This window comes from Micromonospora sp. NPDC051543 (assembly GCF_044454415.1).
GTDB lineage: Bacteria > Actinomycetota > Actinomycetes > Mycobacteriales > Micromonosporaceae > Micromonospora.
Map to the genome: position 1 here is coordinate 1 of NZ_JBITDT010000015.1, position 56,687 is coordinate 56,687.

At 72.2% G+C, this 56,687-nt stretch carries 51 protein-coding genes (1 of these 51 running past the window's edge); 35 read left to right on the forward strand and 16 right to left on the reverse strand.

All coding sequences use genetic code 11. From position 1 onward, the window contains the following. Positions 1-134 precede the first annotated feature (134 nt). Complete coding sequence (locus ACIA3K_RS24715) at positions 135-821, reverse strand: hypothetical protein (RefSeq protein WP_396804084.1); 687 nt, start codon at positions 819-821, stop codon at positions 135-137. A 69-nt stretch (positions 822-890) separates the two neighbouring features. Between ACIA3K_RS24715 and ACIA3K_RS24720 the strand changes: the two genes are divergently transcribed. From ACIA3K_RS24720 to ACIA3K_RS24730, 3 genes are read left to right on the forward strand one after another with little or no spacing between them, the layout of a single operon-like run. Next, a complete protein-coding gene (locus ACIA3K_RS24720; RefSeq protein ID WP_396804085.1) occupies positions 891-3,509 on the forward strand; it encodes a valine--tRNA ligase in 2,619 nt (872 codons plus the stop codon). After that, positions 3,506-4,840 (forward strand): folylpolyglutamate synthase/dihydrofolate synthase family protein, encoded by a 1,335-nt coding sequence (locus ACIA3K_RS24725; RefSeq protein ID WP_355053152.1) that lies wholly within the window; start codon positions 3,506-3,508, stop codon positions 4,838-4,840. Before ACIA3K_RS24720 ends, ACIA3K_RS24725 begins: the two co-directional genes overlap by 4 nt. Continuing rightward, positions 4,837-5,286 carry a DUF4233 domain-containing protein gene (locus tag ACIA3K_RS24730; RefSeq protein WP_396804086.1) on the forward strand — a complete coding sequence of 150 codons (450 nt, stop codon included), beginning with the start codon at positions 4,837-4,839 and terminating at the stop codon, positions 5,284-5,286. The genes ACIA3K_RS24725 and ACIA3K_RS24730 overlap by 4 nt, the downstream gene beginning before the upstream one ends. A 14-nt stretch (positions 5,287-5,300) precedes the next feature. Here the strand turns inward: ACIA3K_RS24730 and ACIA3K_RS24735 are convergent, their stop codons facing one another. Further along, positions 5,301-6,803, reverse strand: coding sequence for a VOC family protein (locus ACIA3K_RS24735; protein ID WP_396804087.1), 1,503 nt, complete (start codon positions 6,801-6,803; stop codon positions 5,301-5,303). A 142-nt stretch (positions 6,804-6,945) separates the two neighbouring features. On the opposite strand from ACIA3K_RS24735, the gene ndk reads away from it, so the two are divergent. Beyond that, positions 6,946-7,371, forward strand: coding sequence for a nucleoside-diphosphate kinase (gene ndk, locus ACIA3K_RS24740; RefSeq protein ID WP_357134476.1), 426 nt, complete (start codon positions 6,946-6,948; stop codon positions 7,369-7,371). 13 nt (positions 7,372-7,384) lie between these two features. Here the strand turns inward: ndk and sigJ are convergent, their stop codons facing one another. The 3 genes from sigJ to ACIA3K_RS24755 all read right to left on the reverse strand — a co-directional run bounded on the left by sigJ (position 7,385) and on the right by ACIA3K_RS24755 (position 9,941). Then, positions 7,385-8,260, reverse strand: coding sequence for an RNA polymerase sigma factor SigJ (sigJ, locus tag ACIA3K_RS24745; RefSeq protein WP_396804088.1), 876 nt, complete (start codon positions 8,258-8,260; stop codon positions 7,385-7,387). Further along, positions 8,257-8,688 (reverse strand): carboxymuconolactone decarboxylase family protein, encoded by a 432-nt coding sequence (locus ACIA3K_RS24750; RefSeq protein WP_396804192.1) that lies wholly within the window; start codon positions 8,686-8,688, stop codon positions 8,257-8,259. Before ACIA3K_RS24750 ends, sigJ begins: the two co-directional genes overlap by 4 nt. Before the next feature lie 101 nt (positions 8,689-8,789). After that, complete coding sequence (locus ACIA3K_RS24755; protein WP_396804089.1) at positions 8,790-9,941, reverse strand: acyltransferase family protein; 1,152 nt, start codon at positions 9,939-9,941, stop codon at positions 8,790-8,792. Positions 9,942-10,100: 159 nt separating this feature from the next. Here ACIA3K_RS24755 and ACIA3K_RS24760 point away from each other — a divergent pair, with 159 nt between their 5' ends. The 3 genes from ACIA3K_RS24760 to ACIA3K_RS24770 all read left to right on the forward strand — a co-directional run bounded on the left by ACIA3K_RS24760 (position 10,101) and on the right by ACIA3K_RS24770 (position 15,985). Continuing rightward, positions 10,101-11,651: an alkaline phosphatase D family protein gene (locus tag ACIA3K_RS24760; protein ID WP_396804090.1), complete on the forward strand. Its 1,551-nt coding sequence runs from the start codon at positions 10,101-10,103 to the stop codon at positions 11,649-11,651. Between the two features lie 401 nt (positions 11,652-12,052). Further along, positions 12,053-15,199: an isoleucine--tRNA ligase gene (gene ileS, locus ACIA3K_RS24765; protein ID WP_396804091.1), complete on the forward strand. Its 3,147-nt coding sequence runs from the start codon at positions 12,053-12,055 to the stop codon at positions 15,197-15,199. A 96-nt stretch (positions 15,200-15,295) separates the two neighbouring features. After that, positions 15,296-15,985 (forward strand): lysophospholipid acyltransferase family protein, encoded by a 690-nt coding sequence (locus tag ACIA3K_RS24770; protein ID WP_396804092.1) that lies wholly within the window; start codon positions 15,296-15,298, stop codon positions 15,983-15,985. A gap of 48 nt (positions 15,986-16,033) precedes the next feature. On the opposite strand, the gene ACIA3K_RS24775 is transcribed toward ACIA3K_RS24770, so the two are convergent. Next, a complete protein-coding gene (locus ACIA3K_RS24775) occupies positions 16,034-17,215 on the reverse strand; it encodes a hypothetical protein (protein ID WP_396804193.1) in 1,182 nt (393 codons plus the stop codon). A 601-nt stretch (positions 17,216-17,816) separates the two neighbouring features. On the opposite strand from ACIA3K_RS24775, the gene ACIA3K_RS24780 reads away from it, so the two are divergent. From ACIA3K_RS24780 to ACIA3K_RS24815, 8 genes are all read left to right on the forward strand, one after another. Then, positions 17,817-19,820 carry a TIGR03960 family B12-binding radical SAM protein gene (locus ACIA3K_RS24780; RefSeq protein WP_396804093.1) on the forward strand — a complete coding sequence of 668 codons (2,004 nt, stop codon included), beginning with the start codon at positions 17,817-17,819 and terminating at the stop codon, positions 19,818-19,820. A 168-nt stretch (positions 19,821-19,988) separates the two neighbouring features. Further along, positions 19,989-20,708 (forward strand): TIGR03936 family radical SAM-associated protein, encoded by a 720-nt coding sequence (locus ACIA3K_RS24785; RefSeq protein ID WP_396804194.1) that lies wholly within the window; start codon positions 19,989-19,991, stop codon positions 20,706-20,708. 131 nt (positions 20,709-20,839) lie between these two features. Beyond that, positions 20,840-23,905: an Rne/Rng family ribonuclease gene (locus ACIA3K_RS24790; RefSeq protein ID WP_396804094.1), complete on the forward strand. Its 3,066-nt coding sequence runs from the start codon at positions 20,840-20,842 to the stop codon at positions 23,903-23,905. Between the two features lie 141 nt (positions 23,906-24,046). Further along, positions 24,047-24,523, forward strand: a complete 477-nt coding sequence (locus ACIA3K_RS24795; protein ID WP_396804095.1) for a hypothetical protein — start codon at positions 24,047-24,049, stop codon at positions 24,521-24,523. Positions 24,524-24,690: 167 nt separating this feature from the next. Continuing rightward, positions 24,691-25,005 (forward strand): 50S ribosomal protein L21, encoded by a 315-nt coding sequence (gene rplU / locus ACIA3K_RS24800; RefSeq protein ID WP_007464063.1) that lies wholly within the window; start codon positions 24,691-24,693, stop codon positions 25,003-25,005. An 11-nt stretch (positions 25,006-25,016) separates the two neighbouring features. Next, positions 25,017-25,271 (forward strand): 50S ribosomal protein L27, encoded by a 255-nt coding sequence (rpmA, locus tag ACIA3K_RS24805; RefSeq protein ID WP_043966727.1) that lies wholly within the window; start codon positions 25,017-25,019, stop codon positions 25,269-25,271. Between the two features lie 93 nt (positions 25,272-25,364). Next, positions 25,365-26,840 (forward strand): GTPase ObgE, encoded by a 1,476-nt coding sequence (gene obgE, locus ACIA3K_RS24810; RefSeq protein ID WP_396804096.1) that lies wholly within the window; start codon positions 25,365-25,367, stop codon positions 26,838-26,840. Positions 26,841-26,910: 70 nt separating this feature from the next. Continuing rightward, a complete protein-coding gene (locus tag ACIA3K_RS24815; protein ID WP_396804097.1) occupies positions 26,911-27,360 on the forward strand; it encodes a GNAT family N-acetyltransferase in 450 nt (149 codons plus the stop codon). Between the two features lie 49 nt (positions 27,361-27,409). On the opposite strand, the gene ACIA3K_RS24820 is transcribed toward ACIA3K_RS24815, so the two are convergent. Both ACIA3K_RS24820 and ACIA3K_RS24825 read right to left on the reverse strand, forming a co-directional pair. Continuing rightward, positions 27,410-28,069 carry a DUF6766 family protein gene (locus ACIA3K_RS24820; protein ID WP_396804098.1) on the reverse strand — a complete coding sequence of 220 codons (660 nt, stop codon included), beginning with the start codon at positions 28,067-28,069 and terminating at the stop codon, positions 27,410-27,412. A gap of 75 nt (positions 28,070-28,144) precedes the next feature. After that, positions 28,145-28,636: a DUF4383 domain-containing protein gene (locus ACIA3K_RS24825; protein WP_396804099.1), complete on the reverse strand. Its 492-nt coding sequence runs from the start codon at positions 28,634-28,636 to the stop codon at positions 28,145-28,147. Positions 28,637-28,868: 232 nt separating this feature from the next. Between ACIA3K_RS24825 and ACIA3K_RS24830 the strand changes: the two genes are divergently transcribed. Genes ACIA3K_RS24830 through ACIA3K_RS24840 form a run of 3 tightly spaced genes read left to right on the forward strand, consistent with a single transcriptional unit; the run spans position 28,869 to position 30,860 of the window. Further along, a complete protein-coding gene (locus ACIA3K_RS24830) occupies positions 28,869-29,717 on the forward strand; it encodes a hypothetical protein (RefSeq protein WP_396804100.1) in 849 nt (282 codons plus the stop codon). 28 nt (positions 29,718-29,745) lie between these two features. Next, on the forward strand, positions 29,746-30,213 hold the full coding sequence (locus ACIA3K_RS24835; protein ID WP_396804101.1) for a phage holin family protein: 468 nt from the start codon (positions 29,746-29,748) through the stop codon (positions 30,211-30,213). Continuing rightward, complete coding sequence (locus tag ACIA3K_RS24840; RefSeq protein ID WP_396804102.1) at positions 30,210-30,860, forward strand: DUF3618 domain-containing protein; 651 nt, start codon at positions 30,210-30,212, stop codon at positions 30,858-30,860. Before ACIA3K_RS24835 ends, ACIA3K_RS24840 begins: the two co-directional genes overlap by 4 nt. Positions 30,861-30,920: 60 nt before the next feature. Here the strand turns inward: ACIA3K_RS24840 and ACIA3K_RS24845 are convergent, their stop codons facing one another. Both ACIA3K_RS24845 and ACIA3K_RS24850 read right to left on the reverse strand, forming a co-directional pair. Beyond that, positions 30,921-31,961, reverse strand: a complete 1,041-nt coding sequence (locus ACIA3K_RS24845; protein ID WP_396804103.1) for a glycosyltransferase — start codon at positions 31,959-31,961, stop codon at positions 30,921-30,923. A 116-nt stretch (positions 31,962-32,077) separates the two neighbouring features. After that, a complete protein-coding gene (locus tag ACIA3K_RS24850) occupies positions 32,078-33,322 on the reverse strand; it encodes a cytochrome P450 (protein ID WP_396804104.1) in 1,245 nt (414 codons plus the stop codon). A gap of 219 nt (positions 33,323-33,541) precedes the next feature. Here ACIA3K_RS24850 and ACIA3K_RS24855 point away from each other — a divergent pair, with 219 nt between their 5' ends. Continuing rightward, the gene (locus tag ACIA3K_RS24855; RefSeq protein WP_396804105.1) at positions 33,542-33,928 is read left to right on the forward strand and encodes a hypothetical protein; all 387 of its coding nucleotides are present in this window, start codon (positions 33,542-33,544) and stop codon (positions 33,926-33,928) included. Positions 33,929-34,053: 125 nt separating this feature from the next. Here the strand turns inward: ACIA3K_RS24855 and ACIA3K_RS24860 are convergent, their stop codons facing one another. After that, positions 34,054-34,272 (reverse strand): DUF397 domain-containing protein, encoded by a 219-nt coding sequence (locus tag ACIA3K_RS24860; protein ID WP_355053179.1) that lies wholly within the window; start codon positions 34,270-34,272, stop codon positions 34,054-34,056. A 69-nt stretch (positions 34,273-34,341) separates the two neighbouring features. Between ACIA3K_RS24860 and pepN the strand changes: the two genes are divergently transcribed. Then, positions 34,342-36,858, forward strand: coding sequence for an aminopeptidase N (gene pepN, locus ACIA3K_RS24865; protein ID WP_396804106.1), 2,517 nt, complete (start codon positions 34,342-34,344; stop codon positions 36,856-36,858). Positions 36,859-36,937: 79 nt separating this feature from the next. Here pepN and ACIA3K_RS24870 read toward each other — a convergent pair whose 3' ends face one another. Together ACIA3K_RS24870 and ACIA3K_RS24875 are read right to left on the reverse strand one after the other, a co-directional pair. Then, positions 36,938-38,152, reverse strand: coding sequence for an FAD-dependent monooxygenase (locus tag ACIA3K_RS24870; protein ID WP_396804107.1), 1,215 nt, complete (start codon positions 38,150-38,152; stop codon positions 36,938-36,940). 160 nt (positions 38,153-38,312) lie between these two features. Further along, positions 38,313-38,972: a PadR family transcriptional regulator gene (locus tag ACIA3K_RS24875; RefSeq protein WP_396804108.1), complete on the reverse strand. Its 660-nt coding sequence runs from the start codon at positions 38,970-38,972 to the stop codon at positions 38,313-38,315. A 106-nt stretch (positions 38,973-39,078) separates the two neighbouring features. Between ACIA3K_RS24875 and nadD the strand changes: the two genes are divergently transcribed. From nadD to ACIA3K_RS24900, 5 genes are all read left to right on the forward strand, one after another. Then, entirely contained in the window at positions 39,079-39,675 is a 597-nt protein-coding gene (gene nadD / locus ACIA3K_RS24880; RefSeq protein ID WP_396804109.1) for a nicotinate-nucleotide adenylyltransferase, read from the forward strand. 110 nt (positions 39,676-39,785) lie between these two features. Further along, the gene (rsfS, locus tag ACIA3K_RS24885; RefSeq protein WP_355053184.1) at positions 39,786-40,193 is read left to right on the forward strand and encodes a ribosome silencing factor; all 408 of its coding nucleotides are present in this window, start codon (positions 39,786-39,788) and stop codon (positions 40,191-40,193) included. Next, positions 40,190-40,819: a histidine phosphatase family protein gene (locus ACIA3K_RS24890; protein WP_396804110.1), complete on the forward strand. Its 630-nt coding sequence runs from the start codon at positions 40,190-40,192 to the stop codon at positions 40,817-40,819. The genes rsfS and ACIA3K_RS24890 overlap by 4 nt, the downstream gene beginning before the upstream one ends. A gap of 69 nt (positions 40,820-40,888) precedes the next feature. Further along, complete coding sequence (locus tag ACIA3K_RS24895; RefSeq protein ID WP_396804111.1) at positions 40,889-41,743, forward strand: DegV family protein; 855 nt, start codon at positions 40,889-40,891, stop codon at positions 41,741-41,743. Between the two features lie 4 nt (positions 41,744-41,747). Further along, entirely contained in the window at positions 41,748-42,521 is a 774-nt protein-coding gene (locus ACIA3K_RS24900) for an SDR family NAD(P)-dependent oxidoreductase (protein ID WP_396804112.1), read from the forward strand. A gap of 51 nt (positions 42,522-42,572) precedes the next feature. On the opposite strand, the gene ACIA3K_RS24905 is transcribed toward ACIA3K_RS24900, so the two are convergent. Further along, positions 42,573-44,045, reverse strand: coding sequence for an arabinofuranosidase catalytic domain-containing protein (locus ACIA3K_RS24905; RefSeq protein WP_396804113.1), 1,473 nt, complete (start codon positions 44,043-44,045; stop codon positions 42,573-42,575). A 210-nt stretch (positions 44,046-44,255) separates the two neighbouring features. Between ACIA3K_RS24905 and ACIA3K_RS24910 the strand changes: the two genes are divergently transcribed. The 4 genes from ACIA3K_RS24910 (at position 44,256) to ACIA3K_RS24925 (ending at position 48,954) form a co-directional block, all read left to right on the forward strand. Then, positions 44,256-45,017 carry a helix-hairpin-helix domain-containing protein gene (locus tag ACIA3K_RS24910; protein ID WP_396804114.1) on the forward strand — a complete coding sequence of 254 codons (762 nt, stop codon included), beginning with the start codon at positions 44,256-44,258 and terminating at the stop codon, positions 45,015-45,017. Next, the gene (locus ACIA3K_RS24915) at positions 45,014-47,395 is read left to right on the forward strand and encodes a ComEC/Rec2 family competence protein (protein ID WP_396804115.1); all 2,382 of its coding nucleotides are present in this window, start codon (positions 45,014-45,016) and stop codon (positions 47,393-47,395) included. Before ACIA3K_RS24910 ends, ACIA3K_RS24915 begins: the two co-directional genes overlap by 4 nt. A 165-nt stretch (positions 47,396-47,560) precedes the next feature. Further along, entirely contained in the window at positions 47,561-48,541 is a 981-nt protein-coding gene (gene holA / locus ACIA3K_RS24920; protein ID WP_357134527.1) for a DNA polymerase III subunit delta, read from the forward strand. Next, complete coding sequence (locus ACIA3K_RS24925; RefSeq protein WP_396804116.1) at positions 48,538-48,954, forward strand: hypothetical protein; 417 nt, start codon at positions 48,538-48,540, stop codon at positions 48,952-48,954. Before holA ends, ACIA3K_RS24925 begins: the two co-directional genes overlap by 4 nt. Positions 48,955-49,047: 93 nt before the next feature. Here ACIA3K_RS24925 and rpsT read toward each other — a convergent pair whose 3' ends face one another. Together rpsT and ACIA3K_RS24935 are read right to left on the reverse strand one after the other, a co-directional pair. After that, complete coding sequence (gene rpsT / locus ACIA3K_RS24930; RefSeq protein WP_355053192.1) at positions 49,048-49,314, reverse strand: 30S ribosomal protein S20; 267 nt, start codon at positions 49,312-49,314, stop codon at positions 49,048-49,050. A gap of 282 nt (positions 49,315-49,596) precedes the next feature. Next, positions 49,597-50,559, reverse strand: a complete 963-nt coding sequence (locus ACIA3K_RS24935; protein WP_396804195.1) for a phosphotransferase — start codon at positions 50,557-50,559, stop codon at positions 49,597-49,599. 82 nt (positions 50,560-50,641) lie between these two features. On the opposite strand from ACIA3K_RS24935, the gene ACIA3K_RS24940 reads away from it, so the two are divergent. The 6 genes from ACIA3K_RS24940 to ACIA3K_RS24965 all read left to right on the forward strand — a co-directional run. Beyond that, positions 50,642-51,178 (forward strand): DUF4240 domain-containing protein, encoded by a 537-nt coding sequence (locus ACIA3K_RS24940; protein ID WP_396804117.1) that lies wholly within the window; start codon positions 50,642-50,644, stop codon positions 51,176-51,178. Between the two features lie 117 nt (positions 51,179-51,295). Next, entirely contained in the window at positions 51,296-53,173 is a 1,878-nt protein-coding gene (lepA, locus tag ACIA3K_RS24945; RefSeq protein ID WP_396804118.1) for a translation elongation factor 4, read from the forward strand. Positions 53,174-53,520: 347 nt separating this feature from the next. Continuing rightward, a complete protein-coding gene (locus ACIA3K_RS24950; RefSeq protein WP_396804119.1) occupies positions 53,521-53,805 on the forward strand; it encodes a GlsB/YeaQ/YmgE family stress response membrane protein in 285 nt (94 codons plus the stop codon). Between the two features lie 397 nt (positions 53,806-54,202). Next, the gene (locus ACIA3K_RS24955; protein WP_396804119.1) at positions 54,203-54,487 is read left to right on the forward strand and encodes a GlsB/YeaQ/YmgE family stress response membrane protein; all 285 of its coding nucleotides are present in this window, start codon (positions 54,203-54,205) and stop codon (positions 54,485-54,487) included. 226 nt (positions 54,488-54,713) lie between these two features. After that, positions 54,714-56,000 carry a sugar ABC transporter substrate-binding protein gene (locus ACIA3K_RS24960; RefSeq protein WP_396804120.1) on the forward strand — a complete coding sequence of 429 codons (1,287 nt, stop codon included), beginning with the start codon at positions 54,714-54,716 and terminating at the stop codon, positions 55,998-56,000. After that, positions 55,997-56,687 carry the 5' portion of a carbohydrate ABC transporter permease gene (locus tag ACIA3K_RS24965; protein ID WP_396804121.1) on the forward strand. 296 nt of this gene lie beyond the right edge of the window, so 691 of the gene's 987 nt are visible here — the first part of the coding sequence; its start codon is at positions 55,997-55,999; the stop codon falls past the right edge of the window. Before ACIA3K_RS24960 ends, ACIA3K_RS24965 begins: the two co-directional genes overlap by 4 nt.

Here is a 56,687-nt window from a genome sequence, read left to right on the forward strand (position 1 = left end):
CCGCCCGCGCCCCGGACCCGCCCAGCGCCCGGTGATCATGAAGTTATTGCCACCGCCATCGGCGTGTCATGACAATAACTTCATGATCAACGCGCCGAGGGCGGGGCGGGGCGCGGGCGGGACAGGGGTGGGGGTTAGGTTCGGGATTGCATTTCGTTGCGGAGGTCGCCCAGGAGGGCGCCCGCGTCGGTCACCGACCTGCCGGGGAACATCGCCATCACGACGCTGCCGTGGTCGGCCCAACCGCACACCGCGAAGTCGCCGCCCTCACCGCTCGTGCTGCCGCACTTCATGACGCCACCCAGCTTGCCCGCGGGCACCTCGCGCAGCCCCGTCACCGCTCCGGTCTCGTCGGACATCAGGCCGAAGAGGCTGTCCAGGTCGCGTTCGGGCTGCCAGAGCAGCGTCGTGCCGCCGAAGACCAGGACCGCGCGCTTCTCGTCGGCGGGGTCGCGGTAGACGGTGCCGAAGCTCCGGTCCAGGTCGATGTCGGCGGCCAGGCCGCTGCGCAGGTAGTCCGCCGTGCTCTTGGCGCGTTCGCTGTCGTCCCGCGTCAACCCCGCCACCCGCTCGGGCGAGGACAGCCGGGTGTGCTTCTGCTGCGCCACACGCCACCCACCGACCCCCAGCACACCCGCGCCCGCGAGACCGACGAGCAGGGCGACCGTCCAGCCGATCTTGCGACGGCGGGACCAGCCAGCGGACCGCTCGTCGGGATCTCCGCCGGTGTCCCGCGTGCTCAGCTGGATCGGCTCCTCGGTCAGTTCGACCGGCTCGCGGCCGTGGTCGAGCGACCGGTCGGTGAGATGTGCGTCGGACATAGCCGACACCGTACGCGAACGAGAGGTGGCGCACGTCAGGTCCGCAGAAGCCCTTCGTAGACTTGTCGGGTGACCGAGAGACTGGATGCCCGACGCCCCGACGCCCCGACCCTTGCCGGCCAGTACCAGCCTGGCGAGGTAGAGCAGCGGCGGTACGAGCAGTGGGTAGCCGCTGGGCACTTCCGGGCCTCCGCCGACAGCGACAAGCCCCCCTTCACCATCGTCATTCCGCCGCCGAACGTCACCGGCTCGCTGCACATGGGTCACGCGTTCGAGCACACGCTCATGGACGCCCTGACCCGGCGCAAGCGGATGCAGGGCTTCGAGGCGCTGTGGCTGCCCGGCATGGACCACGCCGGCATCGCCACCCAGAACCTGGTCGAGCGTCAGCTCGCCGCCGAAGGGCTGTCGCGGCACGACCTCGGTCGGGAGAAGTTCGTCGAGCGGGTCTGGCAGTGGAAGGCCGAGTCGGGTGGCAAGATCCTCGGCCAGATGCGCCGCCTCGGCGACTCCGTCGACTGGGAGCGGGAGCGCTTCACCATGGACGCCGGCCTGAGCCGCGCGGTCCAGACGATCTTCAAGAAGCTCTTCGACGACGGCCTCATCTACCGGGCCAACCGGATCATCAACTGGTGTCCGCGCTGCCTGACCGCACTGTCGGACATCGAGGTCGAGCACACCGACGACGACGGTGAGCTGATCTCGATCCGCTACAGCGACGAGGTCGTGGTGGCCACCACGCGGGCCGAGACGATGCTCGGCGACACCGCCGTGGCGGTGCACCCCGACGACGAGCGCTACCAGCACCTGATCGGCACCGAGGTCGAGCTGCCGCTCACCGGCCGACGGATCCCGATCGTGGCCGACGCGCACGTCGACCCGTCCTTCGGCACCGGCATGGTCAAGGTGACCCCCGCCCACGACCCGAACGACTTCGAGATCGGCCAGCGGCACGACCTGCCCTCGCTGACCGTCATGGACGAGCGCGGCGTCATCACCGTGCCCGGCCCGTTCGAGGGGCTGGACCGGTTCGAGGCGCGGCCGGCGATCGTGGCCGCGCTGCGGGAACAGGGCCGGATCGTCGCCGAGAAGCGGCCGTACGTGCACGCCGTCGGCCACTGTTCGCGTTGCAAGACGACCGTCGAGCCGCGCCTGTCGTTGCAGTGGTTCGTCAACACCGCCCCGCTCGCGCAGGCCGCCGGTGACGCGGTGCGCGACGGTCGGGTCCGTATCGAGCCGGCCGAGCTGGCGAAGCGCTACTTCGCCTGGGTCGACAACATGCACGACTGGTGCATCTCCCGCCAGCTCTGGTGGGGGCACCGCATCCCGGTCTGGTACGGGCCGGCCGGCGAGATCGTGTGCGTCGGTCCCGACGAGACGCCGCCGACCGGCGAGGGTTGGCGCCAGGACGAGGACGTCCTCGACACCTGGTTCTCCAGCGGCCTGTGGCCGTTCTCGACCCTGGGCTGGCCGGAAGAGACCCCGGACCTGGCGAAGTTCTATCCCACCAGCGTGCTGGTCACCGGGTACGACATCCTGTTCTTCTGGGTCGCCCGGATGATGATGTTCGGCCTCTACGCGATGGACGGCCGGCCGCCCTTCGACGTGGTCGCGTTGCACGGCATGGTGCGCGACCAGTTCGGCAAGAAGATGTCGAAGTCGTTCGGCAACGTGGTCGACCCGCTGGACTGGATCGACAGGTACGGCGCCGACGCCACCCGGTTCACCCTGGCCCGGGGCGCGAACCCCGGCCAGGACGTGCCGGTGAGCGAGGAGTGGTGCCAGGGCTCGCGTAACTTCTGCAACAAGCTCTGGAACGCCACCCGGTTCGCGTTGATGAACGGCGCGCACACGACCGGCGACCTGCCGCCCGTCGAGCGGCTCTCCACCGTCGACCGGTGGGTCCTGTCCCGGCTGGCGCACGTCACCGCCGAGGTCGACGAGCAGTTCGAGGCGTACGAGTTCGCCAAGGTCTGTGATCTGCTCTACCACTTCGCCTGGGACGACGTCTGCGACTGGTACGTCGAGCTGAGCAAGCCGGTGCTCGCCGAGGGCGGTGAGCAGGCCGACGTGACCCGCCGGGTTCTCGGCCACGTCCTGGACCAGCTGCTGCGGCTGCTGCACCCGGTCATCCCGTTCGTCACCGAGGAGTTGTGGCTCGCGCTGACCGGCGGCGAGACGGTGCAGGCCGTCGCCTGGCCGGTGGCCGACCGGACGTTGGTCGACGACGCCGCCGAGGTCGAGCTGGCCGCCGTGCAGCGGGTCGTCACCGAGATCCGCCGGTTCCGTTCCGACCAGGGGCTACGCCCGACGCAGCGGGTCGCGGCCCGCCTGGACGGGCTGGCCGGGGCCGGCATCGCGGCCCACGAGCCGCTGATCCGGTCGCTGGTTCGCCTCGACCCCGCCGGTGACGACTTCCAGGCCAGCGCGACGTTGGCCATGCCCGGCGCGGTAGGTGTCGCGTTGGACACCCGGGGGTCGATCGACGTGGCCGCCGAGCGGGCCCGGCTGACCAAGGACCGCGCGGCCGCCCAGAAGGAGGTCGCGCAGGCCCAGGCGAAGCTCGACAACCCGGCCTTCATCGGCAAGGCCCCCGAGCCGGTCGTCGCGAAGATCCGCGACCGGCTCGCCACCGCCGAGGCCGACCTGGTCCGGATCGACGCCGCTCTGGAGACGCTTACCTCGTGACCGACCGTACCGATTTCGCCGCCGCCGAAGCCGAGCTGAACGCTCGCGGTTTCACCCGCATGGTGTTCGAGCTGGACCGCATCGAGTCGCTGCTCGACCTGCTCGGGAGCCCGCAGCGGGCGTACCCGTCGATCCACCTCACCGGCACCAACGGCAAGACCTCCACCGCACGGATGATCGACTCGCTGCTGCGGGCGTTCGGGCTGCACACCGGCAGGTACACGAGTCCGCACCTGGAGACCGTCCGGGAGCGGATCAGCCTGGACGGCGAACCGGTGAGCGAGGAGCGCTTCGCCGCGGTGTACGGGGAGATCAAGCCGCTGGCCGAGCTGGTCGACGCGCGCTCGGACGAGCCGCTGACGTACTTCGACATGACGACCGCGTTGGCGTTCGCCACGTTCGCCGACGCGCCCGTCGACATCGCCGTGGTCGAGGTGGGCCTCGGCGGCGCCGAGGACGCCACCAACGTCATCCAGGCCGGAGTCTGCGTGATCACGCCGATCGGCCTGGACCACACCGAGTGGCTCGGCGACACGCTCCAGGACATCGCGCTGGCCAAGGCCGGCATCATCCACCCGGGCGCCACCGTGATCTCGGCGGCGCAGGAGGAGGAGGCCGCGCGACCCCTGCTCGAACGCTGCTCCGAGGTGGGGGCCACCATCGCCCGCGAGGGCGCCGAGTTCGGCGTGCTGAGCCGGGCGGTCGCCGTCGGCGGGCAGGTGCTCAAGCTGCAGGGCCTCGGCGGCGTCTACGACGACGTGTTCATCCCCCTGCACGGCGCGCACCAGGCACAGAACGCCGCGGTGGCGCTCGCCGCCGTGGAGGCGTTCCTCGGGGCCGGGGCCCGCCGCCAGCTCGACGTCGAAGCCGTCCGGGAGGGGTTCGCCACGGCCAGCTCTCCGGGTCGGCTGGAGCGGGTCCGCAGCGCACCGACCGTCCTGCTGGACGGCGCGCACAACCCGCACGGCATGGCCGCGACCGTGACCGCGCTGCAGGAGGAGTTCGCGTTCAGCAAGCTGGTGGCGCTGGTGGGTGTCCTCGCCGACAAGGACGCGAGCAGCCTGCTGGAGCTGCTGGAGCCGGTGGCCGACGTCGTGGTGGTCACCCGCAACAGCTCGCCACGGGCGATGCCGACGAAGGAGCTCGCCGCGCTCGCCGTCGAGATCTTCGGCGAGGAACGCGTCGAGGTGGCCGAGGAGGTGCCGGACGCCATCGAGCTGGCGGTCGCGTTGGCCGAGGAGGACGTACCCGGTGAGCTCAGCGGCGTCGGTGTCCTGGTGACGGGTTCGGTGGTCACGGTCGCCGACGCGCGCCGGCTGCTGAAGCGATGACCGGCCCCGAGCGCGACCCCCGCGCCACCGACGACCCGACCGACCCGTCGCGCGCCGACGCGGGCGGGTCCGGATCGGGCGCGGGGGAGCCGGAGGTCGGGCAGGTACGGCGCTCCGGCCTGCGGAACCCGCAGGCGGCCGTACGGGGTCTCGGCGCGGGAACGCTCGGCCTGGAGGCGCTGGTGCTGCTGCTGGCCATCCAACCGATCCGGGTGGTCGGCGGTGACCTGGGCGGCGCCGCGATCGCCGTGGTGGTGGCCCTGGCGGTGGCCGCCATCCTGCTGGCCGGCATGATGCGGCGTCCCTGGGCCTGGCACGCCGGCACCGTGTTGCAGGGCCTGCTGATGCTGGCCGGGCTGCTGCACTGGTCGCTGCTCGTGCTGGGCGTCATCTTCGCGCTGGTCTGGGCGTACGCGCTGCACGTCCGCCGGGTCATCCTCGGCTGACGCCCGAGGGGCGGTCAGGCGTCGGCGCGTTCGCGCCACTGGGTCAGGGCGATGCCGTGGCCGTCCGGGTCCCGGAAGGCCGCCGCCCACACCTCCAGCCTGCTGCCCCGGTTGACCACGCGTGGGGCGTACGTGAAGCGGACACCGGATCCGCGCAGCCGTCCGTACGCCGCCTCGATGTCGTCCACCTCGAGGTTGACGTGCACGAGCCGGCGACTGATGGGCGCCGCCCCGGTCACCTCGCGCAGCACCAGCCGGGTCGAGCCGAAGGCGAGCACCGCGTTGCCGGTGCCCTGGTCGACCTCGGTGAAGCCGAGCATGTCCCGGTAGAAACCGAGCGACCGGGCCAGGTCGGTGACCAGCAGGGTCAGGCCGACGCCGCTGATGGGACCGGCCGGATCCGCCGCCGACGCTCCGTCGTACCCGAAGATCGCCTCGTCCAGGGCCTCGGCCGTGACGGTCTCGCGGGCCGCTCCCGCCGGGGTCGGATCGTCCAGCGGCAGGTCCAGCGGGTCCAGCGGGTCGGTAGCGAGCGGGCCGGTCCGCTGCGCCGGCGGGGCGTCGGTCGGCCGGTCCGCGCCCGGCGCGGACCGGGCCTGCGCTCCCGCGTCCACGCGGTCGTCGTCGGACTCGGCGGCACGGACGTCGTCCGGCTCGGCAGTGTCGACGTCGGGCTGGTCGAAGTGCTCCTCAGCCGGAGACCGGGGGGCGGGAGTGGCCCGGCGGGGCAGTCCCGCACCGGGCTGCTGCTCGACGACGACGCCTTCGAGGACCACCGGGCCGCCCGGGGTCTGGCTCACCACCACCGGCTCGCGCTCGTCGGATACGACGGACCGGTCGTCGCGCAGGGGGTCGGGACCGCGCGGGTCGCGGAACGGGTCGCCGCCGCGCGGGTCGCGGAACGGATCGGGGCCGCGCGGGTCGCCGAACGGGTCAGGGCCGAACGGGTCGCCGCCGCGCGCGTCCCGGAAGTCGTCGTCGGGCGCGCGGTCCGCCCACGGCGGGGCGTCCTGCTCGATCAGCACCTCGTCGACGGGGTCGATGTCGCCGAACTCGGGCGGCAGGTCCGCGACGGCCGCGGCGGTCTCGGCGTGGGTGGGCACCTCGTCCCAGAGAACCTTGACGTGCCGCTGGTCGTCGAGCGCGACCCGGATGGGCAGGGTCTGGCCCAACGACGGCCACTTGGAGACCGGTACCCGCGGCTCGATGATCTTCTTGGATCGGGGCGGCAGGCCGGGCGCGTCGATGACCAGTTGCAGCTCGCACCGGCCGAACGCGTACTGGGTGGGTGGTTCGGAGGCGCTGTGCACGTGCGCCACGCCGACCACCCAGGTGCGTCCGCCGCCCTTCACGGTGGCCAGCGCGATCGCCAGCACGAGCAGGGCGACGCCGAGCGCGACGATGGCCCAGCTGGTCATGCCCAGCCCGAAGAGGACGACGAAGGTGGCCACGGTGCCGAGCACCGTGCCGATCAGCTTGCGTACCGGCGCGATGGGCCGGTTCCCGCCATTCGCCACAGTGGACCTCCCGGGGGTCAGGGCCAGGCTAGGCCGGATCGGCCACCGGAGGAAAGACCGGCCGCCGCGCCGGCGCCGGGACCGGGTCGCTAGGCTGACGGTACCGAGCCCAAGCGTTCTGCGCGTACAGGAGGAACCCAGCGTGTCCAACGACAGCCCGGAAGAGCGCAGCCTCGTGCTGATCAAGCCCGACGCGGTCCGCCGCGGCCTGGTCGGCGAGCTCCTCTCCCGCTTCGAGCGCAAAGGGCTGCGGATCGACGCGATGGTGCACCGGACCATGGACGCCGCGCTCGCGGACGCGCACTACGCCGAGCACGTCGACAAGGCGTTCTACCCGCCGCTGAAGGACTTCATGACCGGCGGTCCGCTGGTCGCCCTGGTCCTCTCCGGCGACCAGGTCATCGACGTGGTCCGTGGGCTGGTCGGCGCGACCGACGGCCGCAAGGCCGCCGCCGGGACCATCCGGGGCGACCTGTCGCTCTCCAACCGGGAGAACCTGGTGCACGCCTCCGACTCGCCGGACAGCGCCAAGCGCGAGATCGCGCTCTGGTTCCCCGAGCTGGGCTGACGACCTCACGATCTCAGGCGGCCGGGGGTAGCTTCTCCGGGTTGCCCACCACGTAGACCTCGCTGATCCGGCCGGCTGCCGCGGCGACGGTCAGCGTGTACCGGCCGCCGTCGCCGCGGGTGAGCAGGATGGCCGGTTCGCCGTTCAGCTCCAGTCGACGTGCCGTCCACGCACGGTGCGGGCCGTAGATCCCGGCGTAGTACCGGGCGACCCGGTCCGCGCCCCGCACCGGGTTGCGCGCGGAGCGGACACGACCACCACCGTCGTTCCACGCGGTGACGTCCTCGGCCATCAGGTGGGTGAGCGTCGCCAGGTCCCCGTTCCGGGCGGCGGCGAGGAACGCCTCCAGCAACCGCTCACGCTCGGACCGGCTGGCGGTGAAGCGGCGGTCCTCCTGGCGTACGCGCGTGCTCGCCCGGTGGTACAGCTGACGACAGTCCTGCGGGGTCCGGTCCAGGATCTCCGCGATCTCGGCGTACGGCAGGTCGAACGCGGTGCGCAGGACGTACACGGCACGCTCCGGCGGCGTGAGCCGTTCCAGCACGTGCAGCAACGCGGTGGACAGCGAGTCACGCAGCTCCGCGCGGTCCAGCGGGCCGAACGGCGAGGGCTCGGTCGGCACCGGCTCGGGCAGCCACGGTCCGACGTACGTCTCGCGGGCCGCCTGCCGGGCCCGCAGCCGGTCCAGCGCGAGCCGGGTCACCACCCGGGACAGGTAGCGGCGGGGCTCGGCCACCGTCGAGCGGTCCGCGCCCAACCAGCGCAGGTACGTCTCCTGGAGCACGTCCTCGGCATCGTGCCGACTGCCGAGCAGCCGATAGGCGAGTCCGAGCAGCATCGGCCGGTGCGCCTCGAGCGCACCGGCCGCCTCTGCCGCCGTGGTCGTCACGCCTGAGCCGGGGGCTCCATGCGCGTCGTCACCGCGATGCGATTCCACACGTTGATTGTGGCGATCGCGAGGATCAGATCGGCCAGTTCCTTCTCCGACCAGACCTTCGCGGCGGCGTCCCAGACGTCGTCCGGCACGCCGTGCTCGCCCAGCCGGGTCACCGCGTCGGTGAGCGCCAGCGCCGCCCGCTCGCGCTCGTCGAAGAACGGTGCCTCACGCCAGGCGGCCATGGCGAACAGGCGCCGGTCCGACTCGCCGTCGGCCAGTGCCTCGCGGCTGTGCATGTCCACGCAGAACGCACAGCCGTTCGACATCGACGCCCGGATCTTGACCAACTCCAACACGGTGGGATCGACGTTCGCGCGCACGTACTTCTCCAGGCCCGACACGGCCTGGTATCCCTGCGGCGCGACCTCGAAGAGCTTCATCCGTTGCACGGCAACCTCCCTGATCGGTTCGACACCGCTACGACGGTCCGGTCGGTCGCGCTGTGACAACCGGGCCTATGAGCCCGGTCACGTCGAGGGGGTCAGCCGCGCGTCGCGGGGACGGTGTCCGGGAGCACCTCGCGGGGGCGGGGGATCCGGACGACACCGTCGACGTCGCCGGGCGGGCGGTCCTGGTCGCGGGGTGCGGGTCGGGACACCCGTGCCGCCAGGTCGCGGCCCACCTTGATCATCGGTAGCTCGACCCAGCGGTAGAGCACGTCCGCGAGGACCAACGCCACCACCACGGCGCCCACGAAGATGCCGGTGCTGTGCCGCCCGAGCGCGGGCAGCAGCCCGACCGCCGCGTGCGCCGCGATGGACTGGACCAGGTACATCGAGTACGACCGTTCGCCCACGAACACCAGCGGCCGCAGCCCCAGCACACGGGCCAGGACGCCGCGCGACAGCAGAGCCGGCAGCAGCAGCGCGGCCGCCGCCGCGTAGCAGCCGATCAGCGCCTCCTGGCCGAAGCGGGCCGGCCAGTACCGCACGGCCACCTGCACCGCGGCGAAGGCCACGATCACCACGCTGGCGGTGACCGGGTGGGTCAGCGGCCGGAACAGGGCGAAGCCGCGCGGGTGGTGCATCAGCACGGCCGTCAGGCAGCCGAGCAGGATCGCCACGTAGTGGATGGGCCAGCTCAGCCAGGCGATCTCCGGGGGGATCAGCGCGATGAGGAGCACGAGGAGCCCGAGGGTCACGGCGAGCCGGCGACGGAAGGCGCTGGTCACCAGCACGAAGGCGATCGCCGGCCAGAGCAGGTAGAACTTCTGCTCGATCCCGATCGTCCAGGAGTGCAGGTACGGGGCGTTGGCCGGCAGGAAGTCGTTGAGCAGCAGCAGGTAGTAGCGCAGCGAGCGTTCGACCGCGTCGCCGGTGCCGTTGAGCCGGGCCAGGCCCCAGGTCAGGAACAGCACGAGCAGGTACACCGGCATGATCCGGAAGAACCGCCGCAGGTAGAAGGCGCGCAGCGAGACCCGACCGTAGCGGTGTTCCTCCCGCAACAGCAGCGTCGTGATCAGAAAGCCGGAGAGCACGAAGAACAGGTGTACGCCGATCCAGCCGGTCAACCAGGCCCAGGACGGGCCGCCGAAGTGGAAGGCGAAGACCATCACGGCCGCGACGGCCCGCAGGCCGTCCAGCGCGGGGAATCGACGCATGGCCTGGAACTCGTCGTGGTTGAGCGGACGCACCGGCGAAGTCTGCGCGAGCCCGTCACCGGGGTCAAGCCGCGCTGGTCGCCCGTTCGCGCCCTTCGGACAGCGGGCGTTCCGGTGCCCGTCACCCGGACCGCCGACCGCGGTCATCTGCGCCCGGTAGACCGACGGGGTCACCCATGACCGGGAGGAAGCATGACCGAGCTTGATCGACGTACCCTGCTGCGGGCTGGCCTGGTGGCCGGAGCCGGAGTCGCCGGCGGCGCGCTGCTGGGCGGCGCCGGCGCGAACGCCGCTCCGGCCTGGCGTCCGGCGGGACGCCCCGTGCTCACCCACGGGGTGCAGAGCGGCGACGTGACCGCGGATTCGGCGCTGGTCTGGACGCGGGCCGACCGCCCGGGCCGGATGCTGGTCGAACTGAGCCGCCGCACCGACTTCCGGGGCGCGCGGCAGCTCCGTGGCCCGGTGCTGGGCCCGAACGCGGACTTCACCGGCAAGGTCCGGCTGCGGGGCCTGCCGGACGCCGAGCGGCTGCACTACCGGGTGCGGGTGGAGAGCCTGGACCGGCACGGGGTGGTCAGCGAGCCGTCGACCGGGTCGTTCACCACCGCGCCGGGTCGGCACCGACGCCGGGACGTGCGGTTCGTCTGGACCGGGGACATCGTCGGCCAGGGCTGGGGGATCGATCCCAACTTCGGCGGGCTGTCGATCTTCCGGGCGATGCGCGCGACCCGTCCGGACTTCTACCTGTGCAGCGGCGACACCGTCTACGCCGACGGCCCGCTCGTCGAGTCGGTGACGCTGCCCGACGGGCGGATCTGGCGCAACCTGGTGACCCCGGAGAAGAGCAAGGTCGCCGAGACGCTGCCCGAGTACCGGGGGCAGTTCGCCTACAACCTGCTCGACGAGCACCTGCGCGAGTTCGCGGCGGCCGTGCCGCAGATCAACCAGTGGGACGACCACGAGGTGCTCAACAACTGGTATCCGGGGGAGATCCTGGACGACCCGCGCTACACCGAGCAGCGGGTCGACGTGCTCGCCGCGCGGGCCAGCCAGGCGTTCCACGAGTGGCTGCCGGTGCCGGACAACGGGCCGCTGTACCGGCGGATCCCGTACGGGCCGCTGCTGGATGTCTTCGTGCTCGACATGCGGACGCACAAGGACCCCAACGACGGCAACACGTACGCCGACCCGAAGCGCGGTCTGCTCGGCCGCGAGCAGCGGGAGTGGCTGATCCGGGAGCTGAAGCGCTCCACGGCGACCTGGAAGGTGATCGCCAACGACCTGCCGATCGGGGTCGTGGTGCCGGACGGTCCCGCCGCGCAGGAGGGCGTGGCGCAGGGCGACCCGGGCGCGCCGCTCGGGCGTGAGCTGGAGTTCGCCGAGGTGCTGCGGGCGACCCACCGGGCCGGGGTGACCGGCATGGTCTTCCTCACCGCCGACGTGCACTACTCCGCCGCGCACCACTACGACCCGTCCCGCGCGGCGGTCGGTGACTTCACGCCGTTCTGGGAGTTCGTCTCCGGCCCGGCGCACGCCGGCGCGTTCGGCCCGAACGCCCTCGACGGCACGTTCGGACCGCAGGCGGTCTTCGTGCACGCCCCGCCGCGCGCGAACACCTCCCCGGCCGAGGGCTTCCAGCACTTCGGCGAGGTCCAGATCGACGGCGAATCCGGGGCTCTGACGGTGCACCTGCGCGACCGCGAAGGCGCCTCCCTCTGGACCACCACCCTCCCAACCCCCTGACCCCGGGGTCCCCCTCGGTTGATCATGAAGTTGTTGCCACGACACGCCGACCCGGACGGCAACAACTTCATGATCGACGGGGTGGGGGCCGGGTGGGGGCCGGGTGGGGGCGGGGTGGGGTTTAGTCGGGGGCGGGGGAGCGGGTGGGTCTTGTATCGTTGGAGGCCGTAAGGCGATGACCCGGCCATCACCGGTGAGCCTCCGGAAGAACAGCCGGGTGACCGGCCCAGTAGAACCGGACGGGTCCGGCCCGTCACAGCCGGCCAATGAGCGGGCGGTCGATCCTGACCGCCAAGCGGGGTGGTACCGCGGGCCACCCGGGGAGCGTCGTTGTCGGCGTACCCCGGACGGTTCGTCCTCGCAGACCCACGTTGAGTGAGCTGCGAGGAGAGCGACAGGCGATGGCCTATCCACTGCACGACCCGACCGCCGCCGGTGTCCCGGCGAGCCCGGACCTGCCCGCGGTCGAGCGCCGGGTGCTGGAGCACTGGACGGCCGACAAGACCTTCGAGGCCAGCATCGAGGCCCGTCCCGCCGGCACGGACGGCAAAAACGAGTACGTCTTCTACGACGGTCCACCGTTCGCCAACGGCCTGCCGCACTACGGCCACCTGTTCACCGGGTACGTCAAGGACGTGGTGCCGCGCTACCAGACCATGCGCGGCCGGCACGTGGAGCGGCGCTTCGGCTGGGACTGCCACGGCCTGCCCGCCGAGGTGGTGGCCGAGAAGCAGCTCGGCATCACCAGCAAGGCCGAGATCATCGACCTGGGCGTGGCCCGGTTCAACGAGGCCTGCCGCACGTCGGTGCTGGAGTTCACCCAGGACTGGGAGCGGTACATCAACCGGCAGGCCCGCTGGGTCGACTTCACCAACGACTACAAGACCCTCGACCTGGACTACATGGAAAGCGTCATGTGGGCCTTCAAGACCCTGCACGACAAGGGTCTGATCTACGAGGGTTTCCGGGTGCTGGCGTACTGCTGGCGCTGTGAGACGCCGCTGTCGAACACCGAGACCCGGATGGACGACGTCTACCGGGACCGGCACGACCCGACGCTGACCGTGTGGTTCGGGCTGACCGCCGACGAGTCCGCCCCGGAGCTGCTGCGCGGGCCGGTCAAGCTGGGCGTCTGGACCACCACGCCGTGGACCCTGCCGTCGAACCTGGCACTCGCCGTCGGCCCGGACATCGAGTACGCGGTGCTCGACCGGGACGGGGAGCGGTTCGTCGTGGGGGCGGCGCGGCTGGCCGCGTACGCCAAGGAACTGGACGGGTACGAGCTCCTCGGCACGGTGTACGGCCGGGACCTGGTCGGACGCCGTTACACGCCGCTGTTCGACTTCCTCGTCGAGCGGGCGGGCGACAACGCGTACCAGGTGCTCGGGGCGGAGTTCGTCACCACCGAGGACGGCACCGGGATCGTGCACCTCGCCCCGGCGTTCGGTGAGGACGACCAGAACGTCTGCAACGCCGCCGGCATCCCCACCATCGTCACCGTGGACGACCACACGCGGTTCACCGCGCTGGTCCCGCCGTACCAGGGTGAGCAGGTCTTCGACGTCAACAAGCCGGTGATCCGGGAGCTGAAGGAGCGGGGGGTGGTGCTGCGGCAGGACACCTACACCCACTCGTACCCGCACTGCTGGCGCTGCGACACCCCGCTGGTCTACAAGGCGGTGTCGTCGTGGTTCGTGGCGGTCACCCAGTTCCGGGACCGGATGGTCGAGCTGAACCAGGAGATCAACTGGACGCCCGGCCACATCAAGGACGGCTCGTTCGGCAAGTGGCTGGCCAACGCCCGGGACTGGTCGATCAGCCGGAACCGGTTCTGGGGCTCGCCGATCCCGGTGTGGAAGTCCGACGACCCGAACTACCCGCGCCTGGACGTCTACGGCTCGCTCGCCGACATCGAGCGGGACTTCGGCGTACGCCTGAGCGACCTGCACCGGCCGGCGGTGGACGACCTGGTCCGCCCCAACCCGGACGACCCGACCGGTCAGTCGATGATGCGCCGGGTGCCGGAGGTGCTGGACTGCTGGTTCGAGTCGGGGTCGATGCCGTTCGCCCAGGTGCACTACCCGTTCGAGAACGCCGACTGGTTCGAGCACCACTACCCGGGTGACTTCATCGTCGAGTACATCGGGCAGACCCGCGGCTGGTTCTACACCATGCACGTGCTGGCCACCGCGCTGTTCGACCGGCCGGCGTTCCGCAACTGCCTGAGCCACGGCATCCTGCTCGGCTCGGACGGGCGCAAGATGTCCAAGAGCCTGCGCAACTACCCGGACGTCTACCACGTGTTCGACTCGTACGGGTCGGACGCGATGCGCTGGATGCTGATGTCGTCGCCGGTGCTGCGGGGCGGTGACATGGCGGTCACCGAGACGCTGATCCGCGACGCGGTACGGCAGGTGCTGCTGCCGCTGTGGAACGTCTGGTACTTCTTCTCGCTGTACGCCAACGCCGACGGGTATCAGGCGCGGCGGCGCACCGACTCCACCCACCTGCTCGACCGGTACATCCTGGCGAAGACCAACGAGCTGGTGGCGACGGTCGGCGCGCAGATGGACGCGTACGACATCTCCGGCGCGTGCGCCACCGTCCGGTCCTACCTGGACGCGCTGACCAACTGGTACGTGCGCCGGTCCCGGGACCGGTTCTGGTCGGGTGACGCCAACGCCTTCGACACGCTGTCGACGGTGCTGGAGACGCTCTGCCGGGTGGTGGCGCCGCTCGCGCCGCTGACCGCGGAGGAGATCTGGCGTGGCCTGACGGGCGAGCGGTCGGTGCACCTGACCGACTGGCCGTCCGCCAAGGAGTTCCCGGCCGACCACGACCTCGTCGCGGCGATGGACAACGTGCGGGCGGTCGCCTCGGCGGCGCTGTCGTTGCGCAAGGCCAAGGGGCTGCGGGTACGGCTGCCGCTGTCGACGTTGACCGTGGCGTCCCCGGCGGCGGAGCAACTGCGCCCGTTCGCCGACCTGATCGCCGACGAGGTCAACGTGAAGGCGGTGGAGTTCAGCGCCGAGCTGTCCGCGTACTGCGAGCAGGTGTTGACCGTGGTGCCGCGGGCGCTCGGCCCGCGCGTCGGCAAGCAGGTCCAGCAGGTGATCAAGGCGGTCAAGGCGGGCGACTGGGAGCTGGTGGAGGGCGCGCCGGTGGCGGCCGGCATCACCCTGGCCGAGGGCGAGTACGAGCTGCGTCTCGTGGCCGCCGACGCCGAGCACTCCGCGCCGCTGCCCGGTGGCGAGGGCGTGGTGGTGCTCGACACCGAGGTCACCCCGGAGCTGGCCGCCGAGGGCCTGGCCCGCGACGTGGTGCGGGTGGTGCAGCAGGCCCGCCGTGACGCCGACCTGGACGTCTCGGACCGGATCGTGGTGTCGGTGTCGGCGTCCGACGAGGTGCGCGCCGCGGTGGCCGGGTACCTGGAGTTCGTGTCGGGTGAGGTGCTGGCCGACTCGGTCGACTTCGCCGAGGGCCTCGACGGTTTCGCCGGTGAGGTGGGCGAGGGTGAGCGGGTGACGGTCACCGTCCGTCGGTCGTAGAACACGCACGCGGACGCCTCCCACCTCCGTCGGCGGGGTGTGGGGGCGTCCGCTACCGTGACACCGCCTGTTCGCACCTCATCTGCCGGAGGACCAGTGCCCCTGCTCTACACCATCGGCAAGCTCACCGTGGCGCCCGCGCTGCGGTTGGCGTTCCGCCCGACCGTGGAGGGTCTGGAACACGTGCCGGAGACCGGCGGCGCGATCTTCGCCGGTAACCACCTCTCGGTGGCGGACGAGCTGTTCCTCGGCACGGTGGTGCCCCGGCACCTGGCGTTCTGGGCCAAGTCCGAGTACTTCACCGGCACCGGCGCGAAGGGCGCGTTCTCGAAGTTCGTCCTCACCGGTCTGGGCGCCATCCCGGTCGAACGGGCCGGTGGGCGTGCCGCGCTGTCCGCGTTCGACGCCGCCATTCCGGCGTTGCGGGGCGGTGACCTGGTGGTGGTCTACCCGGAGGGCACCCGCTCCCCGGACGGCAAGCTCTACCGGGGCCGGACCGGGGCGGCCCGGCTGGCGATCGCCGCCGGTGTGCCGATCATCCCGGTGGGCACGATCGGCACGGACAAGGCGCAGCCGATCGGGGCACGGGTACCTCGCCCCGGCACTGCCAAGATCACCGTGAAGTTCGGAAAGCCGCTGGACTTCACCGGCCGCCCGGACGATCGCACCTCGCTGCGGCAGATGACCGACGAGGTGATGAGCGAGATCCAGAAGCTCACGGGCCAGGAGTACATCCCCCGCTACGCCCCGAAGCGCGCCGACACCGACCCGGCCAGCGAGGTCTGACCCCGCCCAAGCCGTCCGGGTGCCCGCGAGCGGCGGCACGGATGCGGCTCAGCCCTGCTTGGGTTGGACGATCTGCGTGCGCAGGGTGTCCAGCAACGTCGCGCTGTCCGAGACGGAGAGCCGGGTGAACACCCCGGTGGCGATGCTGCCGTGGTCGACCGAGGTGCACACCACCACGTCACCCCCGGCTGGCCGACCGATCGCGCAGCGCTCGTACCGACCCCGTACGCCGGTCCGCACCGTCTCCGGGGCCTCCAGCGCGTAGCGCTCACCGAGCCGCGTGATCTCCTCGTCCGCGTCCGCCTCGGGGGTCAGCCGGAAGCCGGTGCCGCCGAAGACCGTCACCTGCTTGCCGTCCGTCGTCCGGTAGACGCCCGCGAAGGTGTCCTCGGCCAGCAGGTGCTCCTGGCGTACCTCTCTCTCCAACTGCTTGGCCGTCTCGGAGCTGCTGTCGTCCTGCCGCAGGCTTAGGTCGGCGACCTGCTCGGGCAGCGCGGCGCTGGCCGGGTACTGGGACGAGATCGGCAGGCCGTAGTAGGCCGGGCAACCACAGCAGCAGGCCAGGCTGAGCAGCAGCAGCCACGGCCAGCGACGCCGGCGGCGGCGTGGTCGAGGAGGCGCGTACCCCTTGGGGGCCTCCCCGCCCGGCGGCGCCGTGGCCGGGCCCCGCCCCCGGCGCTGTTTCGGCACCCGGGCCGGCGGCGCGGGCCGGACCGGCGCGGCGGGCCGGGCGGCGGTGGGTGGAGGTGGTGCGGCAGGTCGGGCGTGCGGTGGCGGGTAGGCGACCGGCGGCAGGTAGGCCGGCGGTGGCGGGTGGGCGGCGGGTTGGTGGTGCGGCGGCGGCGAGACGGGGTGCGTCCCGACCGGCGGTGGTGAGACGGGGTGCGCGCCGATCGGTGGCCCGGGCCACTGCCGGGTGGCCGGCGGGACCGGGTAGCCCAGTGTCGGCGGCAGCGAAGGCAGTTCGGCGGACGGCAGGTCCCAGCCGCCGGTGTCCACCCCGGCCCACGGGTCGACCGGGGTGCGGTGCTCCAGCGGCTGCTCCGGCAGCGGCGGTGGCGGGGTCGGCTCGGCCGACTCCCCCCAGGCACGCCGACGCGGCAGCGGAGGCGGAACCGGCGCGGACCCGCTCCACCGGGGCGCGGGCGGCGCGGCGGGGGAGTCGGGGCCGTCACCCACGCGCTCGCGGGCCGTGGGCTCAGGCCCGGCAGCCGGCCCGGTCTCGGCCACGGGCTCCGGGGCAGTCGGGTGCGGCTCGGGCTTGTCGGCCGGCTCGGGCTGGGCCGCCGGCTCCTTCGCCGTCGGGTCCGGCTGGGCCGCCGGCTCCTTCGCCGTCGGGTCCGGCTGGGCCGCCGGCTCCTTCGCCGTCGGGTCCGGCTGGGCCGCCGGCTCCTGCGCCGTCGGGTCCGGCTGGGCCGCCGGCTCCTTCGCCGTCGGATCCGGCTGGGCTGCCGGCTCGGACAGCGTCGGGTCCGGCTTCGCCGCGGGCTCGGGCGTCGCCGCCTCCGCCGGGCCGGCGGGGGTCGGTTCGACCGGGGGTTCCGGGCCGTCGGGGACGGCAGGTTGATCCGGGGGTACGGGTGGGGAGGTCGACTCGTCGGCGACCGCCGGCGCGTCGTCCGGCTTCGGGCCAGGGGTGCGCCCGTCGGCCGGCCGTGCTCCCGGCTGGGGCTCCGGCATCGCGGCAATCTCCTCTCGCGCCGGTCCGAGGTTAGTACCGTGCCGCCACCACCGCCGCCCGGGCACCGGGGCGCGGGCCCGGGGCGGCCGGTCGGCCGGCATCGTGGCGTGCGCGCGGTCACCGTCCGCCGGGCGCGTACCCTTGGGCATCATGAGTGCCCCGTCCACGACGCCGCGCGCGGCCGCGACCAATCCGAGCGATGGCTCCAGCTCGGAGCCGTCGATCTGGCCCCGGCTCGAGCCGTTGCTCCCGCAGATCTCCAAGCCGATCCAGTACGTCGGCGGTGAACTGGGCGCGGTCGTCAAGGACTGGGACGCGGCGACGGTGCGCTGGGCGCTGATGTATCCCGACGCGTACGAGGTGGGCCTGCCCAACCAGGGTGTGCAGATCCTCTACGAGGTGCTCAACGAGCTGCCCGACACCCTCGCCGAGCGGACGTACGCGGTCTGGCCCGACCTGGAGAGCCTGATGCGCACGCACGGCGTGCCGCAGTTCACCGTCGACGCGCACCGGCCGGTGCGCAAGTTCGACGTGTTCGGCATCTCCTTCTCCACCGAGCTGGGCTACACCAACATGCTCACGGCGATCGACCTGGCAGGCATTCCGCTGCTGGCCGCCGACCGTACCGACGCCGACCCGGTGATCGTGGCCGGTGGGCACGCCGCGTTCAACCCGGAGCCGATCGCCGACTTCATCGACGCCGCGGTGCTCGGCGACGGCGAGGAGGCCGTCCTGGAGATCACCGCGATCGTCCGGGAGTGGAAGGCCGAGGGCTCCCCGGGCGGCCGCGACGAGCTGCTGCTGCGGCTGGCCCGCACCGAGAGCGTCTACGTGCCGCGCTTCTACGACGTCGACTACCTGCCGGACGGGCGGATCCAGCGGGTCGTGCCGAACCGGGCGGACGTGCCGTTCCGGGTGCACAAGCGCACGACGATGGACCTGGACGCGTGGCCGTACCCGAAGAAGCCCCTCGTGCCGCTCGCGGAGACGGTGCACGAGCGGTACGCCGTGGAGATCTTCCGGGGCTGCACCCGGGGCTGCCGGTTCTGCCAGGCCGGCATGATCACCCGCCCGGTGCGGGAGCGGTCGATCACCACCGTGGGGCAGATGGTGCGTGAGGGCCTGGAGTTCTCCGGCTTCAACGAGGTGGGCCTGCTGTCGCTCTCCTCGGCTGACCACTCCGAGATCGGCGACATGTGCTCGGGCCTGGCCCAGCAGTACGAGGGCACGAACGTCTCGCTGTCGCTGCCGTCGACCCGGGTGGACGCCTTCAACATCGACCTCGCGCAGGAGTTGTCCCGCAACGGGCGGCGTACCGGTCTGACCTTCGCCCCGGAGGGCGGGTCGGAGCGGATCCGCAAGGTCATCAACAAGATGGTGTCGAAGGAAGACCTGATCCGCACGGTCGTCACCGCGTACAGCAACGGTTGGCGGCAGGTGAAGCTCTACTTCATGTGCGGCCTGCCCACCGAGACCGACGAGGACGTCCTCGAGATCGCGGAGATGGCCCACGAGGTGATCCGGGCCGGTCGGGCCGCCACCGGCTCCAAGGACATCCGCTGCACGGTCTCCATCGGCGGGTTCGTGCCGAAGCCGCACACCCCGTTCCAGTGGGCCTCCATGGAGCGCCCGGAGGTCATCGACGGCCGGCTCAAGATGCTCAAGCAGGCCATCAACGCGGACCGTTCGCTGGGTCGGGCGATCGGCTTCCGCTACCACGACGGCGAGCCGTCGCTCATCGAAGGCCTGCTCTCCCGGGGTGACCGCCGCGTCGGCGCGGTGATCCGCCGGGTCTGGGAGAACGGCGGCCGGTTCGACGGGTGGAGCGAGCACTTCTCGTACCAGCGCTGGGTGGACGCGGCGGCCGAGACGCTGCCCGCGTTCGGGGTGGACCTCGACTGGTACACCACCCGTCAGCGTGACGAGCTGGAGGTCCTGCCCTGGGACCACCTGGACTCGGGCCTGGACAAGGACTGGCTCTGGCAGGACTGGCAGGATTCGGTCAGCGGGTTCGAGCAGGACGACTGCCGCTGGACCCCGTGCTTCGACTGCGGCGTCTGCCCCTCCATGGACACCGAGATCCAGATCGGCCCGACGGGCAAGAAACTCCTCCCCCTGACGCCGATCACCCCCCTGAAGACCCCCGCCCCCTGACCGACCCCGACGGGTCGCTCGCGTTGATCATGAAGTTGTTGCCCGCACCACGGCGTGTCGTCGACAATAACTTCATGATCAACGAGGTGCTGAGTTTCGAGGAGCGAGACGATCAGTAAGAGAAACCAGCCGGAGGGTGGGCAGGCGCCGGTCGTCCAGCGCGCCCGCATCCGGTACGCCAAGCGCGGGCCGCTGCGGTTCACCTCGCACCGGGACTTCGCCCGGGCCTTCGAGCGCGCGCTGCGTCGTGCCGCCGTACCGATCGCGTTCTCCCAGGGCTTCACCCCGCACCCGAAGATCTCCTACGCCAGCGCCGCCCCGACCGGGGTGGCCAGCGAGGCGGAGTACCTGGAGATCGGCCTTCAGGCCCCGGTCGACCCGGAGGCGCTGCGCGCCGCGCTCGACGCCGCGCTCTCGCCCGGGCTGGACGTGCTGGAGGTGGTGATCGCCGAGGGAGGCAGCCTGGCCGACCGGATCGAGGCGTCGCACTGGCGCATCGAGCTGCCCGAGGTCGACACGGAGACCCTGCGCGCCGCCGTGGACGCGTTCACCGCCGCCGACGAAATTCTGGTCGAGCGGATGACCAAGCAGGGGCGACGCACCTTCGACGCTCGCGCGGCAGTCATATCGATCGATGCTCTCCTCCCGACGCAGACGCCTTCCGGGGTGCCGGCCGTACCGTGTGCGATACTCGAACTGGTCGTACGGCAGGTCACTCCGTCCGTACGGCCCGATGACGTCCTTTCCGGCCTCCGCGTGGTGGCCGACCTGGAGCCGCCGGTCTCGCCGAGGGTGACCCGGCTGGCTCAGGGCACGCTGACCGCGCAGGGTGCGATCGTGGATCCGTTGGATGCGGACCGCGGCGGGGCAGCCATCGTTGGGCACTGACCGACGGTCAGCGCTCTTGCAGGCAGACTTCGGCGGTCGCGCACCACGCGCGCCCGGCGGAAACACTTTTGCGGCGACCCTGCGTGGCAGCGCTCACCCGCGCCCGGGGCAGCCAGAACTGGAGAACGTCCATGCTCGAGAACGAGCCCGAGGGCGGCGAACGGACCGGTTCACAGCCGGCCGGGGAGACCGCTGAGCAGAGCAGCACCGACAGCACCGCCGGCACCGAACAGGCCACCGGCGCGGAGCAGGCCGGGGCGGAGAGCGCCGAGCCCGCCGCGAAGCCGCGACGGGCGCGGGCCACCCGGCGTCGGGCCGCCCCGCTCAACCAGCCGGAGCAGGCCGAGGCGCCCGTCGAGGCGTCCACCGGTGGGATCGGCGCCGTCGAGACGCCGCAGGCGGAGGTCTTCGCCCCGATCTCCGGTGACCTGGACGTCCCCCCGAAGGCGCCCCGTCGCCGTCGCAAGGCCGCTCCGGTCGAGACGACCGCCGAGGAGCCGCTGGTCGCGGCCAGCGCGGAGCTGTCGTCCCCCGAGGTCGTTCCTCCGGTCAAGGTGACCCGCACCCGGCGGAAGAAGGCGACGCCCGCCGTCACCGAGCCGGAGCCCGCCGCTGCCGTCGAGTCGGAGCCGGCCGTCGACGAGCCGGCCGCCGTCACCGAGCCCGAGCCCGTCCCGGCCGACGAGCCGCCGGCCGAGTCCGACCTGCGGGAGGCCGAAGCCGAGCTGGACGAGCCGCAGACCTCGCCGAGCCCGGCCGAGCAGGCGTTCGGGGATGTCGCGCCCGGCGTCGCCGTGGCGAACGTGACGGACGAGCCGATCGAGCCGGCCGAGGCCATCGAGGCCGAGCCGCCGAAGACCCGCCGTCGTCGCGCAGCGCTCTCCGCGCCCACCGTGCTGTTCATGGCGCCCCAGCCGGACGCCGTGCCGGTGACGCGCCCGGCCGAGCCCGAGCCGGTCGCCGAGGAGCCGGCCGTCGAGGCCGAGCCCTCCCGTCGTCGGCGGCGCGGCCGCCGCGATGCGGAGCCGGTCGAGCCGCTCGAGCCGATCGAGGCCGTCGAGGCCGAGGAGGAGCCGACCGAGGAGGCCGACGAGGCCACCGAGGCGGACGAGGACGACGAGGACAGCGCCGCCGCGCGCCGTCGCCGCCGCCGTGGTCGCCGTGGTCGGGGCCGGGGCAAGGGTGGCGCCGACGACGCCGACGACGAGGAGTCCGACGAGGCCGCGCAGGCCGAGGAGGAGACCGCCGAGTCCGAGGGCGAGAGCGACGAGGACGAGGAGTCCGAGGGCGGGGACGGGATGACCCGCCGCCGCCGTCGCCGTCGTCGCCGGGGCGCGGGTGACACCGAGGGGGCCGCCGACGACGGTGTGCCGACCGTGGTCAAGATCCGCGAACCCCGTCGTACGGTCGACGAGGTCCAGGGCGTGTCCGGCTCGACCCGGCTGGAGGCCAAACGCCAGCGTCGCCGGGACGGCCGGGAGCAGCGCCGTACGCGGCCGCCGATCCTCAGCGAGTCGGAGTTCCTGGCCCGCCGGGAGGCGGTGGACCGGGTGATGGCGGTCCGGCAGCGCGGCGACCGCACCCAGATCGCCGTCCTGGAGGACGGGGTGCTGGTCGAGCACTACGTCACCCGCAACTCGTCCGGCACCATGGCCGGCAACGTCTACCTGGGCAAGGTCCAGAACGTGCTGCCCAGCATGGAGGCGGCGTTCGTCGACGTCGGCCGGGGCCGCAACGCGGTGCTCTACGCGGGCGAGGTCAACTGGGACACCTCCGGGCTGGAGGGGCGGGCCCGCTCGATCGAGCAGGCGCTGCGCTCCGGCGACTCGGTGCTGGTCCAGGTCACCAAGGACCCGATCGGGCACAAGGGCGCGCGGCTGACCAGCCACATCGCGCTCTCCGGTCGACACCTGGTCTACGTGCCCAACGGCAACGCGTCCGGGATCAGCCGCAAGCTGCCGGACACCGAGCGCAAGCGGCTGCGGGACGTGCTCAAGAAGCTGGTCCCGGACGGTGCCGGCGTGATCGTCCGGACGGCCGCCGAGGGCGCCAGCGAGGACGAGCTGGCCCGCGACGTCAAGCGGTTGCAGGCGCAGTGGGAGGACATCCAGGCCAAGGCCGCCGAGGGTGGCGCCCCGGTGCTGCTCTACGAGGAGCCCGACCTGGTCATCCGGGTGGTCCGGGACCTGTTCAACGAGGACTTCCGCGAGCTGGTCATCGAGGGCGAGCAGTCGTACGGCATGGTCGAGTCGTACCTGTCGCACGTCTCCCCGGACCTGGTCGACCGGGTCCGCCGGCACGTCGGCACGACCGACGTGTTCGCCGAGTACCGGATCGACGAGCAGATCATCAAGGGTCTGGACCGCAAGGTGTTCCTGCCGTCCGGCGGCTCGCTGGTGATCGACAAGACCGAGGCCATGACGGTCGTCGACGTGAACACCGGCAAGTACACCGGCTCCGGCGGCAACCTGGAGGAGACGGTCACCCGCAACAACCTGGAGGCGGCGGAGGAGATCGTCCGCCAGCTCCGGCTGCGGGACATCGGCGGCATCGTGGTGATCGACTTCATCGACATGGTGCTCGAGTCGAACCGGGAGTTGGTGCTGCGCCGGCTCACCGAGTGCCTGGGTCGGGACCGCACCAAGCACCAGGTCACCGAGATCACCTCGCTCGGTCTGGTGCAGATGACCCGCAAGCGGATCGGCGCGGGCCTGCTGGAGGCGTTCAGCGAGACCTGCGACTGCTGTAAGGGCCGGGGCGTCATCATCCACACCGAGCCGGTGCCGGAGAAGCCGCGCAACGGCGGGGCCGCGGAGAAGGTCAAGGCCGTCGCGTCGTCGGCGCCGGCCGCGCCGGCCGTCCCGGCCGCGGAGAACGGCACGCCGTCCTCCCGCCGCCGGGCGCGCAAGAGCGCCCCGGCCGAGCGCGCCGTGGTCGAGGTCGTCGACACCGACAACCGCGCCGAACCGGACGCCGACTACCAGGACACCATGGGGTACGACCTGTCCCGGTACGAGACGGAGACGGAGGCCGCTCCGGCGGTGTCCGACAGCCAGCGGGGTGAGTCGGCGCGGCTGGCCGCGGCGGACGACCCGGACGCTCTCGCCGACGCTGACGGCGACGAGGAGGCCGCCGAGGGTGGCACCGGACGTCGTCGTTCCCGCCGGGGTGGCGCCCGCCGGCGGACCCGCCCCTGACGGCTCACCGGCCCGCCGTCCCTGACGGCTGACCGGCCCGGTGTTTGACGAGGTCCCTTTCCCGGCAATGTGACGGGGGAGGGACCTCGCCGCTCGGGTCACCGCGACGCGGGAACGCTCGGCCCCGGTCAGGAGAAGAAGATGCGTCGCCTGCTCGCTCGTACCCTGCTGGTAGCCGTACTCCTGGCTTCGGCGGCCTGCTCCGAAGACCGCTCGGGTGGTGCGGACCCGACCGGGGGTCCCGCGCCGACGGGTCCGGCCGCTACGCCGCTGGGCGGTGGCGCGGCGGGCGGTGACGCCCGGGTCTGTGCCGAGGCGCGGCGGGCCGGGACCACCGCCGTCCGGGAATATGTCGAGGGGCTGGGCCAGATGGTCGCCGCGGTGGGCGCGGGTGACACCGTGACGGCCGACGCGGCCCGGAGCCGGGCGCAGGCGGCCCTGGCCGGCTGGCGGGCGGCGCTGCGGGAGCAGGGCGCTCAGGCCACCGACGCGCAGCTCAGGACATTGCTCAGTGACCTCGGCACGGAGGTCGCCGCCCTCGGCGTCGACGTCGAGTCGATCGACGAGACCGAGTTGGACCGGCTCCAGCAGCGCCTCGATCAGCTCTGCGTCCGGTGATCAGGGCGGGCCGGTTTGGGGTCCGCGCCGGCGATGGCGTACTCTTGCCTACGGCCCACCTTTGGTGTGCCGAGTTCCCGTGTGCCCGCGCCGCCGTGCACTGCTACCCGGCGAGCCGCCGCGGGGACGACCAGTCAGCAGCCTCAACGACAGGGAGTCCGCCTCCGATGTACGCGATCGTCAAGACCGGCGGCAAGCAGTACAAGGTCGCCGAGGGCGACGTGATCGAGGTCGAGAAGCTCACCGGTGCCCCCGGTGACGCGGTGAAGCTCACCGCGGTGCTCCTCGTCGACGGTGACGACCTGGTGACCGACGCGGCGAAGCTTGCCGAGGTCGCGGTGTCCGGCGAGATCGCCGCGCACACCAAGGGCCCGAAGATCCGGATCCACAAGTTCAAGAACAAGACCGGCTACCACAAGCGCCAGGGTCACCGCCAGCCGTTGACCCAGGTCAAGGTGACCGGCATCTCCAGCGGGAAGTAGGTCGTCCTCCAATGGCTCACAAAAAGGGTGCGTCCAGCTCGCGTAACGGTCGCGATTCCGCGGCCCAGCGACTCGGCGTGAAGCGCTTCGGTGGTCAGGTCGTCAGCGCCGGTGAGATCCTCATCCGGCAGCGTGGCACCAAGTTCCACCCCGGTGACCTGGTCGGCCGTGGCGGCGACGACACGCTGTTCGCCCTGGCCGCCGGCTCGGTCCTGTTCGGCACCAAGCGCGGTCGCAAGACCGTCAGCATCGTTCCGCAGCAGTAGTTCTCTTCGCTGAGCGGGCCGCGGACCTCCGGGTCCCGGCCCGCTCGGCTTTTTCGAAGTGCGGGGTCGACCCTCGCTGGAAGGATTGACGCCGTGGCGACGTTCGTTGACCGGGTCGTCCTGCATTTGCAGGCCGGCGATGGTGGGCACGGTTGTGTCTCGATCCACCGCGAGAAGTTCAAGCCCTTCGGTGGGCCGGACGGCGGCAACGGCGGCCACGGCGGCAGCGTGTCGCTGGTGGTCGACCCGCAGGTGACCACGCTGCTCGACTTCCACTTCCACCCGCACGTCAAGGCCGACAACGGCAAGGGCGGCGCCGGGTCGAACCGGGACGGGGCCAACGGCCACAACCTGGTGCTCAAGGTGCCCAACGGCACGGTCGTGCAGACCACCGACGGCACCGTGCTGGCCGACATGGTCGGTGCCGGCACCACCTTCGAGGTGGCCCGGGGCGGGCGTGGTGGGCGCGGCAACGCCTCGCTGGCCAACGCCAAGCGCAAGGCGCCCGGCTTCGCCGAACTGGGCGAGCCCGGCGACCAGCTCGACATCGTGCTGGAGTTGAAGAGCGTCGCCGACGTGGGCCTGGTGGGTTTCCCGTCGGCCGGAAAGTCGTCGCTGATCTCGGTGATCTCCGCCGCGAAGCCGAAGATCGCCGACTACCCGTTCACCACTCTCGTGCCCAACCTCGGCGTGGTCCGGCTGGACAACCACACCTTCACCGTCGCCGACGTGCCGGGCCTGATCCCCGGCGCGGCCACCGGCAAGGGCCTGGGCCTGGAGTTCCTGCGGCACATCGAGCGCTGCGCGGTCCTGGTGCACGTGATCGACTCGGCGACGCTGGAGCCGGGCCGCGACCCGGTCGCCGACATCGACGCGATCGAGGCCGAGCTGAGCCAGTACGGCGGGCTGACCGAGCGCCCCCGGCTGGTGGCCGTGAACAAGGTCGACGTGCCGGACGGCCGGGACCTCGCCGAGATCGTCCGCCCCGATCTCGAGGAGCGCGGCTATCGGGTGTTCGAGGTCTCGGCGGCCACCCGGGAGGGGCTCAAGGAGCTGACGTACGCGATGGCCGAGCTGGTCGAGGCCGAGCGTAATGCCGCCCCGCCGGCCGAGCCGACCCGGATCGTGATCCGGCCGATGGCCGTCGACGACGCCGGCTTCACCATCACGGCGGAGGCCGACGGGTCGTTCACCGTGCGCGGCGTACGCCCGGAGCGGTGGGTCAAGCAAACCAACTTCGACAACGACGAGGCGGTCGGCTACCTCGCCGACCGACTGGCCCGCCTCGGCGTCGAGGACAAGCTGGCCAAGGCCGGCGCCGAGCCCGGTGACCTGGTCCGGATCGGTGAGCGCGAGTTCGACTGGCAGCCGACGCTCTACGCGGGCGTGGAGTTCGTGCCCGGTAACCGGGGCACCGACGTACGCCTGGAGGAGAAGTCGAGCCGGGCGTCGGCGGCGGACCGGCTCGCCGCGCGCAAGGCCCGCCGGGTGCGCCCGGAGGACGAGATCGGCGCGGACGAGATCGGCGCGGACGTGGGCGACGACGACATCGAGGATGACGCCGAGTAGCCGGTTGCGCTCCGTGATCGGGTTGATTGCCGGAAACCTCCGCGAAATCCATCCCGCTTAGCGTCGGGTGATGCTGATCGAGTCGCGGCCCGCCATCGATCCCGAAGTCGCCGCCCTGGTCGTCGCCCAGCAGCGTGAGCTGCGCGTCGCTGACGGCGGGTTGGACGGGCAGGTCACCGTCACCCACGACGACATCCGCTACCTGGCCGTGGTGGTACGCGGTCGGGCGGTCGCCTGTGGCGGGCTCCAGTCGCTCGACGCCGTCACCGGCGAGGTCAAGCGGATGTACGTGCGGCCGGCGTACCGGGGCAGGGGCATCGCCCGGCAACTGCTCGCCGCGCTGGAGGAGTGCGCGTTCCAGTTGGGGCACACCATGGTCTGCCTGGAGACCGGCACGTACCTTCCGGCGGCCGTCGGGCTGTACCGGTCGTGCGGCTACGAGCCGATCCCGGTGTACGGCGAGTACGTGAACAACCCGTACAGCGTCTGCTTCGCCAAACGGCTCCCGGTCGCGGCCTGACGGCTGCCGTCGGGGGGCGGCCGGCGGCGGTCGGGTCGGGCGGACGGCGTCAGGCGCCGGTCTCGGCGTGCGCGACGGTGACCGGCTTCGACTCCGGCGACGCGTGCTGGCGCAGCACGATGCTCAGCAGGATCAGCGCGCCGACCGCGAGGAACTCGCTCTGCCAGTTCTGCATGGACTGGAACCAGAAGTCGCTCGTGCCGAGGAAGTCCCACGCGCTGATCGGCGGCGCTCCGCTCTGCAACGCCTGCTCCTGGTTGTACGCGGCCGTGCCGCCGAGCAGGTGCCCGACGAACGAGCCGGCGAAGATCAACAGCAGCGCGATGGAGAGGCTGTTGCGGTAGACCACCAGAGGCAGGCCGCCGGCGCGTGCCGGCCACGGCGACCGCGCGGTGGCGTGGCGCTCGTCGTCCTCCGGGCGGTCGGTCTGGTCGACCGGCTTCGACTCGGCCGAGCCGCGCTGCACCAGGTACGCGGTGAGCAGCACGTACCCGCCCATCTGGAGGAACTCCGACTCCCAGTTCTCGAAGACGGCCTCGGCGAAGTGCCCACTGGCGAGGTACGAGGGCCAGCTCAGCGGGGCCGCGCCGAACTCGACCAGCTCCTCGTTGTGGGTCTGCCAGCCGAAGACGCTCTGTAGGACCAGGAACACTCCGAAGGCGCCCAGCATCGCGGCGGCCAGCGCGTTGTCGCGTATCCAGCGAGGCACCATCGACCCCCTTCACGGATCACCATCCGTGACGTACCCCGCCCCTGCTCGCTCTCAAACGTGCGAAGTAGCAGCTCAGGGGCGGTCGATCGGGGTGTCGAGGCGCCCGCCGGTCCCGGCTTCGTTCGAGAGCAGCAGGCCGAGGGCCAGCATGCCGAAGCCGAGGGCGAGATGCAGCCAGTTGTCGGCGCCGTTGACGGGCAGGATGTTCGCCCCGCCCTCCTCGTCGATCGCCTCGATCGCCAGTCCGTACAGCCAGAGGGCGAGGTAGATCGCGCCGCCCCCGGCCAGGAAGACCCGCGCGCCGGCGACGCTGCGGGCCAACACCAGACCGGCCAGCCCGAAGAGCAGGTGTACGGCGTTGTGCAGGATCGAGACCTGGAACACGCCGAGCAGTTTGGCGTCCGAGTGGTGCCCGGCGAAGGCGAGATCGCCGTAGTTGGTGGTGATGCCGGGGATGTAGCCGAGGACGCCGATCAGCAGGAAGACCCCGGCCACGACCAGCGCGGCGACCTGCACCCTCGGTCGGGGCGCAGCAGGTCGGCCACCCCGCGCGTCTCGTGCCATCGGTGCCCCTTTCGTGGATCTGCCCGGTCCCGCGAACGTCGCTGTCCGCAGCGGCGATGTGACGCAGCCCGACGATCCTCCATTTTGAAGTCCCTCCCGACGCTCGCGCAGAGAAATGCACGAACAGGTATGGAAGCCAAAACGCCGGGTAGGTGAGTTGTCAGCGGCCACCGCGACACGGCCGCATCCCCCCAGAACAACCGCGACGACACTTCCGAGCGGAAGGGAAATCATGACTTACGATCTGTCACCCACCTCCTCCACCTACGGCCAGGAGTCCACCAACGGCGGCGGCGTCCGCGAGCAGGCGCGGCACGTCGGGTCCGAGGCGGCGCACGCCGGTGGCGCGGTCGCCCAGACCGCCAAGGAGCAGGGCACCGAGGTTGGCCGTGAGGCCGTCCGGCAGGCCCGCAACCTCTACGGCGAGGCCCGCACCCAGCTCGCCAGCCAGACCGGTGAGCAGCAGCGCCGCGCGGCCGGCGGACTGCGGTCGATCGCCGACGAGATGCGCACGATGGCCGAGCAGGGTGGCCAGGCCGGTCCGGTGAGCGAGCTGGCCCGCCAGGCCGCCGACCGGGTGCACGGCGTCGCCGGCTGGCTCGAGGAGCGCCAGCCCGGCGACCTGATCAACGAGGTACGCGACTACGCGCGGCGTAACCCGGGCACCTTCCTGGTCGGCGCGGCGGTGCTCGGTGTGCTGGCCGGCCGACTGACCAAGGGCATCTCGGCCTCCGGTGACGACTCCGGCAACGGTTCCGCGGGTTACCGCGGCGCGGGCGCGTACGACCCCGAGCGCACCGCCGTGATCCCCACCCCGCCGCCGGCGCCCCGTACGGCCGCAGACGCCGCCCCGGCGGGCAGCTACCTCGACCCGACGCCGGGCACCTACACCGAGCCGACCTCCGGCGGTTACACCGAGCCGACCTCCGGCGGTTACGCCGACCCGACGCCGGGCGGCTACCAAGACCCGGCCCGCCAGGGCGGCTACACCGAGCCGGCGAGCACCGGTCAGCCGCTGCCGCCGGTGACCCAGACCGACCCGCTGCCGGGCGTGCCGTCCAGCGGCAGCCCCCGCCCGTGAGGCACCGAGTCATCCGAAGGGAGGCGGCATGAGCATGCCGACGCAGGGGTCCGGACTGGACTCCGGTTACCACCCCGACGCGGGTGCTCCGCACACCGCGTCGGAGGTGAAGAACAGCTCGCTGGGTGACCTGATGCGTCAGGTCACCACCGACCTGTCGACGCTGATGCGTCAGGAGGTCGAGCTGGCCAAGGCCGAGATCCGCCAGGAGGGCAAGAAGGCCGGCAAGGCCGCAGGCCTCTTCGGCGGCGCCGGCTTCGGCGGCTACATGGTGGCCCTCTTCGTGTCGATCGCCATCTGGCAGTTCCTGGACAACGTCATGGACTCCGGCCTCGCCGCGCTGATCGTCGCCGTGGTCTGGGCCGTGGTCGCCGCCGTCCTCTACTCGGCGGCCAAGAAGAACGCCCAGCACGTACGCGGGCTCAAGCAGACCAACGACAGCGTGCAGCGGATCCCCGACGCGCTCAAGCCCCACCCGGAGGGAGTCACCCGATGAGCACCGACCCCGACCAGATCCGCCGGGAGATCGAAGCCACCCGCAACAGCCTCAGCTCCGATGTGGACGCGTTGGCGTACAAGGTCAGCCCCAGCCGCATCGTCGACGACCGTAAGCAGCGGGCCCGCTCCGCGCTGCAGAATGTGAGGGACAAGGTCATGGGAACCGCTTCCGACCTCGGCCACGGCACCGGCCACGCCGCCCACTCGGTGGGCGACCGCGCGTCGTCGGCGGCGTCCAGCGTCAGCGACGCCGCGCACTCGGCGGCCTCCTCCGTGAGCGACGCCGCCCACAGCGCGCCCCGCGTGATCCGGGAGAAGTCGCAGGGCAACCCGCTCGCCGCCGGTCTGATCGCCTTCGGCGTGGGCTGGCTGGCCTCCTCGCTGATCCCCGCCTCCCGCCGGGAGCAGCAGGCGGCCGCCCAGGTCAAGGAGAAGGTCGGCGAGCACAGCGGAGTCGTCAAGGAGAAGCTGGGCGAGGTTGCCAGCGAACTCAAGGACGAGCTGCGTGAGCCGGCCCAGCACGCCGCCGAGTCGGTGAAGTCCACCGCCCAGGACGCGGTGCACGCGGTCAAGGACGACGGCCGCTCGGCCGCCCAGAACGTCAAGGACCAAACACAGCAGGCCCGCCAGCAGGTCAGTTCCTGAAACCACGAGCCGTCGCCGTATCTCCCCGCGATCTTGCACTTCCTGTTGCCGCTCTGTCGGCTAACGAGGCTTTTGTCTCAGCAGAAAGTGCAAGATCGCGGGGACTTCGTGGCGGTGGGCTGGGGTGCGGATTCTGGTGTCGCCGTAGCGGACTCCGCCTCTCAGCAGGCGCTGGGTCAGCGCGAGCCAGCTACAGAATCCGCGCTCCAGCAGCCAGAGCGGGGCGGCCAGGGTGGTGGTCGGTGGGAAGACGGTGGCACCGGCCGCGCGGCGGCGACCCGCCTCGGCCAGGGCGACGACGCTGGCCGTCATGCCGAGCAGCAGCCGGGGCCGGCGGGACGCGACCGCCGTGGCCAGCGCGGGCAGGACCGCGAGCGCGGCCAGCAGGCGGGCCGGCTGGGCCAGGTCGTCGTACGCCTGGCGGACCCGCTGGCCCCGGAAGTGCGCCGCGTCCGGCGGCAGCCGGCGTACGTACAGCCAGGGTGGCGTGGCCTCGACGCCGCCGTGGGCGCGGACCGTACGGATCAGCTCCAGGTTCTCGAAGAGCACGTCGGGGTCGTACCCGCCCATCGCGAGGAACGTGCTGCGGCGTACCGCGAGGGTGCCGGGGTAGTCGTCTCCGAGGGCGCGGTTGAGCAGCGTCCGCCCGGTGTCCCACCAGGCGTGCCAGGGCAGCGGATCGAAGTAGTTCTGCGGCCGGACGAGGTCGACCCGGTCCAGCAGTCGGTGCACCGCGTGGAGCCCGGCCTCGTCGTACCGGACGTCGTCGTCGGCGATCACCACGTGCTCGTGGCGTGCCACGCCCACGCCGGTGTGCACCCCCACCACCTTGCCGTTGAGCCCTCGCCGGGCGCGATCGGGCGGCAGGTGTCGCAGCAGCGGGCGCCAGGCCGCCGCGTGCCGGGCGAACAACTCCGGAGGTGAGCCGTCGACCACGATCACGTCGACGAGACCGCTCAGCCGGCGCAGGTAGCCGGTCAGCTCGTCCAGGCCGGCGTCGGTGTGCCAGCGCAGCGGCAGGACGTACGCCATCGGCAGGGCCGTTCGGCCGGTGCCGTGACGCGCGGCGCGTCGGGCGTCACCGCTGGCCGGAGAGGGCATCGCGCCTCCTTTCCGGGTGCTGCGCGGCGGGTGTGCCGCCTGCTGCGCCTGCCCGCACGGCGGCCGTCCAAACCGGCGCGAGGCACCGACACCCGGACAACGGCGGTGGGACGGCCTCAGGCGCGGCGGACGTTGGTGACGGTCATGCGGCCGGGCGGCAGGACGGGCATCCGGTGCAGGTCCAGACGCAGATCCTGCGGCGGCACGTCGTAGCGCATGCCGCCGGTCAGCTGGGTGACCGCCCGCTTCATGAGGTCGATGGTGATCCACTCGCCGGCGCAGCGGTGCCCGGTGCTGTGGTCGCCGCCGCCCTGCGCGATCAGCGCGAACGGGTCCACGCGCCGGTCGGCGAACCGCTCGGGGCGGAACAGTTCCGGTTCGGGCCAGAGCGCCGGGTGGTGGTTCGTGCCGTAGAGGTCGAGCAGCACCCGCCGCCCCTGCGGGAAGTGGTGGCCCTGCCAGTCGAAGGGGCGCCGGACCCGGGCCGCGGCCATCGGGAAGAACGGGTAGTAGCGGCGTACCTCCTGGACGAACTGCTCGGTGGCCCCGTCGTCGCCGCGGACCCGCTGTCGCCAGCCGGGATGGTCGTGCAGGGCGAGCGCGGCGAAGACGATGTACCGGTCCACGGCGACCGTGGGACGCAGCAGGTTGAGCAGTTCGACGGCGGCGATCCGGCGGGGGAGAAGCGCCCCGCGCGTGTCGCGGTGCTCGGCGACGACCCGCAGCGGGCTGTCGGCCGGGGCCGGGTGGATGCCGACCCGGGTCCGCTCGACGAGGTCGCCGATCCAGCGTTCAGTGCGGCGGCGGGCGAGCAGGCCCCGCCAGTGCCGTGGGCCGACGACCGCCGGGCCCTCGATCATGGCGTGCAGGTCGACGGCGCGGCGGTCGACCTGCGACGTGGCCAGCGGCACGCCGGCCCAGGCGCAGACCACCCGGGTCAGCAGCCGGCCCAGCTCGTCGTAGAGCGGCACCGCGCCGGCCGCCTCCCAGGCGGGCATCCGTGCCCGCCACTCGGCGTCGAAGAGGTGCCCGAGTCGTCCGATCGCCGTCGGCGTCATGATCGACATGAACATGGCCTTGCGGTCGGTGTGCGCGGCGCCGTCCAGCCCCTGCACGCCGCCCCGGCCGGTGAGGGTCCGCTGAATCCGCAGCGGCATGGCGCTCCCGCGCTGGAAACGTTCGTTGTCGTAGAACAGGGTGGCGGCCGGCCGACCCCGCAGGCAGATGGTCGGCGTGAGCAGGATCCGGGTCGAGAAGACGTCGCTGCCCAGGCGGTCGCAGCGTTCTCCGATGAACCGGTAGCCGGCGCGCAGCAGGGCGAGGGTGCTGTCCGGGCTGCGGTCGGCCGGCATGGTCGCCATCGGGCCTCCTCGAGGTTCCGGCGGCGGCCCGCGTCGCCGCCGGGGCACGTCTACCCTCGTGGCCGCCGTGCAATCCCCGTGTCGACAGCGCGTCCGCTGGCCCCTCCCACGGGCGGCGGAACCTGGTTGGCTAGCCGGTGGGGCCGTCGCCGGTCGGCATCGTCGGACGACGGTGGCGACCCCGTTGGGCCGAGGTGTCCACGACCACGGGGAGGACGCATGAACGACAACAGGCCGCCGCGCTGGCGGCAGCGGCGGGCGGTCGAGACGCCAGGTGCGGGTGGGGCCGGGCGGCCGCTGATCGGCCCGCCGGGCCGGCCGGCCCGACCGCGCCGGTTCTTCACCGTGCACCTGGGCTTCACCGCGCCGGGCGCGGCCGACGCGGTCGAACAGGCGGTGGCGTACGCGGAGGCGCTGAGCCTGCTCCGCCCGGAGCTGGCGCTCGGTGCGGCGGCCCTGTCGCCGGCCGATGCCTGGCACCGGGCCGAGCGGCTGTTCTGCGGCGCGGTCGGCCCGGACGGGGAGCGCTGCGTCGACGTCGCCGACCATCCCGGCTTCCACCACGCGCCGGGCCCGGGCGGTCTGGGCTGGGGCGACGGCGACTAGGTCGGGTGTCAAAGTCCCCGGCCACGGGCTTTGACACCCGCCCCAGCCCCTGCTGAGAAAACCCCCACCGCGCGACCCGTGCCGGTGTCCTCGTCGAGGAGGGCACCGGCACGGGCCACGGCCGATCAGTCGAGGTCGAACTCGCCGTCCTGTGCGCCGGCCACGAACGCGTCCCACTCGGCCTGGGTGAAGACCAGCACCGGGCCCTGCGGCTCGGCGGAGTTGCGCATCCCGATCAGGTCGTCGACGAAGGCGACCTCGACAGCGCTCTCGGAGGTGTCCCCCTCGGCCCGTTGCCAGACCGCGCGGGAGAGGTCGAAATCGCCCTTGGGGTGCTGCGCCATGGTTCTTTCCTCCACTGCAGGGGGCCAGGTGGGGACCGCCTGCCGATCCCCATCGGGCAGGATAAGCGGATGCCGAGCCTGACCCGTGTAGAGGCGACCGCGCGTGGCGCGGCGATTACTGTCGAGTCCTATCAGGTGGACCTCGACCTGACCGGCGAGGGCGATCTGTTCCGGTCCCGCGTCGAGATCCGCTTCCGGGCGACCGCCGGGGCCGCCACCTTCGTCGAGGTCAGGCCGGCAAACCTCGTCGCGGTACGCCTCAACGACCGTGCCGTCGACCCCGCCACGCTGACCGACAACCGGCTGCCGCTGGTCGATCTCGACACGACGAACACCCTCGTCGTCGAGGCGGAGATGACGTACTCCAACGCCGGGGAGGGGCTGCACCGCTTCGTCGATCCGGCGGACGGCGAGACCTACCTCTACGCGATGTCGTTCCTCGACAACGCCCAGCGCATCTTCGCCGCGTTCGACCAGCCCGACCTCAAGGCCCCGTTCACCCTCACGGTCACCGCGCCGCCGCAGTGGACGGTCTCCGGAAACGCCGAGGTGGTCGCCACCCCGGCACCGGGGCGCTGGGAGTTCGCTCCGACCGCGCCGCTGGCGACGTACTTCTTCTCGCTGATCGCGGGGCCGTACCACGTCCGCCACGCAGAGCACGACGGCATACCGCTGGCGATCTACTGTCGACGGTCGCTCGCCGAGCACCTGGATGCCGACGCCGAGGAGATCTTCGACATCACCGGGCGGTGCCTGGACCGGTTCCACCAGCTCTTCGCCGAGCGCTACCCGTTCGGCAAGTACGACCAGGCGTTCGTGCCCGAGTTCAACGCCGGCGCGATGGAGAACCCGGGCATCGTCACCTTCCGCGACGACTACGTGTTCCGTTCGGCGGTCACCGACACCCAGCGCGAGGTGCGGGCCACCACCATCGCCCACGAGATGGCGCACATGTGGTTCGGTGACCTGGTCACCATGCGCTGGTGGGACGACCTGTGGCTCAACGAGTCCTTCGCCGAGTACCTGGGCACCCGGGTCACCGCCGAGGCCACCCGCTTCGACCAGGCGTGGACGACGTTCGCCATGCGCCGCAAGGCCTGGGGGTACGCGGCCGACCAGCGTCCCTCCACCCACCCGGTCGCGCCGACGGAGGTGGCCGACGCCGACGAGGGCCTGCTCAACTTCGACGGCATCTCGTACGCCAAGGGCGCCGCCGTGCTGCGGCAACTGGTCGCGTGGCTCGGCGACGAGGCCTTCCTCGCCGGCCTGAACGCGCACTTCGCCGCGCACCGCTTCGGCAACGCCACCCTGGCCGACCTGCTGACCAGCCTCTCCGCCGCCAGCGGCCGGGACCTGTCCGGTTGGGCCGAGCTGTGGTTGCGCCGGCCGCAGGTCAACACGTTGCGCGCCGAGGTCGACGTCGACGCCGACGGGCGCTACACCGAGGTCGCCGTGGTGCAGACCGCCCCCGCGTCGCACCCGGTGCTGCGTCCGCACCGCATCGGGGTGGGTCGGTACGCGGCGAACGGCGCCGTCCAGCGCACGGAGGTGGATCTCGATCCGGCCGTCGACGGCGGTCGTACCGTGCTCGGCGCGTTGACGGGTGAGCCGGCGGCCGAGGTGCTGCTGCTCAACGACGGTGACCTGACCTTCGCCAAGGTACGCCTCGACGCGGCGTCGGCGGACGCTGTCGCGGTGGTGCTGCCCTCTCTGACCGATCCGCTCGCCCGGGCGGTGCTCTGGGGCGAGGCGCTGGACGCGGTGACCGACGGCGAACGGCCCGTCGTCGGCCTGGTCGACCTGATGGTCGCGGCGCTGCCCGCCGAGACCGAGGTGATCATCGCGGAGGACGTGCTCGTCCTCAGCCGGTCGCTGGTGGACCGTTACCTCGACCCGCTGGCCCGTTCGGCGGCGCTGGCCCGGGTCGCCGAGGCGTGCCGGCGTCTGCTCGATGGCGCTCCGGCGGGGGAGTCGTTGCAGCTCGCCGCCGCCCGGGGCTGGATCGCCGCGACCACCGACAGCGACCTGCTCGTCGGCTGGCTCGCCGGCCGGGACGTACCGGCCGGGCTGGCCGTCGACGCGGAGCTGCGGTGGGCGGTGCTGCGCCGGCTCGTGGCGCTGGGCGCGGCAGGCGAGGCGGAGATCGCCGCCGAGGCGCGCGCCGACGTCAGCTCCGCCGGCGCGGAACAGGCCGCGTACTGCCGGGCCGCCGTGGGCGACCCGGCCGCCAAGCAGGCGGCATGGGAGATCCTCATGCGGGACACCGAGCTGTCCAACCGGCTGCTCGAGGCCACGGCGGAGGGGTTCTGGCAGCCCGAGCAGCCCGAGCTGACCGCCGCGTACGTCGGGCGGTACTTCGCCGAGATGCCGGCCGCCGCTCGTCGTCGTACCCCCTGGACGGCCGACCGGGTGGCGAAGCTGGCGTTCCCCCGCTACGCCGTGGCGCAGCCGACCCGGGAGGCGGCCACGGCGCTGCTGGCCCGCGACGACCTGACGGCGGGCCTGCGGCGGGTCGTCACCGACGCCGACGACGACCTGCGGCGGGCGCTCGTGGCGCGCACGGCGGTGGCCGCCGCCTCGGCCTGAGGTCGGCCGCCGGGGTGGGCGGCCCGGCTTGCGATGGTCCGAGCGCGGGGTGGCCCGAGCGGCCACCCCGCGCCCGTGCTCAGCCCAGGGCGGGTTCCGCCGTGACCGGGGCGTCGAAGTCGATGACGTAGCGCTGCTCGTGGGCGACGGTGCGCTCCGGGTCCATCGCCGTGCGCACCAGCAGCGGTATGAGCAGCGGCATCAGCGCGCGGGCGACCGGCCCGGGCGCCTTGGTGTGGTTGATCCGCGCGGCACGGGCGGCGACCTTCTCGACCCGGGTACGACGCAGCCGCACGTACGCCTCGAAGGCCGACGTCACGTCGGGTAGGTCCCGCAGGCAGCGGGCGAGCTGCACCGCGCTCTCGATGGCGAGCGAGGCGCCCTGCCCGGAGCTGTTCGACGGCGCGTGCGCGGCGTCGCCGACCAGCACCATGCGGCCCCGGTGCCAGTGCGGCACGGGCGGCATGATCTGCAACGCGCCGGCCACCTGGAGGTCGTCGGCGGAGCTGGTGGCCATCAGCTGCCGGCCCGGGTCGTCGTCGCCGTAGGTGGCGCGCAACGTGTCCAGCCACTGCCGCGCGGGCACCGTACGGGCCTCGACGAGGCTCATCGGCCGCTGCCCCGGCAGGTTGGCCCCCCAGCGGGTGCCGCCACCCGGCTCCGGCCAGTACAGGTAGTAGCCGCGCCGTCCGAAGGCGAACGTCATCGTGCCCTCCTCGGCTTCCACCTCGTGCCGGGCGACCGCCTCGAAGCCGAGCAGTCCGGTGAACCGGGGGCCGGGCGCGGCCGGGTCGATGAGGCCACGGACCGTGGAGCGGACGCCGTCCGCGCCGACCAGGACATCGGCGGTCGCCGTGGTGCCGTCCTCGAAACGCGCGGTCACGCCGTCGTCGGTCTGCGTGACGTCGACCAGTCGCTTGCCGTACGCGAAGGTGATGCCCTCGGCGACGGCCCGGTCGTGCAGCACCCGGTGCAGCTCGGCCCGGTGCACCACGCGCAGCGGTGGCACTCCGGCCAGCATCGGCAGGTCGATCCGTCGGGCGCCGACGGCCATCACGCTGCGGTGGATCCCGGTGGCGATCGCGGTCACCGCCGCGTCCGCGCCGACGGCCCGTAGGGCTGCCACGCCGTTGGGCGCGAGCGCGAGGGTGCCACCGATGCCACCGGCTCCGCTGGCGGGCGGCGGGTACGCCTCGGCGACGGTGGCGGTGATGCCGGCGCGGTGCAGCGCGAGGGCCGCCACGGGCCCCGCGATGCCGCCGCCGATGACGAGTGCGGTTCGTACCGTTGTCATGCTCTTTCTCCCTGGTGTCGTCGCATGGGTGCGGACGAACCGTCCTGGGAGGGAACCCGGTTATCCTCGTGGTTGCCGCTTCGGGCCGGGTGCCTGCTCAGGTGTCGGTTCGAGGTAGGGCTCCGGCGGGGTGTTGGCGCACCCCGCCGGAGCTGTCTTCTCAGTCGGCGGTGTCGGGGTCGCTGCTGGTCCTCGCGGCCAGCTCGGTCAGCTCGGGCGGTATCTCGCCGGTCTCGTGGAAGGCCCGCCAGAAGTCCAGCCCCGGGTAGCTTCCCGAGGTCAGCTCCGCCAGCAGGGCCCGCAGCCAGGTGGCCTCGGCGTCCCGGATGGCGAGGTCGTACTCGTTCTCGACCAGGAACAGTCGTGGAACGTCCCGCAGGTGGGCGGCGAGCGTCTCGCGGTCACGGCGCAGCGCGTCGTCCAGTCGGTCGAGCCGCTGCCGGAGCAGGTCGGTCGCCTCGTCGGGGTGCAGGGCGGCGAGCACGGAGAGGCCGGCCCGGAAGCGGGGATGCTCGGCCATGGGCGTGCCGACCAGTTCCCGCGCCCAGTCGACCAGCTCGGCCCGGCCCGCGTCGGTGATGCGGTAGACGGTGCGTTCCGGGCGTCGGCCCTCGCGGACGCTCTCCACGGCTGCGATCAACTGGTGTTTGTCCAGGTTGCGGATCACCGTGTAGAAGGAGCCCCACTTGAACTCCATGTCCTGGTCCTTGCCCCAGGCGCGCAGTGTGCCGGCCATCTCGTAGGGATGCATGGGCCGCTGGACGAGGGCGGAGAGCACGGCCAGCGCCAGCAGGTTGCCGACCTTGCGCCGCTTCGGCATGACGTACCTCCCAAATACTCGTGAACGAGTATACGCATACGATTATTCGTGCCACCAGCCCTCGGGCCGATACGGCCGGTTCGGACGCCCGGCCTACGATCAACGGGTGGAGGAAGATATCCGGCGGATCGGGATCATGGGTGGCACCTTCGACCCGATCCACCACGGGCACCTCGTCGCGGCCAGCGAGGTGGCGGACCGGTTCGGCCTGGACGAGGTGGTCTTCGTCCCCACCGGGCAGCCGTGGCAGAAGGCCGACGAGCCGGTCAGCCCCGCCGAGGACCGGTACCTCATGACGGTCATCGCCACCGCCTCCAACCCCCGCTTCCAGGTCAGTCGCGTCGACATCGACCGCAGCGGCCCGACCTACACGGTCGACACGTTGCGCGACCTCCAGGCCGAGTACGGCTCCAAGGTCCAGCTCTTCTTCATCACCGGAGCGGACGCGCTGCAACGCATCCTGTCCTGGAAGGACCTGGACGAGATCTTCGAGCTGGCCCACTTCGTCGGTGTGACCCGTCCCGGTTTCGCGCTGACCGACAAGCACCTCCCGGCGGACACGGTCAGCCTGATCCAGGTGCCCGCGATGTCCATCTCGTCGACCGACTGTCGTGCCCGGGTCGCCCGCGGCGAGCCGGTCTGGTACCTGGTGCCAGACGGTGTGGTGCAGTACATCGCCAAGCGACGCCTCTATCAGTCCTGATCGCGTCCGGTATGTGCCGGTTGGTACGTCTAACCGACCAGAACTGACGGGTCGGGACCTCGCCGGGTGTGAGACGCTTGGAGGATCGCACGCCTGATCGAAGGAGAACGGTGACAGTTTCCGAACGCGCGCACGAGCTGGCGATCGCCGCCGCCCAGGCAGCCGCCGACAAGAAGGCGCAGGACATCGCGATCATCGACGTCGGCGACCAGCTCGCCATCACGGACGCGTTCCTGCTCGCCGCCGCCCCCAACGAGCGCCAGGTGCTCGCCATCGTCGACGCCATCGAGGAGCGCCTGCTGGAGCTTCCGGAGAAGGCCAAGCCGATCCGGCGCGAAGGCGAGCGGGGTGGCCGTTGGGTGCTGCTCGACTACGTCGACATCGTGGTGCACGTCCAGCACACCGAGGAGCGCGAGTTCTACGGGCTCGACCGCCTCTGGAAGGACTGCCCCACCATCCCGTTCGTCGACCGCGACCTGGTCGAGGCCGACGCCAGCGGGTCCGCCGCAGCCGAATGACCCGGCTGATCGTCTGGCGGCACGGCAACACCGACTGGAACGCCGCCAACCGCGTCCAGGGGCAGACCGACGTACCCCTCAACGAGCTGGGCCGCGACCAGGCCCGCGCCGCCGCGCCGCTGCTCGCGTCGCTGCGACCGGACGCCATCGTCTCCAGCGACCTGGGCCGCGCCGCGGAGACCGCCGCGGCGCTGGCCGCGCTCACCGGCCTCGGGGTGCGCACCGACGCCCGGCTGCGCGAGCGACACTTCGGCCAGTGGCAGGGCCTGCACCTCACCGAGGTCGCCGAGCGGTTCCCGGGCGAGTACGCGCGCTGGCGGGCCGGCGACCCGGCACCGGGCGCGGATCTGGAGCCACTGCACGAGCTGGGTGAGCGGGTCGCCGCCGCGTTCCTGGCGGCGGCCGACGCGACGCCCGACGGGACGGTGGTCCTCGCCACCCACGGCGGCGCCTCCCGCCAGGGCGTCGGTCACCTGCTCGGCTGGCCGGCCGACGTGCTGCGCACCATCGGCTCGCTGGCCAACTGCCACTGGACCGAGCTGCGACACGACGACGTCCGGGGCTGGCAGCTCCGGGGCCACAACGTCGGCCTCGTCACCGCCCCGGCCGTCGTCGACGCGGTCTGAGCGCCGATCCGGCCCGGGTCGGCGCTCGCACCTCGGCGCGGCGGGTCGTGATCGGCTAGCGTGCCGGGCATGCCCGTCGCGGTCGTCATCGACTCCACCGCCTACCTCCCACCCGAGCTGGTGCTGCGGCACCGGCTGACCGTCGTCCCGTTGACCGTCGTGCTCAACGGCGCGGAGGGGCTGGAGGGGGTGGAGACCCAACCCGCCGACGCCACCCGCGCGCTGGGTGAGCGGCGGGTGTCGGCCAGCACGTCGCGCCCGGCGCCCGAACAGTTCGCCCGGACGTACCGCCGCCTCCTCGACGACGGCGCCGACGGCGTCGTCTCGGTACACCTGTCCGCCGGCCTGTCCGGCACGGTCGAGGCGGCGCGGCTGGCCGCCGACGACTTCGACGGCCGGGTCGAGGTCGTCGACAGCCGTTCCACCGGCATGGGCCTCGGCTTCCCGGCCATCGCCGCCGCCACCGCCGCCGAGGCCGGAGACGACCTCGCCGGTGTACGCGACGCCGCGCTCGCCGCCGTCGCCCGGACCACCATGTGGTTCTACGTCGACACGCTGGAGTTCCTGCGCCGGGGAGGCCGGATGAACGCCGCCGAGGCGCTGCTCGGCACCGCCCTCTCGGTCAAGCCGATCATGCACATGCCGGACGGGACGATCGTGCTGCGGGAGAAGGTGCGTACCGCCAGTCGGGGAGTCGCCCGGCTCGTCGATCTGGCCGTCGAGGCGGCCGGCGACGACGACGTCGACCTGGGCGTACACCACCTGGCCGCACCGCAGCGCGCCGAGGCGCTGCTCGCCGCGCTCACCGCGCGCCTGGGCGAACGGGTGCACGACACGTACGTCTCCGAGGCGGGCGCGGTGGTCGCCGCGCACGCCGGGCCGGGTCTGGCCTGTGTCGTCGTGCACCGCCGGCCCGCGAGCTGAGATCGTGGCCGGCGCGTGCGTGGTGACCGGTGGTGGCCGTGGCGTCGGCCGGGCCGTGACGCAACGGCTGGTGACGACCGGCGTCACCGTCGTCGTCGTGGAGCGCGACGCCGAGGCGGTGGACTGGCTCGCCGGGCATCCGGCCGCCGATCGCCTGCTCGCGGTGGTCGGCGACGCCGGTGATGAGCGGGTGGCCGAACACGCCGCCGAGGTGGCCGAACGCGTCGCCCCGCTGACCGGCTGGGTGAACAACGCGGCGATCTTCCGGGACGCGGCCCTGCACACAGCGTCGGCCGACACCGTGCTGGACCTGATCGGGCTGAACCTGCGCCCGGCCGTGGTGGGTGCCGCCGTGGCGGTGCGCCGCTTCCTGGCCGCCGGCACGGGCGGCGCCATCGTGAACGTCTCGTCGCACCAGGCCCGCCGGCCGGTGCCGGGCGCCCTGCCGTACGCCACGGCGAAGGCCGCCATGGAGGGGCTGACCCGGGCGCTGGCCGTCGAGTACGGGCGGCACGGCATCCGCGCCAACGCCGTCGCGCTCGGCTCGATCGCCACCGAGCGGCACGCCGAGTTCCTCGCGGCGCAGGAGCCCGCCCGGGCCGAGCAGATCGACGCCGAGCTGACCCGGCTGCACCCGGTGGGCCGGATCGGGCGTGCCGACGAGGTGGCGGAGGCGGTCGCGTACCTGCTGTCGCCGGCCGCGAGCTTCGTCAACGGGGTGACCCTGCCGGTGGACGGGGGACGGGCGGTGCTCGGCCTCGACCCGGAGGCCCGCTGATCCGGTGCGCTCGGGCCGCCTCCATCCGGAGACGGCCCGACCGCTGTCCGCTCAGCTCCGCAGGGACCACTGCTGGTTCTGTCCACCATTACAGGCCCAGAGGATCAGTTTGGTGCCGTTGGCGGTGGCGGCGCCGTTGGCGTCCAGGCAGAGCCCGGACTGGACGCCGGTGAGGGTGCCGTTGGCGTTGACGTTCCACTGCTGGTTGGCGCCGCCGTGGCAGTCCCAGATGATCACCTGGGTGCCGTTCGCGGTGCCCTGGCCGTTGGCGTCGAGGCACTTGTTGCCGTACACCTGGATCTGCTTGCCGGCCGTGTAGGTCCAACGCTGCGCGGCGCTGTTGCTGATGCAGTCCCAGAGCTGCACCTGGGTGCCGTTGGTGGTGGCGCCGTTCGGCACGTCGACGCAGCGACCGGACTGCGCGCCCACGATCTGGGCGTTCTGCTGCGGGTTGCCGCCGCTGGCGGGGGTGTAGGCGGCAGCGGCGATGTTCGCCTGCACGGCGTCCTCGGTGGCGGCCGTCGGGTAGCCGGAGGTCAGCACGCCCTCGAAGAAGGTGCCGCGGCCGGTGATGCTGTTGTCGCCCCCGATGCCCAGGAGGATGGCTCCCTCCTTCTTCATCGGGTTGTAGCCGTTGGGCCGCCGACCGTCGAAGTAGGTGGTCAGGCCACCCGACTGCGAGTTCCCGCCGCGGATCGCCCAGTGGTTCGGCTCGCCCTTGACCATGGCCGTGACGAAGCGGTGGTTGATGGACGCGATGTTGTTGTAGCCCGCGTTCACCCCGGAGAACAGGCCCCACTCCAGGTCGGCCATGATCCAGGGACCCGCGCCCGCTCCGTAGCCCCACTGCTTGTTCGCGCCGAAGTAGACCGTCTCCATGATCGCGCGCTCGTCGGCCAGGACGTTGGTCTGCGCGTTGCCGTAGTCGAAGCAGCACCACTGGTTGTAGTGCGTGCCGTCCACGACGGCGTAGATGCCCTCGGGCTGGTCGCCGGTCGCGACGCCGTTGGTGTTGTTGTTGCGGTAACCGGTGCCGGGGGCGATGTAGACGCCGTACGCCTTCTGGCCGCCGATGGTGACCGGTGCCGCCTTGGCGTCGGCGAGGTTGTCGTAGCCGCCGGCCGCCGGGCCGCTGAAGCCACCGGGAGGGGCCTGGGTGAGCCGGTTGTTGCGGCCGGACTGGTCGTAGATGATCGTGATGACGCAGCTCGTGTTGGCGCAGAACGTGTCCTGGGTGGCGGCGTTCGCGACACCACCGGCGCTGAGCACGCCGACGTCACGGGTGGTGTTGTCCGACGATCTGCGGACCTGGTAGAGCGCTCCGTTGTACGCCCCGTACAGGGCCCGGGTGGTGCTGTGCGCGGCGACGCACGGCGTGCCGCCGGAGGCGTAGATGTCGCACGGGCCGGTGCCGGCCGCCCGGGCGACGCCGGGCGTCTCCGTGACCAGGTAGACGCCGGCCCCGGCGACGAGGACCAGCAGGGTCCCCGCTGCGGCCAGCAGGCGGTGCAGCCTTCTCTTCATGTCCGTGGTTCCCCTCAGGTGGCGGTGGTGGTGGGGGGCGATGATAGCGCTAACATTAATCCTCATCCATGAATGCGCGCTACCTCCGGACGGCCACTGCGCCATACCAGACGCGCGCATGATCAGGGCGTTGTCCACAGAGGCCTCGGTTGTCCACAGGTCGAGCCAGCGAGGCGGCCGTCGTGGCGTCCGGCGTCCTAGCGTCGCGGCGTGGCAGAGGACGAGGAGACAGCGGTACGCCAGCGTCTGCGCCGGTTGACCGCCGCGACGGGCAGCACGGCGCCGCCTCCGTCGGGGGCCGACGCGTCGGCAGCGGACGTGTCCGCCGATCCCGGCGCTACGGCACGGCTGCCCGGCCCCGGAGCATTCGACCCGGGCAGGCGCGGGGTACGGGCGCTGGCCGCCGTGGCCCTCGTGGTGGTGCTGGCCGCGGCCGGTTGGGCCTGGCGGTCCCGACCGCACGCGGAACCGGTCACCCCACCGGTCGGCGAGGCCACCTCGGCCGTCGTGACCGGGCAGGCCAGCGCGTCGGCGTCCGGCGAGCTGGTGGTGGCGGTCGCGGGCAAGGTGCGCAAACCGGGGCTGGTACGCGTACCGGCCGGGGCCCGACTCGCCGACGCCCTCTCCGCGGCCGGTGGCCCGCTGCCCGGCGTCGACGTGGCGCTGCTCAATCCCGCTCGCAAGCTCGCCGACGGTGAGTTGATCGTCGTCGGGGTGACGCCCCCGCCGGCACCCGGCCCCGTCGCCGGTCCGGCCCCCGCCGGCGCGCCGGCCCCCGGCGCGGCGCTGAACCTCAACAGCGCGACACTCGCCCAGCTCGACGCGCTGCCCGGGGTGGGGCCGGTGCTCGCCCAGCGCATCCTCGCCTACCGGGACCAGCACGGCGGGTTCGCGGCCGTCGGCGACCTGCGCCAGGTCGACGGCATCGGCGACGCGCGCTACGAGCAGCTCAAGGACCTGGTGACGGTGTGAACGTCCCACCCGTCGTCGGCGACCCCCCGCCACCGGACCTCCGGCTCGCCGGGCTGGCCGTGGCCGCCTGGCTCACCGCGCTCGCCGGCCTGCATTTCGGCCCCCGACCGCTGCTGCTGGTGGCCGGCGCAGCAGCCGTGTCGACGGCGCTGAGCACCCTGCGCCTGCTCGGTCGACTCGGTCGCCCAGGGGCTCTCGCCCGCCGTTTCGGCTGGATCATCGTCGCGGTCGGTCTCGGCGTCCTCTGCGGCGCGGCGGCGACCTCGGCCCGGCTGCTCGTGCGGGACGCCCCGCCGGTCCGCGCCCTGGCCGAGAAGCACGCACCGGTCACCGCCGACCTCGTCGTGCGGGACGATCCGCGCCCGATCCGCTCGGCCGGGCGTCCCGGCATGCTGCTGGTGTCGGGCGAGCTGATCCGGCTGACCGGCCCGGACGGCCAGCCGCTCCGGACGTCGGTACGGGTGCTGGTCCTCGCCACCGACCCCGGCTGGCGGGGGTTGTTGCCGGGGCAGCGGCTGACCGCCGAGGGGCGACTCGGCGTGCCGCGCGGCGGTGACCTCACCGCGGCGGTCCTCGCGACCAGCGGTCCACCGCAGCGGCGCGGTACGCCGTCGTGGGCGCAGCGCGCCGCCGGCACCCTGCGGGCGGGTCTGCAACGGGCCTGTGCGCCGCTGCCCGACGACCCGGGAGGTCTGCTGCCGGGACTGGTGGTGGGGGACACCAGCCGGCTGCCGCCCGCCGTCGAGGAGGACTTCCGGGCGACCGGCATGACGCACCTCAATGCGGTCTCGGGCAGCAACGTCGCGATCGTGGTGGGTGCGGTGCTGCTGGTGGCGCGCTGGGCGCGCGCCGGCCCGTGGCTTGCCGGGGTGCTCTGCGGGATGGCGCTGGTGGGCTTTGTCATCCTGGTGCGTCCGTCACCGAGCGTCGTACGGGCCGCCACGATGGGGGCGATCGGGCTCGTCGCGCTGGCCGCCGGTCGACCCCGGGCCGCGCTGCCCGCGCTGGCCGCCGCCATCACCGTCCTGGTGCTCGTCGACCCCGAGTTGGCGGGCGACGCCGGGTTCGCGCTGTCCGTACTGGCCACCGGGGGTCTGCTGCTGCTCGCGCCGCGTTGGCGCGACGGGCTGCGCCGTCGGGGCGTACCGGCCGGGCTGGCCGAGGCGTTGGCCGTTCCGGCGGCCGCCCAGGTGGCCTGCGGGCCGGTCGTCGCCGGGATCTCCGGCACGGTCAGCCTGGTGGCGGTGCCGGCCAACCTGCTGGCGGTCCCGGCCATCGCGCCGGCGACGGTGCTGGGCGTGACGGCCGCGGTGCTGTCGCCGGTCTGGCCGGCCGGGGCCGGGTTCGTCGCCTGGCTGGCGAGCTGGCCGGCCTGGTGGCTGGTCGTCATCGCCCGCCACGGCGCCCGCCTTCCGGCCGGCACCGTGGCGTGGCCGGGCGGGGCAGGGGGCGCCCTGCTGCTGGCCGGGCTGACCGTGGCGCTGCTGGTGGCCGTGCGCCGCCCGCTGGTGCGCCGGTTGGTGGCGGTGGTCACGGTCGCCGTACTGGTGGGCGCTCTCGGGGTCCGGTTGGTCGCCAGCGGCTGGCCGCCGCCCGGCTGGGTGGTGGTGGCCTGCGCCGTGGGACAGGGTGACGCCCTCGTGCTGCCCGTCGCGCCCGGCCGGGCGGTCCTGGTCGACACCGGGCCGGAGCCCGGCGCGGTGGACGCGTGTCTGCGACGGCTCGGCATCCGGGAGGTGTCGCTGCTGGTGGTCAGCCACTTCCACCTCGACCACGTGGGCGGGGTGGCCGGGGCGTTCCGGGGACGACGGGTGGCCGCCGTGCTGACCCCGCCGTCGCCGGACCCGGCGAGCGGTCGGGCGGCCGTCCGCGCGGCGGCGACCGACGGCCGGGCCACGATGCGGGACACCACCGCCGGGGCACGTCACCGGGTCGGCGATGTCGAGCTACTGGTGCTCGGACCGCCGTATCCGCTGGCCGGCACCCGCTCGGACCCGAACAACAACTCGCTGGTGCTGCGCGCCACGGTCGCCGGCGTCACGGTCCTGCTGCCCGGCGACGCCGAGACCGAGGAACAGCACGCCGTCCTGGTCCGGACGCCGCCCGACCAGCTACGGGCGGACGTGCTGAAGGTCGCGCACCACGGCTCGGCGTACCAGGACGAGAGCTTCCTCGCCGCCGTACGGCCGGCCGTGGCGCTGGTGCCGGTCGGCACGGGCAACACGTACGGGCATCCGAACCCGGCGCTGCTGTCCCGGTTAGGCCGGCACGGCGCCCGTGTCCTGCGAACCGACACCGACGGCGACGTGGCGGCGATCCGGACCGCCGACGGACTGGCGGTGGCCCGTCGAGGGGTACCGCCGGGACGGCGACCGTGAGTGGGACTGCCGATCGCGTGGAAATTGCGCGCACTCGACCCGGAATCCCGGCCATTTGCGGATTAGGTGGTGAACCGAGGTAAATGTCTGGATTTGCGCTAAGTGCGGGCTGCGCTGACCGGGCAGCGAATGAGCAGGCCCGTACCCGCCATGGGCCGTGCGAATATGGGCGACGTGACCCCCGCCAGCCTCGCCCCCATTGTGCTCGTCCTCGGCGACGAGGAGCTGCTCGCCACGCGCGCGGTCTCCGAAGCTGTCGAACGGGCCCGCGCCACCGACCCCGAGGTGGACGTCCGCGAGTACCAGGCGGGTGCGCTCACCGTCGGCGAGATAGCCGAGATGCTCAGTCCGTCGCTGTTCGGCGGCCGGCGGCTGCTCGTCCTGCGCTCCGGGCAGGACGCCCGCAAGGACCTGGTCGCCGCGCTGCTGGCGTACGCGAAGAATCCCGACCCGGAGGTGCAGCTCCTGGTGCTGCACCTGGGCGGCGCCAAGGGCAAGGCCTTCGCCGACGGGCTGCGGTCGGCCGGCGCGACGGTGGTTCCGGCGGCCAAACTCAAGGGCCACCGCGACCGGGTCGCCTTCGTCCGCGACGAGATCCGGCGGGCCGGCGGCCGGTGCCCCGACGACGCCGCCGAGGCGCTGATCGCGGCGGTCGGCAACGATCTGCGCGAACTGGCCGCCGCCTGTTCCCAGCTCATGGCCGACACCGACGGGCGGATCAGCGCCGAGACGGTGTCCCGTTACTACCGGGGGCGGGTCGAGGTGACCGGCTTCACCGTGGCGGACGCCACCATGGTCGGCGACGTGCCGGCCGCCCTGGAAGCGCTGCGGTGGGCCCTGCACGTCGGCGTCGACCCGGTGCCCATCGCCGACGCCCTGGCCGACGGGGTGCGGACGGTGGCCCGGGTGGCGTCGGCCGGACGGGGCAACGCTTACCAGCTCGCCAGCAGCCTCGGCATGCCGGCGTGGAAGATCGAACGGGCGCAGCGACAGGGTCGCGGCTGGACCCCGGAAGGCCTGGTCCGCGCCATGCAGGTCGCCGCGGAGTGCAACGCGGCCGTCAAGGGGGGCTCGGACGACCGGGCGTACGCCCTGGAGCGGGCCGTCTTCTCGGTGGCGGCGGCCCGGCAGGGCAGCAGCCGGTGACGGGGCCGAACCGTACGGCGTGGGCCACCGTGTCCGCCGACGAGGAGCGGTACCGGCCGCTCTACGCCCGGCTCCTCGGCCTGCGGTTCGTCAACCCCGGTGGGGTGCTCTGCTTCCTGTTCTTCGAGGGCGCCATCGCCCTGGCCGTGCTGCTCGCCCTCGCGGAGCTGGTCACCTGGTGGGCGGTGCTGGTGCTACCCGTGGTGGTGGCGGCGATGGTCAAGCTCAACGACATGGTGGCCGCGGTGGTGGTCCGTTCCGCCGCGCTCGTACCCGAACAGGAGCGGGACCGCTTCCGCCGGCAGATGGAGCCGGTGGTCGGCCGGGCCCGCGTCGAGTGGAGCGCCGCGACTCCGGTGACGGTCCGGACCGACCCGGTGCGGCCCAGGCGTCGCGGGGACCCGCTGGACTGACGGCCGCCGAAGCCGGTCGGGCGGCGGTTCGTGGACACACGGAAGCCCCGGACCGAGGTCCGGGGCTTTCCGAATCAGTCTGACGATGAAGCGTCAGGCGGAGAGCGTCACCACGCGCTTCGCGATCGCCGACTTGCGGTTCGCAGCCTGGTTGGCGTGGATCACGCCCTTGCTGACGGCCTTGTCCAGCTTGCGCGAGGCATCCTGCATGAGAGCGGTGGCCTTCTCGACGTCACCGGCCTCGGCGGCCTCGTGGAACTTCCGGACGGCGGTCTTCAGCGACGACTTGACCGACTTGTTGCGCAGCCGGGCCTTCTCGTTCTGCCGGTTGCGCTTGATCTGGGACTTGATGTTCGCCACGCGACAGCCTCGTCTTGATAGCTCGGGTTGGTCAGCTTGCGCACGACATGACGACATGAGTCATCGCCGCGCGAAAAGCCAGGTTACCAGGTCGCCCCGGACGAGCCAAAACGGCTCCGCCTGAGCGCGCGTGCTCGACTCCCGCGCCCAGCGGGGCGCTCGACCCGTGATCCACCCCGGCTTCCTGCGAACCAGGGTATCCGCCGGCCCCTGACCACCCGACTTCTCGGAACCCGGATGGATCACGGGACGGCCCGCGCGAGGACGCCTGCGCCGGCGCGGTCACCGCCAGCCCTGGCGGCGGGCGAGCCAGCCGAGGGCCTGTCCGCCGCTGGCCCGCTGGTGCGCCGACCGGTACGGCGAGGCCGTCACCGGTGTCGCGTCCGCCCCGGTGAGGTAGTAGCCGGCCAACGCGGCCAGGGTGGCGTCCAGCGCGTCCGGGGGAGCGCCCGCGCTCGCCGGGTGCGCGGCGAAGATCCGATCGACGTCCAGGCCGCTGTCGTACGCGGTGAGCAGCAGCGTCACCAGGTCGAACCAGGCCGGCCCGGTGCAGGCCCAGGTCCAGTCGCAGATCCAGGCCCGGCCGTCCGGGCCGATGAGCACGTTGTCCACCCGCAGGTCGCCGTGGATCACGCCGGTCGCCCCGTCCGCGTACGCGGGCAGGCGGGACTCCAGCGCCACCAGCTCGGGGAGTCTGCCCCGGGCGGCGGCGGGCAGCGCGGGGAGCGGCTCCCGGCCCGCGGCGACCTCCTCCCACCAGAGGATGTCCGAGCGGGCCAGCTCGGCCAGGCGGGGGAGGCCGAGCGCGGTCAGGTCGGCCGGTGGATCGGCGAGCGCGGCGGCGACCTCGGCGTACGCGGCGAGCGTGGCGTCCAGCTCGGCCCGCGCCCAGGGCAGGCGTGGGAGGTGGCCGTCGACCGCGTCGGCGCAGAGCGTGAACCAGCCGGCCTCGTCCAGCGTCCACCGCAGGCGGGGCGCGGGCAGGCCGGCCGGCAGCCGGTCGAGGATCGCGGCCTCCCAGGCGTACCCCTGTGCCAGGCGCGGTTGCGCGACGGCGGGTGCCGCCTTGACGAAAGCCCGGCCGCCGTCGGCGGTGTGCAGCACGGCGGCGAAGCCCCGGGTGAAGCCGGCGGTGGCGACCTGGGCGGTGACCACCGGCGCGCCGAGCCGGTCGGCGATCGCGGCCCGCAGCGCCGCCGGCAGCTCCGGCCACGACGGGCGCGACGCGCTCGCGTGGTACGGCATCGGCGGCAGCGGGGAGGACACCCCACCATGCTGCCCCGGGGTACGTGCGCGGCGCGCGGCGACACTGCCAGACTGCCAAGCCATGAGGACCGAGGACTTCTGGCAGCTGATCGACCAGGCCCGCGCCGGGGGCGGGGGTGAGCCCGGGCCGGTCGCCGCGCGGGCCGTGGCGCTGCTCGCCGAGCGCGATCCGCAGGACATCGTCGGGTACGCCCAGCACCAGGTCAGAGTGCTGGCCGCCTCGCACAAGGCGGACCTGTGGGGCGCGGCGTACCTGATCAACGGCGGGGCGTCGGCGGAGGGCTTCGAGCACTTCCGGGGCTGGCTGATGACCCAGGGTCGGGCGGTGTTCGCCCGCGCGGTCGGCGACCCCGACTCGCTGGCCGAGCTGCCCCAGGTGCGGGCCGCGTCGCTCAGCGGGGAGGAGTTCTCCGCCGAGCAGATGCTGGCGGTGCCGTGGGACGCGTACCGCAGGGCCACCGCGTCGGAGCTGCCGACGGACCGCGAGCCGGTCCGGACGCCGGACCTCAACGACTTCTGGGACTTCGACGACGAGGAGGAGGTCCGCCGCCGGCTACCCCGGCTGGCCGCGCTCTTCGTGGAGCCGCCGATGGAGTGAGGCGTCCCGGGGGCCGATCCGTCGCCCGCGCAGTGGGCGTACCCCGGCGGCGTGGGAACATGGAGGGGGTCGGCGGCGCGCCGGCCTGTTCACGTCAGCCGACCAGAACGGACCGCTGTGCCACCGAAGCTCGATCCCGGCGCGAACGCCCCTGGTGCCACCGACCCCGGTCGCATCCGGAACTTCGGCATCATCGCCCACATCGACCACGGGAAGTCGACCCTGGCCGACCGGATGTTGCAGCTCACCGGCGTGGTCGACCCCCGGCAGATGCGCGCGCAGTACCTGGACCGCATGGACATCGAGCGCGAACGTGGCATCACCATCAAGAGCCAGGCCGTTCGCATGCCGTGGACCATCCGCGAGGGCGAGCGGGCCGGCGAGCACGCCGTGCTCAACATGATCGACACCCCGGGGCACGTCGACTTCACGTACGAGGTGTCCCGGTCGCTGGCCGCCTGCGAGGGCGCCGTGCTGCTGGTCGACGCCGCCCAGGGCATCGAGGCGCAGACCCTGGCCAACCTCTACCTGGCCCTCGAGAACGACCTGCGCATCATCCCGGTGCTCAACAAGATCGACCTGCCGGCCGCGCAGCCGGAGAAGTACGCCGAGGAGTTGGCCCACCTCATCGGCGGTGACCCCGCCGACTGCATCCGGGTCTCCGGCAAGACCGGCGAGGGCGTACCGCACCTGCTCGACGAGATCGTCCGGCAGTTCGTTCCGCCGGTCGGCGACGCCGAGGCGCCCGCCCGTGCGATGATCTTCGATTCGGTGTACGACGTGTACCGCGGCGTCGTCACGTATGTCCGGGTCATCGACGGCCGGATCAGCGCCCGCGACCGGATCAAGATGATGTCCACCGGTGCCGTGCACGAGCTGCTGGAGATCGGCGTCATCTCACCCGAGATGGTCAAGGCCGAGGCGCTCGGCGTCGGCGAGGTCGGCTACCTGATCACCGGTGTGAAGGACGTCCGGCAGTCCCGGGTCGGTGACACGGTCACCATCAACGCCCGGCCGGCGGCCGAGCCGCTCGGCGGCTACAAGGACCCGAAGCCGATGGTCTACTCCGGCCTCTATCCGATCGACGGGTCCGACTACCCGAACCTGCGCGAGGCCCTGGACAAGCTCAAGCTCAACGACGCCGCCCTGGACTACGAGCCGGAGACCTCCGGCGCGCTCGGCTTCGGCTTCCGCTGCGGCTTCCTCGGCCTGCTCCACCTGGAGATCATCCGGGAGCGGTTGGAGCGCGAGTACAACCTCGACCTGATCTCCACCGCGCCCAACGTCGTCTACCGGGCGATCACGGACGACGGCGAGGAGATCGTCGTGACCAACCCGAGCGAGTACCCCACCGGCAAGATCGCCGAGGTGTACGAGCCGGTGGTGCGGGCCACCGTGCTGACGCCCAACGACTACGTGGGCGCGGTCATGGAGCTGTGCCAGGGCCGGCGCGGCAGCCTGCTCGGCATGGACTACCTCTCCGCCGACCGCGTGGAGCTGCGCTACACGCTGCCCCTCGCCGAGATCATCTACGACTTCTTCGACCAGTTGAAGAGCCGTACCAAGGGGTACGCCTCGTTGGACTACGAGCCCTCCGGCGAGCAGGCGTCCGACCTGGTGAAGGTGGACATCCTGCTGCACGGCGAGCCGGTGGACGCGTTCAGCGCCATCGTGCACAAGGACAAGGCGTACAACTACGGCGTCACGATCGCCGCGAAGCTTCGTACGCTGATCCCGCGCCAGCAGTTCGAGGTGCCCATCCAGGCGGCCATCGGCAGCCGGGTGATCGCCCGGGAGACCATCCGCGCCATCCGCAAGGACGTGCTCGCCAAGTGCTACGGCGGTGACATCAGCCGTAAGCGCAAGCTGCTGGAGAAGCAGAAGGAAGGCAAGAAGCGGATGAAGATGGTCGGCCGCGTGGAGGTCCCACAGGAGGCCTTCATCGCCGCCCTGTCCTCCGACTCCGGCGACGCCAAAACCACCGGCAAGAAGTAACCACCCCCATCCCGCCCCGGCCTCCCACCCTTTCCCGCGGTGATCAAGAGGTTCGCGTCATCCGGAGCCCGGATCCTGACGCGAACCTCTTGATCACCCGGGGGCGGTCGGGGGTTGGGGGTTGGGGCGGATTTTTTTTGGGGTTGGGGTCTGGGTGGTCGCCCTGGGCAACATGTTGTCTGAGCTGTGTGGACGTGTCTCCGTGCCAACCGACGCAGCCGACCGACATCGACACCGGCAACTTCTTGTGCGGGTGAGTCGGTTTGGATTTTTGGTGGGTCGGGAACTTAGCGGTCACGACAGGAAGCACACGTTGTGTGTCAGACATTCTTTGAAGGAGGGCGACCGTGGAGCTCACCGTGTGGGGCATCATCACTGCCATCGTTGTTGGTCTCATCGTCGGGGCGCTCGGCCGCCTGGTTGTTCCGGGCCGCCAGAACATGCCGATCTGGCTGCACCTGCTGATCGGTATCGGCGCGGCTCTGCTGGGCACGGTGCTGGCGCGGGCGATGGGTATCGCGACCGAGACCGCTGGTATCGACTGGACCGAGCTGCTGGTGCAGGTCGTGGTGGCGGCGATCGCGGTCGCGCTGGTGGCCGGTGTGGGTGGCCGCCGCCGCGTCACCCGGTAACACCGCACACCCGTAGTACCGCAACACCTTCGAGGGGCGCTCGGCCATCAGGCCGAGCGCCCCTCGCTGTCGTGCCCGGACGGGTCCGCCCCCGCTCCGGCGCGCCGCCGTCCCCGGGCTCGGCCACGGCGCCCGCGCCGATCTTGCACTTTCTACTGCGACATCCCGGGCATCCCACCCCTATCGACAACCGAAAGTGCAAGATCGCGGGGGTGCGGGGGCGCGGGGGCGCGGGGGCGCGGGGGTGCGGGGGCGGTCTGGTGGTCCGTGCCTGTGTTCACCAAGTCGTGATCGTCTGGGCGAGCAAGTCGGTTTGGATTTTTGGTGGGTCGGGAACTTAGCGGTCACGACAGGAAGCACACGTTGTGTGTCAGACATTCTTTGAAGGAGGGCGACCGTGGAGCTCACCGTGTGGGGCATCATCACTGCCATCGTTGTTGGTCTCATCGTCGGGGCGCTCGGCCGCCTGGTTGTTCCGGGCCGCCAGAACATGCCGATCTGGCTGCACCTGCTGATCGGTATCGGCGCGGCTCTGCTGGGCACGGTGCTGGCGCGGGCGATGGGTATCGCGACCGAGACCGCTGGTATCGACTGGACCGAGCTGCTGGTGCAGGTCGTGGTGGCGGCGATCGCGGTCGCGCTGGTGGCCGGTGTGGGTGGCCGCCGCCGCGTCACCCGGTAACAACCTGGCATCACCACAGGATGCGAAAAGAGCGCCCGGCCGGACGGCCGGGCGCTCTTTCGTGACGTCCTGCCCATATTCGGCCCGGTTCCATGAGTCTCTCGCGTCGGCGGCCTGCGATACGGTCGCCAGGCTTCGGCCTCCCCGCCCACTGTCGTAAAGGATTTCTTCGTACTAAGGTGCGGCGGAGAAGGTTAGTGCCAGGCGACGCGAGGGGAGAAGTGGCGTGAACAGGTGGAAGCGGTTGGCCCCGGTCACTGCCGTGGTGGCCTCGGTCGCCATGGTGTTGGGCGGCTGTGGGGGCTCCGGCGAGGAAGCGACCGACGACAGCAAGCTCACGGTCTGGATGATGGGTGAGGGCGGCGACGCCCAGAACGCCTTCCTCGACGGCGTGGAGACCGAGTTCCGGCAGAAGCACCCCGACACCGATGTGGTGGTGCAGTACATCCCCTGGCTGGAGGCGCCGAAGAAGTTCCAGGCCGCGCTCGCCGGCGGTGAGGGCCCGGACATCACCGAACTGGGCAACACCGAGACCCAGGGCTGGGCCGCGCAGGAGGCGCTCGCCGACGTCAGCGGTCGGATGGGTGGCTGGGCGGACGGCAAGGACCTGCTGCCCGACCTGGTGCGCAACGCGCAGCTCGACGGCAAGCAGTACGGCGTTCCCTGGTACGCGGGCGTGCGAGCCATCTACTACCGCACCGACTGGTTCGCCGAGGCGGGCGTGCAGCCGCCGAAGACGTGGGACGAGCTGGTGACCGTCGCCAAGGCCGTGCAGGCCAAGAAGAAGGGCACCTACGGCATCGCGCTGCCGGGCAACTCCGAACTGCCCTTCTACTCGTTCCTCTGGGGCGCGGGCGCGGAGATCGCCACCAACCAGGGTGGCGCGTGGAAGTCCGGCTACTCGACGCCGGAGGCGCAGCGGGCCGTCAAGTACTGGACCGACCTGGTCACCGTCCACAAGGTCGCCCCGCCGGCCGCCGCCGGCTGGAACGAGATCGACGCGCGGACGCAGTTCGCCACCGGCAAGGCCGCGATGGCGTTCGCCGGTAGCTGGCAGCAGGCCGCCATCAAGAAGGACAACCCCGAGATCGAGAAGGTCTGGGGTACGTTCCCGATCCCCGGCCCGGACGGCAAGGCCGCGCCCGGTTTCGCCGGTGGCTCCGACCTGGCGATCTGGAAGGACAGCGAGCGGCAGGACCTCGCCTGGGACTACCTGACCGTGCTGCTGAACAAGAAGAACGCGCAGAGCTTCGCGAGCAGCCTCGGCTTCTTCCCCGTCTACAAGGACCTGGTCGCCAGCGACACGTACGCCAACGACAAGGTGATGGCGGCCTTCGCCACCACCATGCAGAACACCAAGCTCACGCCGCTCACCCCGAAGTGGGTGGAGGTCAGCCGGACGAAGACGGTGACCCAGGCGATGAACAGCTCGGTCATGAAGGGTCAGAAGACGGTCGAGAAGGCTACCGCCGACGCGGCCGGTGAGATGGAAAGCATCCTCAACTCCAAGTGACCACGCTGACCGAGGTGCCGGAGACGTCCGCCGTGCGGGAGAACCCCGCGCGGCGGCGTCGCCGGGTCGACCGCCTGCCCTACCTGCTGCTCCTGCCCGCACTCGTCATCATCGGGGTGCTGCTGCTCTGGCCGCTCGGCCAGGTGGTGGCGATGTCCTTCTACCGGCTGAACAGCGTCCGGCAGTTGCGGGGCGACCGGGAGTGGCCGTGGGTGGGGCTCGGCAACTACACCGACATCCTCACGGACCCGTTCTTCCTGACCGTCCTGCGCAACACCGTGCTGTTCGCCGCGGCGAACGTGTTGCTCACGATGGTGCTGGGCACCCTGGTCGGACTGCTGCTCAACCGGCTCGGCCGCAAGATGGCGACCTTCGTGGCCAGTTGCGTGATGCTCGCCTGGGCCACCCCCGCGTTGACCGGCACGATCGTCTGGAAGTGGATCTTCGACGACACGAGCGGCCTGGTCACCTGGCTGTTCAACGCTCTGCCGGACGGATTCTCGAACGCCCTGTTCGGTCGCAGCGACTGGACCGGTTACGGCTGGTTCAACTCACCGCTGCTGTTCTTCGCGATCCTCACGCTGGTGGTCGTGTGGCACTCGTTCCCGTTCATCGCGGTGAGCGTCCTCGCCGGCCTCAAGAGCGTGCCGAGTGAGCTGCACGAGGCGGCCCGGGTGGACGGCGCGA

What these genes read in the sequence shown, in the direction of transcription:
- ACIA3K_RS24860 (WP_355053179.1), bottom strand. Translation starts at nt 34,272, where the DNA reads ATGGCGCAGCACCCCAAGGGCGATTTCGACCTCTCCCGCGCGGTCTGG.
- ACIA3K_RS24840 (WP_396804102.1), top strand. Translation starts at nt 30,210, where the DNA reads ATGAGCACCGACCCCGACCAGATCCGCCGGGAGATCGAAGCCACCCGC.
- ACIA3K_RS24835 (WP_396804101.1), top strand. Translation starts at nt 29,746, where the DNA reads ATGAGCATGCCGACGCAGGGGTCCGGACTGGACTCCGGTTACCACCCC.
- ACIA3K_RS24730 (WP_396804086.1), top strand. Translation starts at nt 4,837, where the DNA reads ATGACCGGCCCCGAGCGCGACCCCCGCGCCACCGACGACCCGACCGAC.
- ACIA3K_RS24895 (WP_396804111.1), top strand. Translation starts at nt 40,889, where the DNA reads ATGCCCGTCGCGGTCGTCATCGACTCCACCGCCTACCTCCCACCCGAG.
- ACIA3K_RS24830 (WP_396804100.1), top strand. Translation starts at nt 28,869, where the DNA reads ATGACTTACGATCTGTCACCCACCTCCTCCACCTACGGCCAGGAGTCC.
- ACIA3K_RS24815 (WP_396804097.1), top strand. Translation starts at nt 26,911, where the DNA reads ATGCTGATCGAGTCGCGGCCCGCCATCGATCCCGAAGTCGCCGCCCTG.
- ACIA3K_RS24935 (WP_396804195.1), bottom strand. Translation starts at nt 50,559, where the DNA reads ATGCCGTACCACGCGAGCGCGTCGCGCCCGTCGTGGCCGGAGCTGCCG.
- rpmA (WP_043966727.1), top strand. Translation starts at nt 25,017, where the DNA reads ATGGCTCACAAAAAGGGTGCGTCCAGCTCGCGTAACGGTCGCGATTCC.
- ACIA3K_RS24905 (WP_396804113.1), bottom strand. Translation starts at nt 44,045, where the DNA reads ATGAAGAGAAGGCTGCACCGCCTGCTGGCCGCAGCGGGGACCCTGCTG.
- ACIA3K_RS24790 (WP_396804094.1), top strand. Translation starts at nt 20,840, where the DNA reads ATGCTCGAGAACGAGCCCGAGGGCGGCGAACGGACCGGTTCACAGCCG.
- ACIA3K_RS24850 (WP_396804104.1), bottom strand. Translation starts at nt 33,322, where the DNA reads ATGGCGACCATGCCGGCCGACCGCAGCCCGGACAGCACCCTCGCCCTG.
- ACIA3K_RS24750 (WP_396804192.1), bottom strand. Translation starts at nt 8,688, where the DNA reads ATGAAGCTCTTCGAGGTCGCGCCGCAGGGATACCAGGCCGTGTCGGGC.
- rplU (WP_007464063.1), top strand. Translation starts at nt 24,691, where the DNA reads ATGTACGCGATCGTCAAGACCGGCGGCAAGCAGTACAAGGTCGCCGAG.
- pepN (WP_396804106.1), top strand. Translation starts at nt 34,342, where the DNA reads ATGCCGAGCCTGACCCGTGTAGAGGCGACCGCGCGTGGCGCGGCGATT.
- ACIA3K_RS24825 (WP_396804099.1), bottom strand. Translation starts at nt 28,636, where the DNA reads ATGGCACGAGACGCGCGGGGTGGCCGACCTGCTGCGCCCCGACCGAGG.
- ACIA3K_RS24870 (WP_396804107.1), bottom strand. Translation starts at nt 38,152, where the DNA reads ATGACAACGGTACGAACCGCACTCGTCATCGGCGGCGGCATCGCGGGG.
- holA (WP_357134527.1), top strand. Translation starts at nt 47,561, where the DNA reads ATGGGCGACGTGACCCCCGCCAGCCTCGCCCCCATTGTGCTCGTCCTC.
- ACIA3K_RS24875 (WP_396804108.1), bottom strand. Translation starts at nt 38,972, where the DNA reads ATGCCGAAGCGGCGCAAGGTCGGCAACCTGCTGGCGCTGGCCGTGCTC.
- ACIA3K_RS24760 (WP_396804090.1), top strand. Translation starts at nt 10,101, where the DNA reads ATGACCGAGCTTGATCGACGTACCCTGCTGCGGGCTGGCCTGGTGGCC.
- ACIA3K_RS24780 (WP_396804093.1), top strand. Translation starts at nt 17,817, where the DNA reads ATGAGTGCCCCGTCCACGACGCCGCGCGCGGCCGCGACCAATCCGAGC.
- ACIA3K_RS24940 (WP_396804117.1), top strand. Translation starts at nt 50,642, where the DNA reads ATGAGGACCGAGGACTTCTGGCAGCTGATCGACCAGGCCCGCGCCGGG.
- ileS (WP_396804091.1), top strand. Translation starts at nt 12,053, where the DNA reads ATGGCCTATCCACTGCACGACCCGACCGCCGCCGGTGTCCCGGCGAGC.
- ACIA3K_RS24845 (WP_396804103.1), bottom strand. Translation starts at nt 31,961, where the DNA reads ATGCCCTCTCCGGCCAGCGGTGACGCCCGACGCGCCGCGCGTCACGGC.
- ACIA3K_RS24795 (WP_396804095.1), top strand. Translation starts at nt 24,047, where the DNA reads ATGCGTCGCCTGCTCGCTCGTACCCTGCTGGTAGCCGTACTCCTGGCT.
- ACIA3K_RS24855 (WP_396804105.1), top strand. Translation starts at nt 33,542, where the DNA reads ATGAACGACAACAGGCCGCCGCGCTGGCGGCAGCGGCGGGCGGTCGAG.
- ACIA3K_RS24715 (WP_396804084.1), bottom strand. Translation starts at nt 821, where the DNA reads ATGTCCGACGCACATCTCACCGACCGGTCGCTCGACCACGGCCGCGAG.
- ACIA3K_RS24890 (WP_396804110.1), top strand. Translation starts at nt 40,190, where the DNA reads ATGACCCGGCTGATCGTCTGGCGGCACGGCAACACCGACTGGAACGCC.